Annotated in this window: 46 protein-coding genes (1 of these 46 running past the window's edge); 42 read left to right on the forward strand and 4 right to left on the reverse strand. The window is 54.8% G+C overall.

The features are described 5' to 3' along the window. Window positions 1–914: 914 nt before the first annotated feature. The 8 genes from QMG93_RS25180 (at window position 915) to eat (ending at window position 11,979) form a co-directional block, all read left to right on the forward strand. Window positions 915–2,405: a PLP-dependent aminotransferase family protein gene (locus QMG93_RS25180; protein WP_281941405.1), complete on the forward strand. Its 1,491-nt coding sequence runs from the start codon at window positions 915–917 to the stop codon at window positions 2,403–2,405. Between the two features lie 33 nt (window positions 2,406–2,438). Next, complete coding sequence (locus QMG93_RS25185; RefSeq protein WP_281941407.1) at window positions 2,439–3,377, forward strand: D-alanine--D-alanine ligase; 939 nt, start codon at window positions 2,439–2,441, stop codon at window positions 3,375–3,377. Beyond that, window positions 3,370–4,554, forward strand: a complete 1,185-nt coding sequence (locus tag QMG93_RS25190) for an aminotransferase class I/II-fold pyridoxal phosphate-dependent enzyme (RefSeq protein ID WP_281941409.1) — start codon at window positions 3,370–3,372, stop codon at window positions 4,552–4,554. The genes QMG93_RS25185 and QMG93_RS25190 overlap by 8 nt, the downstream gene beginning before the upstream one ends. A 392-nt stretch (window positions 4,555–4,946) precedes the next feature. Beyond that, the gene (locus tag QMG93_RS25195) at window positions 4,947–7,223 is read left to right on the forward strand and encodes a glycoside hydrolase family 65 protein (RefSeq protein WP_281941411.1); all 2,277 of its coding nucleotides are present in this window, start codon (window positions 4,947–4,949) and stop codon (window positions 7,221–7,223) included. A 42-nt stretch (window positions 7,224–7,265) separates the two neighbouring features. Continuing rightward, entirely contained in the window at window positions 7,266–7,931 is a 666-nt protein-coding gene (gene pgmB, locus QMG93_RS25200) for a beta-phosphoglucomutase (protein WP_281941413.1), read from the forward strand. Between the two features lie 113 nt (window positions 7,932–8,044). Beyond that, window positions 8,045–9,064, forward strand: coding sequence for a LacI family DNA-binding transcriptional regulator (locus QMG93_RS25205; protein WP_281941415.1), 1,020 nt, complete (start codon window positions 8,045–8,047; stop codon window positions 9,062–9,064). 172 nt (window positions 9,065–9,236) lie between these two features. Then, window positions 9,237–10,592 carry a haloacid dehalogenase-like hydrolase gene (locus QMG93_RS25210; protein WP_281941417.1) on the forward strand — a complete coding sequence of 452 codons (1,356 nt, stop codon included), beginning with the start codon at window positions 9,237–9,239 and terminating at the stop codon, window positions 10,590–10,592. A 34-nt stretch (window positions 10,593–10,626) separates the two neighbouring features. Next, on the forward strand, window positions 10,627–11,979 hold the full coding sequence (eat, locus tag QMG93_RS25215; protein ID WP_281941419.1) for an ethanolamine permease: 1,353 nt from the start codon (window positions 10,627–10,629) through the stop codon (window positions 11,977–11,979). A 64-nt stretch (window positions 11,980–12,043) separates the two neighbouring features. Here the strand turns inward: eat and QMG93_RS25220 are convergent, their stop codons facing one another. Further along, window positions 12,044–12,613: a TetR/AcrR family transcriptional regulator gene (locus tag QMG93_RS25220; RefSeq protein ID WP_216794985.1), complete on the reverse strand. Its 570-nt coding sequence runs from the start codon at window positions 12,611–12,613 to the stop codon at window positions 12,044–12,046. Window positions 12,614–12,862: 249 nt separating this feature from the next. Here QMG93_RS25220 and asnB point away from each other — a divergent pair, with 249 nt between their 5' ends. The 10 genes from asnB to QMG93_RS25270 all read left to right on the forward strand — a co-directional run bounded on the left by asnB (window position 12,863) and on the right by QMG93_RS25270 (window position 24,794). After that, window positions 12,863–14,695, forward strand: coding sequence for an asparagine synthase (glutamine-hydrolyzing) (gene asnB, locus QMG93_RS25225; protein ID WP_281941422.1), 1,833 nt, complete (start codon window positions 12,863–12,865; stop codon window positions 14,693–14,695). An 87-nt stretch (window positions 14,696–14,782) separates the two neighbouring features. Beyond that, on the forward strand, window positions 14,783–14,944 hold the full coding sequence (locus tag QMG93_RS25230) for a hypothetical protein (protein ID WP_216794983.1): 162 nt from the start codon (window positions 14,783–14,785) through the stop codon (window positions 14,942–14,944). Window positions 14,945–15,273: 329 nt separating this feature from the next. After that, complete coding sequence (uvrA, locus tag QMG93_RS25235; protein WP_281941424.1) at window positions 15,274–17,811, forward strand: excinuclease ABC subunit UvrA; 2,538 nt, start codon at window positions 15,274–15,276, stop codon at window positions 17,809–17,811. A 415-nt stretch (window positions 17,812–18,226) separates the two neighbouring features. Further along, complete coding sequence (locus QMG93_RS25240) at window positions 18,227–19,702, forward strand: FAD-dependent oxidoreductase (RefSeq protein WP_281941426.1); 1,476 nt, start codon at window positions 18,227–18,229, stop codon at window positions 19,700–19,702. A gap of 124 nt (window positions 19,703–19,826) precedes the next feature. Continuing rightward, window positions 19,827–20,423: a TetR/AcrR family transcriptional regulator gene (locus tag QMG93_RS25245; RefSeq protein WP_281941427.1), complete on the forward strand. Its 597-nt coding sequence runs from the start codon at window positions 19,827–19,829 to the stop codon at window positions 20,421–20,423. Between the two features lie 32 nt (window positions 20,424–20,455). Next, window positions 20,456–21,172 (forward strand): response regulator transcription factor, encoded by a 717-nt coding sequence (locus tag QMG93_RS25250; protein WP_281941429.1) that lies wholly within the window; start codon window positions 20,456–20,458, stop codon window positions 21,170–21,172. Beyond that, on the forward strand, window positions 21,162–22,193 hold the full coding sequence (locus QMG93_RS25255) for a sensor histidine kinase (protein WP_281941431.1): 1,032 nt from the start codon (window positions 21,162–21,164) through the stop codon (window positions 22,191–22,193). Before QMG93_RS25250 ends, QMG93_RS25255 begins: the two co-directional genes overlap by 11 nt. A gap of 87 nt (window positions 22,194–22,280) precedes the next feature. Further along, window positions 22,281–23,201, forward strand: a complete 921-nt coding sequence (locus QMG93_RS25260) for an ABC transporter ATP-binding protein (protein ID WP_216794973.1) — start codon at window positions 22,281–22,283, stop codon at window positions 23,199–23,201. Continuing rightward, on the forward strand, window positions 23,194–23,928 hold the full coding sequence (locus QMG93_RS25265; RefSeq protein WP_281941433.1) for an ABC transporter permease: 735 nt from the start codon (window positions 23,194–23,196) through the stop codon (window positions 23,926–23,928). The genes QMG93_RS25260 and QMG93_RS25265 overlap by 8 nt, the downstream gene beginning before the upstream one ends. 38 nt (window positions 23,929–23,966) lie before the next feature. Next, on the forward strand, window positions 23,967–24,794 hold the full coding sequence (locus QMG93_RS25270; RefSeq protein ID WP_281941435.1) for an undecaprenyl-diphosphate phosphatase: 828 nt from the start codon (window positions 23,967–23,969) through the stop codon (window positions 24,792–24,794). A 261-nt stretch (window positions 24,795–25,055) separates the two neighbouring features. Here QMG93_RS25270 and QMG93_RS25275 read toward each other — a convergent pair whose 3' ends face one another. Beyond that, window positions 25,056–25,298: a hypothetical protein gene (locus QMG93_RS25275; protein ID WP_281941437.1), complete on the reverse strand. Its 243-nt coding sequence runs from the start codon at window positions 25,296–25,298 to the stop codon at window positions 25,056–25,058. Between the two features lie 130 nt (window positions 25,299–25,428). Here QMG93_RS25275 and QMG93_RS25280 point away from each other — a divergent pair, with 130 nt between their 5' ends. The 8 genes from QMG93_RS25280 to QMG93_RS25315 all read left to right on the forward strand — a co-directional run bounded on the left by QMG93_RS25280 (window position 25,429) and on the right by QMG93_RS25315 (window position 33,264). Beyond that, window positions 25,429–26,163 (forward strand): response regulator transcription factor, encoded by a 735-nt coding sequence (locus QMG93_RS25280; protein WP_281941439.1) that lies wholly within the window; start codon window positions 25,429–25,431, stop codon window positions 26,161–26,163. After that, window positions 26,160–27,263, forward strand: coding sequence for a sensor histidine kinase (locus QMG93_RS25285; protein ID WP_281941441.1), 1,104 nt, complete (start codon window positions 26,160–26,162; stop codon window positions 27,261–27,263). The genes QMG93_RS25280 and QMG93_RS25285 overlap by 4 nt, the downstream gene beginning before the upstream one ends. A 110-nt stretch (window positions 27,264–27,373) precedes the next feature. Then, window positions 27,374–28,150 (forward strand): ABC transporter ATP-binding protein, encoded by a 777-nt coding sequence (locus QMG93_RS25290; RefSeq protein WP_281941443.1) that lies wholly within the window; start codon window positions 27,374–27,376, stop codon window positions 28,148–28,150. Then, a complete protein-coding gene (locus QMG93_RS25295) occupies window positions 28,125–29,474 on the forward strand; it encodes an ABC transporter permease (RefSeq protein WP_281941445.1) in 1,350 nt (449 codons plus the stop codon). Before QMG93_RS25290 ends, QMG93_RS25295 begins: the two co-directional genes overlap by 26 nt. A gap of 107 nt (window positions 29,475–29,581) precedes the next feature. Continuing rightward, the gene (locus QMG93_RS25300; protein WP_281941556.1) at window positions 29,582–31,012 is read left to right on the forward strand and encodes a serine hydrolase domain-containing protein; all 1,431 of its coding nucleotides are present in this window, start codon (window positions 29,582–29,584) and stop codon (window positions 31,010–31,012) included. Then, a complete protein-coding gene (locus QMG93_RS25305) occupies window positions 31,009–31,134 on the forward strand; it encodes a hypothetical protein (protein ID WP_281941448.1) in 126 nt (41 codons plus the stop codon). Before QMG93_RS25300 ends, QMG93_RS25305 begins: the two co-directional genes overlap by 4 nt. Before the next feature lie 103 nt (window positions 31,135–31,237). Next, window positions 31,238–31,576 carry a hypothetical protein gene (locus QMG93_RS25310; protein ID WP_281941449.1) on the forward strand — a complete coding sequence of 113 codons (339 nt, stop codon included), beginning with the start codon at window positions 31,238–31,240 and terminating at the stop codon, window positions 31,574–31,576. 611 nt (window positions 31,577–32,187) lie between these two features. Continuing rightward, window positions 32,188–33,264 (forward strand): bifunctional 3-deoxy-7-phosphoheptulonate synthase/chorismate mutase, encoded by a 1,077-nt coding sequence (locus tag QMG93_RS25315; protein ID WP_216794963.1) that lies wholly within the window; start codon window positions 32,188–32,190, stop codon window positions 33,262–33,264. A gap of 43 nt (window positions 33,265–33,307) precedes the next feature. Here the strand turns inward: QMG93_RS25315 and QMG93_RS25320 are convergent, their stop codons facing one another. Beyond that, window positions 33,308–34,225 (reverse strand): LysR family transcriptional regulator, encoded by a 918-nt coding sequence (locus QMG93_RS25320; protein WP_281941451.1) that lies wholly within the window; start codon window positions 34,223–34,225, stop codon window positions 33,308–33,310. Window positions 34,226–34,378: 153 nt separating this feature from the next. On the opposite strand from QMG93_RS25320, the gene QMG93_RS25325 reads away from it, so the two are divergent. From QMG93_RS25325 to QMG93_RS25370, 10 genes are all read left to right on the forward strand, one after another. Beyond that, a complete protein-coding gene (locus QMG93_RS25325) occupies window positions 34,379–35,005 on the forward strand; it encodes an FMN-dependent NADH-azoreductase (RefSeq protein WP_281941452.1) in 627 nt (208 codons plus the stop codon). Between the two features lie 93 nt (window positions 35,006–35,098). After that, the gene (locus tag QMG93_RS25330; RefSeq protein WP_281941454.1) at window positions 35,099–36,013 is read left to right on the forward strand and encodes an NADP-dependent oxidoreductase; all 915 of its coding nucleotides are present in this window, start codon (window positions 35,099–35,101) and stop codon (window positions 36,011–36,013) included. A 114-nt stretch (window positions 36,014–36,127) separates the two neighbouring features. Next, window positions 36,128–41,518 (forward strand): OmpL47-type beta-barrel domain-containing protein, encoded by a 5,391-nt coding sequence (locus tag QMG93_RS25335; RefSeq protein ID WP_281941456.1) that lies wholly within the window; start codon window positions 36,128–36,130, stop codon window positions 41,516–41,518. Between the two features lie 368 nt (window positions 41,519–41,886). Further along, on the forward strand, window positions 41,887–42,999 hold the full coding sequence (rpoD, locus tag QMG93_RS25340) for an RNA polymerase sigma factor RpoD (RefSeq protein ID WP_281941458.1): 1,113 nt from the start codon (window positions 41,887–41,889) through the stop codon (window positions 42,997–42,999). Between the two features lie 218 nt (window positions 43,000–43,217). After that, window positions 43,218–43,727, forward strand: coding sequence for a C40 family peptidase (locus QMG93_RS25345; protein WP_281941460.1), 510 nt, complete (start codon window positions 43,218–43,220; stop codon window positions 43,725–43,727). Window positions 43,728–43,959: 232 nt separating this feature from the next. After that, window positions 43,960–45,015, forward strand: a complete 1,056-nt coding sequence (gene add / locus QMG93_RS25350) for an adenosine deaminase (protein ID WP_281941462.1) — start codon at window positions 43,960–43,962, stop codon at window positions 45,013–45,015. Between the two features lie 200 nt (window positions 45,016–45,215). Next, the gene (locus tag QMG93_RS25355) at window positions 45,216–45,983 is read left to right on the forward strand and encodes a DeoR/GlpR family DNA-binding transcription regulator (RefSeq protein WP_281941465.1); all 768 of its coding nucleotides are present in this window, start codon (window positions 45,216–45,218) and stop codon (window positions 45,981–45,983) included. A 169-nt stretch (window positions 45,984–46,152) separates the two neighbouring features. Then, on the forward strand, window positions 46,153–47,007 hold the full coding sequence (locus QMG93_RS25360; protein WP_281941466.1) for a DMT family transporter: 855 nt from the start codon (window positions 46,153–46,155) through the stop codon (window positions 47,005–47,007). A 38-nt stretch (window positions 47,008–47,045) separates the two neighbouring features. Beyond that, a complete protein-coding gene (locus tag QMG93_RS25365) occupies window positions 47,046–48,167 on the forward strand; it encodes a metallophosphoesterase family protein (RefSeq protein ID WP_281941468.1) in 1,122 nt (373 codons plus the stop codon). Between the two features lie 172 nt (window positions 48,168–48,339). Continuing rightward, window positions 48,340–49,356 (forward strand): acyltransferase family protein, encoded by a 1,017-nt coding sequence (locus tag QMG93_RS25370; protein ID WP_281941470.1) that lies wholly within the window; start codon window positions 48,340–48,342, stop codon window positions 49,354–49,356. A 42-nt stretch (window positions 49,357–49,398) separates the two neighbouring features. On the opposite strand, the gene QMG93_RS25375 is transcribed toward QMG93_RS25370, so the two are convergent. Beyond that, window positions 49,399–50,466, reverse strand: coding sequence for a hypothetical protein (locus QMG93_RS25375; RefSeq protein WP_281941472.1), 1,068 nt, complete (start codon window positions 50,464–50,466; stop codon window positions 49,399–49,401). 390 nt (window positions 50,467–50,856) lie between these two features. Between QMG93_RS25375 and QMG93_RS25380 the strand changes: the two genes are divergently transcribed. The 6 genes from QMG93_RS25380 to QMG93_RS25405 all read left to right on the forward strand — a co-directional run. Then, window positions 50,857–51,747 carry a LysR family transcriptional regulator gene (locus tag QMG93_RS25380; protein ID WP_281941473.1) on the forward strand — a complete coding sequence of 297 codons (891 nt, stop codon included), beginning with the start codon at window positions 50,857–50,859 and terminating at the stop codon, window positions 51,745–51,747. Between the two features lie 153 nt (window positions 51,748–51,900). Beyond that, a complete protein-coding gene (locus tag QMG93_RS25385; protein ID WP_281941475.1) occupies window positions 51,901–52,914 on the forward strand; it encodes an LLM class flavin-dependent oxidoreductase in 1,014 nt (337 codons plus the stop codon). Between the two features lie 26 nt (window positions 52,915–52,940). Continuing rightward, entirely contained in the window at window positions 52,941–54,290 is a 1,350-nt protein-coding gene (locus QMG93_RS25390; RefSeq protein WP_281941477.1) for an LLM class flavin-dependent oxidoreductase, read from the forward strand. 83 nt (window positions 54,291–54,373) lie between these two features. Continuing rightward, window positions 54,374–55,984 (forward strand): ABC transporter substrate-binding protein, encoded by a 1,611-nt coding sequence (locus tag QMG93_RS25395; protein ID WP_281941558.1) that lies wholly within the window; start codon window positions 54,374–54,376, stop codon window positions 55,982–55,984. Between the two features lie 21 nt (window positions 55,985–56,005). Further along, window positions 56,006–56,932, forward strand: a complete 927-nt coding sequence (locus tag QMG93_RS25400; RefSeq protein WP_281941478.1) for an ABC transporter permease — start codon at window positions 56,006–56,008, stop codon at window positions 56,930–56,932. Between the two features lie 33 nt (window positions 56,933–56,965). Continuing rightward, a protein-coding gene (locus QMG93_RS25405; protein ID WP_281941480.1) for an ABC transporter permease crosses the window boundary here: on the forward strand, window positions 56,966–57,671 show its 5' portion. The gene runs 194 nt beyond the window's last position; the window shows 706 of its 900 coding nt (coding positions 1–706); the start codon lies at window positions 56,966–56,968; its stop codon lies off the right edge, out of view.

Here is a 57,671-nt window from a genome sequence, read left to right on the forward strand (position 1 = left end):
AATAAATTTGATAAATCTTTTGTTCTTTACTGTCGCGCTCTAGTACCACTTTAGCATCTATAAATTCATCAACTATAGCCTCAGGAAGAAAAGGTAAATAAGTACGCGAACCCAGAGGCTTCCTGTACCCGTAGATGATTAGTTTATTTTCCAAGTCTCCAACAATTCTATTCGCCATCTTTAAGCTCCCATCTCTATTTGATACTACTGATGTTTTCATTTCCACTTTTTCGCTCGAGGACTGGTAGGCGCTGTTTCAGGTGTACGAGGAAGCTCGCGCGCTGCGGAGCAACGAGTTGATATAGCCAAGTCATCACTCCTAAAATTGTTCATAATAACTTCGCCATTTATTGGAACTACCCTCCCGTTAGCGGAATACAGGAGACGCCCGACCTGCCAGCGGATCGTGTTGTTGAACAACTCCAATTGAATGTCAGCAAGTTCCTCGGGACATAATTCAGCAACGTCGATGGACCACTCTCGAGACATGTTCAACTGAAAACTTATAGAGTGCAAGACACGATACCTCCAGGGATTTAAGTGCGAAGCAGATGAATAAACAATCGGTTATATCACGTTTCCGTGCGGCAATTTGCCCAGAATGACTTCGTCCCACGTAAACCAGTCCGCTTCTCCGTTAGCTCCCTCAATATAACTGTCGACGGAAACTATTTTTGATAAAATCACTTTTCTCCACAGAATTCATTCCTCCTAATATTTGATAAATGAATTCTAGCACGCTGAAGTATCCGTGATTTCTTAACTAATTGCTGACTTGGCAGACCAATACGCTGATATCGGCAGCCTGATAGCAAATATTACGGGAAGAACCACCGAAGGATGAAAAATCCAGTGCGGTGGTTCTTTTTTTCTCTCGTTTTCCATGCCATCATTAGAGATGGGGGCGATGAAGGATGTTCCAGGATTTCAAGCTCGTCGGTGACCGTCCGGTCGCGATACAAGTGAAAGAATACGTCAAACGTTTAATTATAAAAGGATCGCTTCAGGCGGATCAGAAGCTGCTCTCCACACGAGAAATGAGCGGTCTGCTTCAGGTGAGCCGCAATACCGTCATTGCCGCCTATGAAGGCCTGGAGGATGACGGATTTACGTATACGATTCCCGGCAAGGGCAGCTATGTGGCCGCCATGGTGGGCCAGTCGGCTGCAGATCACGGAGGAGCTGACGGCTCCGCCGCCTGGCAGATCGACTGGAAAGCAAGAATGAACGAGTATGCTGTATCGGCTGTAGAGCTGGATAGGATGAAGCAGGGCATTCGCGGCAAAAAAGGAGCCATCTCGTTCACAAGCATCGCTCCGGATGAGCAGCTGTTTGATCTGGGGGATGTAAGGCGAGCCTTTATGGACCGGATGGCAATCGAAGGGCAGGTGCTGCTCAACTACGGTTATGCCAAGGGCTACAAGCCGCTGATCGAATACCTGATGCATTATATGGAGAACAAGGGCGTCGATATAAGCGGCAAGGATATGCTGATTACAGGCGGGTTTACAGAAGGCTTTGACATTGTGCTGTCGGCATTGCGCCCTTCTGCGCGCCGCGGAGCGGCAATTTGTGAAAATCCGACCCATCATACGGCGATCAAAAATTTGAAGCTGCAAGGATTTGAAATTACCGGCATTCCGATGGAGCGTGACGGAATGGATGTGGAGCGGCTAGCGGCGGTGTTGCAGAAGCAGCCAAACCGCTTCGATCTGGCCTATTTGACTCCTTCCTATCACAATCCGACAGGCATCGTCATGTCGCCGGCCAAGCGCAGTGCCGTAATGAAATTAATGATGCGCTATCAGATTCCGGTAATCGAGGATGGATTCAACGAGGAGCTGCGCTACTCGGGAGCGCATGTGGCGCCCTTAATAGCGACCGCAGGACAAGGGAACGGAGTCATCTATATCGGCAGCTTCTCCAAGGTGCTGTTCCCTGGCTTGCGGGTAGGCTGGGTGCTCGGAGACCGGGCGCTGATCGACACGCTGGAAAGCATTAAGCGTGCACGCACCATTCATACCTCAACCATCGATCAATCGATTTTATACCAATATTTGCTCAATGGAAATTTCGATAAGTATGTAAAAAAAGCACGTACGGAGTATAAGCGCAAATATGAGCTGACCAAGGCGTGTTGTGAAGCGCATCTTCCCGAGGCGCAGCTGTCCGGCGACGGGGGCTTGCATTTATTCCTCACGTTCCCGACAAGCGTAAATACACGCCGGCTGCTGGAAGCCTGCACAGAACAGGGCGTTATTTTTACACCGGGAGACAAATTTTTTATTCAAGAAGGCGAAGGGACGAATACATTGCGGCTTGGGTTTTCAAGGGTAACGGATGAAGATATCGAACGGGGTATTCAAATCATCGGCAAACAGGCGCGCAGCTTTCTTGAGGCATAACGATGAAGAAAAGAGCTAAAATGAGGTGTCGTGATGAAAATTGGCGTTATTATGGGCGGTATTTCCTCTGAGCGTGAGGTTTCTCTGCAGACAGGTCAAGAGATGATCCGTCATTTGGATCGCAGCCGCTATGAGGTGGTTCCCATTGTGATCGATCAGCGAGCGGATTTAATCGCACGGGTTCAGCAGGCAGGCATCGAACTTGCGCTGTTGGCGCTGCATGGCCAGTATGGCGAGGACGGAACGGTGCAGGGAGCGCTGGAGACGCTGGGCATTCCGTATACAGGCAGCGGTGTCCTGGCAAGCAGCTTATGCATGAATAAGCAACTGTCCAAGATGCTGCTGAAGGCAGCGGGTGTGCATACGCCTGCAGGCCTTTGCTGGCAGGGGATGGACGATTATGATCCGCAGGCGGTGGAGCGGCTGGGCTACCCGGTTATTGTGAAGCCGAATACGGGGGGATCCAGCATCGGCATCCAGCTAGTAAGGAATGAGAAGGAGCTGCTGCGGGCTGTTCAGGAGGCTTGCAGCTTGGATCAAGCGATCTTGATTGAGCCCTATATTCAAGGGACGGAGCTCACCTGCCCGATAGTGGATGGCGAGGTATTGCCGATAATCGGCATTCGCTCCGCGCATTCGGAGTGGTTCGACTACAAAGCGAAATACGAGGCCGGCGGCGCTGAGGAGAAGGTGATCCAGCTTCCTCCCGTTATCGAGCAGCGTGTGCGCGAAGCGGCGCTGGCTAGCTACCGGCTGCTGCAATGCAAGGTTTATGCAAGGGTCGATATGATTTTGTGTCAGGATACGCCTTACGTGTTGGAAGTGAACACCTTACCGGGAATGACCGCGGGCAGCCTGCTTCCGAAGAGCGCGGCTGCTGCGGGAGTAACCTTTACCCAGTTGCTGGACCGTATTATTGCCAGCTCGCTCCATGAGCGGGAACTGGAATGGGGGATGGGGCAATATGTTTAGTCAAGAGGGTACAGGGCGGTTTTTATCCTCGCGTGTACAGGATATTCGGCCATCGGGCATTCGCGCTTTTTTTGATCTGAGTGCAGCAGGGGGAGATACAATCGCCCTTGGAGTCGGGGAGCCGGATTTCGTTACACCGGAAAAGGTGCGTGAAGCTTGCATTCAGGCATTGCGGGAAGGGCAGACGAAATATACTTCAAATGCTGGCTTGATGGAGCTGCGAGAGGAGCTTTCGGCTTATTTTGCCGGCAGCTTCGCGCTTTCCTACGACCCGGAGCAGGAAATCATCGTGACCGTGGGGAGCAGTGAAGCCGTCGACCTGGCGCTGCGGGCAGTGATCGATCCGGGTGACGAGGTACTGATTCCGGCGCCAAGCTACATTGCCTATGAACCGATTACCCATCTGCATGGCGGTAAAATCGTGGAGGTGGCGGCTGCGGCGGAGGAGCAGTTCAAGCTGACCCCGCAAGCGCTGCAAGCGGCAATTACGCCTCATTCAAAGGTTTTGATGATCAATTATCCGTGTAATCCGACCGGAACAGTTATGACGGAGCAGGATTGGCTGCCGATCGCAGAGCTCATTATCAAACATAATCTGGTCGTCATTTCGGATGAAGTTTATGCCGAGCTAACTTATGGAAGAAAGCATGTCAGCATCGCCTCCTTGCCGGGCATGAAGGAGCGTACGATTGTCGTCAGCGGCTTTTCCAAAGCGTTCGCGATGACAGGCTGGCGGGTAGGCTATGCGTGCGGTCCGGGTGAGCTAATTGCCGGCATGTTGAAAATCCACCAGTACACGGCCATGTGTGCTCCCACGATTGCACAGATCGCCGCGCTTGAATCCTTGCGTCATGGCTTGGCTGCCAAGGATGAGATGATGGCGAGCTACAATGAACGCCGCAAGCTGTTTGTGGCCGGCTTGAATGCAATCGGGCTGGTCTGTCACGAGCCTGAGGGGGCTTTCTATGCCTTCCCTTCCATTGCTTCTACCGGCATGTCATCCGGGCAATTCGCTCTTCGGCTGCTGGAGGAAGCGAAGGTGGCGGTTGTACCGGGACATGTATTCGGAACAGGCGGGGAGGGCTTTATTCGCTGCTCCTATGCAACCTCGGTCGTCGATTTGGAGAAGGCGCTGGAGCGGATGGGAAGGTTTATGCAGGTGATGCAGCCGGTTTGATGAAAATTTAGCATATCGCACTGGAGAGAGCTTCAACTTTTGAAGCTCTATTTGTTCATTCGAACAGGTGCATCCATCCAATGTGTACTATGATGACGGGACGCGGGTAGTTGCCGATCAGTTGGAAAATGTAGGCTCATATTTGAAAAGCTTTTCATTCATTTCTCCTCGAAAAACGGGAAAGCCCCGTTACTCTCGATAGCGGCTAAATAAAATGATCATAGGGCAAAATGCGTCAAAAAACAAAGTGAAACCAGCGAAAAAAACCACTTTACAACTACCCGCAATCTCACTAATAATAGAGTGGAATGGTTCGCTAAGCTAGAAGCTATGCTTTGATTGAATTTGAAAAGCTTTTCAAATATTAATTTTACGTCCGGGAGTGATAAGCGGTGACATGGACTTTAACGAACAATGAATTGACTCCGAAAGCTTTGCTGAATCTGGAAAGCTTGTTTTCGTTAGGCAACGGGTATCTTGGCGTTCGCGGCAACTTTGAAGAAGGCTACCGCCCGGAGATGGTCTCGATCCGGGGCACGTACCAGAACGCGTTTCATGATGTGATCGAAATTCCTTACGGAGAAAAGCTTTACGCCTTCCCGGGAACCCAGCAGAAGCTGCTCAATATCATCGACGCGCAAACGATCAAGATTTATTTGGGCGAAGACGAAGAAGAGTTCTCTTTATTTGCCGGGGAAGCGGTTGCTTACGAGCGGCGGCTTCACCTTGACCGCGGCTATACCGAAAGAACGGTGCACTGGCGTTCCCCGGGTGGCAAAGAAGTGAAGCTCCATTTCCGGCGCGTCGTTTCCATGACCGTCAGAGAATTGTTTGCGATCGATCTGCGGATCGAGCCGGTCAATTTCACCGGGCGGGTCAAAGTGCTGTCGACTGTCAACGGCGATGTGTCCAACTTCGCCGATCCGAACGATCCCCGGGTCGCCTCCGGCCATTCCAAACGTCTGCAAGTGGAAGAAGCCGGGGAAAAGCAAGGCTACGTCTACGCAGTGGACCGCACCCTGGTGTCCGGCTTGAAAACGGCTTGCGTCAGCCGCCATACGGCATCCGGTGCTGCCGAAATCAAGAGCGATAACGGCGAAACCGTGCTGACGTTTGACTTGACCGAACCGGTTCGGGTGACGAAGTGGAACGTGTATACGGATACTTTGCGCCACCGGGATAATCTCGTCGAACAGGCCATCGGCATACATGAACAGCTCGGCGGGATGACGTTTGAAGATCTGCTGGATGCCCAAAAAACGTACCTCGACGACTTTTGGACAAACGCCGATATCCATATCGAAGGCGACGGCAGCCTGCAGGAAGGCATCCGCTTCAATCTCTATCATCTGCTTCAATCGGTCGGCCGGGACGAATACAGTAATATTTCGGCCAAGGGCTTGTCCGGGGAAGGGTACGAAGGTCATTATTTCTGGGATACGGAAATTTACATGTTCCCGGTCTTTCTGATGACGAAGCCGGAGATTGCCCGCCAGTTGCTGATTTACCGCTATTCGACCTTGGATCAGGCCCGGGCCCGGGCGAAAGAAATGGGGCATAAGCAAGGAGCCTTGTTCCCATGGCGCACGATTTCCGGGACGGAATGCTCGTCGTTCTTCCCGTCTGGTACAGCGCAGTATCATATTAGCGGGGATATCGCCTACAGCTACATTCAGTATTATCTCGGCACGCAGGACGATGAATTCATGAAAACGTATGGCGCCGAATTGCTATTCGAAACGGCGCGCCTGTGGCTGGATATGGGCCATTATTTAAACGGCGAGTTCCGGATCGACAACGTGACCGGACCCGACGAATACACGTGCGTTGTTAACAACAACTACTATACCAACGCCATGGCCAAGCATAATCTGAAGTGGGCGGCCAAGGCTTACAGGCTGTTAGCCGAAATTGCGCCAGAGGTTTTAGACCGGTTGTGCGCGCGGCTGAATGTGACGAAGCAGGAGGCGGAGGCATGGCAGCAGGCGGCGGAATGTATGTACCTGCCATACGATCCGGCGCTGAACATTAACCCACAGGACGATACGTTTCTGCAAAAAGCGGTATGGGATTTTGAAAATACGCCGGAAGAGAACTACCCGCTGCTGCTGCATTATCATCCGTTGACGCTCTATCGTTATCAGGTGTGCAAGCAAGCGGATACGGTGCTCGCCCACTTCCTGTTGGAGGACGAGCAGGAGCTGGAGACGATCCGTAATTCTTATACCTATTACGAGAAGATCACGACCCATGATTCGTCGCTGTCTTCCTGCATTTTCAGTATTATGGCCTCCAAGCTGGGATACGATGCCAAAGCTTACGATTATTTCATCGAAACGGCCCGTCTCGATCTCGACAATACGCACGGCAATACCAAAGACGGCCTGCATATGGCGAACATGGGCGGCACCTGGATGTCCATCGTTTACGGCTTTGCCGGCTTGCGCTTGAAAGAGAGCGGGCTGTCGCTGGCGCCTGCAATTCCGGGGCAGTGGGACCGGTATTCTTTCCGGCTTCAATACCGCGGACGCAAGCTCGCCGTGGATATCGATCGTCAGAGCATCCGGCTTACGTTGGAAGAAGGCGAAGCGCTGACGCTCAAGCTGTACGGGAACGATGTAACGCTGCAGCACAATCGGCTGTTGGAGCAAGCCTTGAAAGCAAACTAACCGAGCGGCCAAGCTTGGCTTATGAAAAGGGGAAGGCAGAACATGAACACACCGGTACAAGCGGTCATTTTCGATCTGGACGGCGTCATTACGGACACGGCCGAATACCATTACGAAGCGTGGAAGGCGCTGGCCGAGGAGCTGTCCATCCCGTTCACGCGCGAATTCAACGAGGAGCTGAAAGGGATTTCTCGGATGGAATCGCTGGAAAAAATTCTCGTGCTTGGCGGCAAAGCGCACGATTATACCGAGGAACAAAAAATCGCTCTGGCGGACAAAAAGAACGAGCATTATTTGACCTTGATTCAAAATATTACTCCTGCGGACATATTGCCAGGCATCAACGAATTTATTGCCGAGATTGAGGCCCAAGGGCTCAAGATCGGACTGGCGTCCGCCAGCAAAAACGCGTTTGCGGTTCTTGAATCGCTCGGCCTCAAGGACAAGTTTCACGCGATTGTGGATGCCAAGACGGTGCAGCGTGGCAAGCCGGACCCCGAAATCTTTTTGAAAGCCGCTCATTTGCTGGAAGTGGAGCCCGGCGCTTGCATTGGCGTCGAAGACGCGGCGGCGGGAGTAGAGGCGATTAAAGGAGCGGGCATGTTCGCGGTAGCGATCGGCGCGAAGGAGCTGTTCGCCCATGCCGATCTGGTGTACGAGAACACGGCCGAGCTTTCCTTGGAAGCCATCTTGCCGCTGGTTCGCTAAACGGACAGTCACCTTTCGGGCGATTTGACGACGAATGACAAATCATTTACAATGAAACAGGTATGAAAACCTTTTCATGCTCATTCCCTTGAATCGGGAGAGTACTGCATATTATGGCTACGATAAAAGATGTTGCAAAATTGGCGGGCGTGTCCATCAGCACCATTTCGCGAGTGTTGAATGCGCCGGACAAAGTCACGAAGGATAAAAGGGAACGGGTTCTCCGCGCGATCGAACAATTGAAATACCACCCTAATGCTTTGGCAAGAGGTCTGATCCATAAGAAGACGAAAACATTGGGGATTTTAATTCCTGATATTTCCAATTATTACTACGCCGAAATGTTCCGTGGCATGGAGGATGCGGCACAGGAATTCGGGCATAACATTATCATCTGCAACACCGATAAGGACAAGCAGCGGATGATCTCGGCGCTCCGGAGCATGAAGGAGAAGCAGATCGACGGCTTCGTGTTCACCAGCGAGCCGGTTTATCCCGATTATTACGACATCTTCAATCAGCTCGGCTTGCCGGTCGTGCTGGCTTCCACGCAAAGCCTGGAGTACGCCATTCCTTCGGTCAAAATCGACGACGAGCAGGCCGGCTTCGATGCAGCGCAATATTTGATCGATTGCGGGCACCGGCGGATCGCCATGATTAGCGGGCCGCACCTCGACCCGATCGCCGGAATGTCCCGTCTTCAAGGCTTCATGCGGGCGATGAGAACAAACGAGCTTGACTTCGATTCCGCCCGGTGCGTGGAATTCGGGAACTACCGCTATGACGACGGCTATGCGGCGATGGAGAGACTGTGGACCAAAAATCCGGAGCTGACCGCCGTGTTCGCGGCAAGTGACGAGATGGCGCTGGGGGCGATTTATTTCCTTTATCGAAGCGGAGTTCGGGTGCCCGATGAGGTGTCCATCCTCGGGATGGACAATACGAGAATCGCCTGCATGTCGCTGCCGCGGTTGACGACCGTCGCCCAGCCGATTTACGAGATCGGCTACAAGGCCGTGCGAACGCTTCAGGAAGTGCAGGACGGAGCAGGTCCGGCCACACTTAGAACGTATCTTTCGCATCAAATCGTCGCCCGCGATACGGTAAAAAATGTAAAATGCGAAATTTTCTAAAAAATTAATGTTGCATATTCGGACGGTTGTGTTTTAATATCTTTTTATACAAGTGGATAAACGGGGCAACGGTGCCATGGCTGCAGAAGTGTGTAATTTCGCTTCTGCTCCAAGGCATTTTTTTGTTTCCGGAACGATTGTGATCAGAACCAGAAAGGGCGGGAGATAAAGTATGAGGCTGGCCGAACCAAAGAGAACGGCAAGACCATCGGGAAGCGTCAAAACAACCAAAGCGGTCGTTTCGATATTAGCCGCCGCATTCGTAAGCTTGTCGGCAGGCTGCAGCCCATCGACCACAACGCAGCAGGAAGTCAAGACCCAAGTGGAACAACCTGCGCCATCCCCATCGCAACAACTGGCTCTTCTGCATTGGGCCCCGGCCAATCACAAAGCGATTCAAGCCTTAATCGACGACTTCGGCGTCCGCAGCAAAAGCTATAACAAGGATAAACGGCCTTACGCCGTCTTCGATTGGGACAACACCTCCGCATTCAACGATGTCGAGGAAACTTTGTTGACGTACCAGCTTACGAACTTGCAGTTTAAAATGACGCCGGAACAATTTGTAAGCGCAATCAAAAAGAATATCCCGAAGGATAATTTCAAGAAAGAATTCAATAATAAGGCTGGGAAGCCTGTCCAGATCGACCTCATCAGCGAAGATCTGGGGGCGGATTACAAGTATCTTTATGAAAACTACAAGGGGTTCAAGGGAACCAAATCTTTGGAGGAAATCAAAGCAACCCCGCAATATCAAGATTTTGTCGCCAAGGCCAGATATCTTTACGAAGCGATTGGGGGAACCTTCAGCCCGGATGTCAGCTATCCCTGGGTGACGTATTTGTTCACCGGGATGACGGAGAAGGAAGTGCGTCAATTGGCGGGAGCCTCCATCGATTACAATCTGCAGGACGCCATCGGCGAAAAAACGCTGGCCAGTCCGGGTGAGCTGCCGGGTCAAGCGGGCGTAGTCGATGTGAAGATCAAAACCGGCTTGCGGGCGTTCGCGGAACAGCAAAATCTGTATAAAACGTTCATGGACAACGGAATCGACGTCTATGTATGCTCCGCTTCCTTCATCGATGTGGTCAAAGAATTTGCGTCGAACCCGAAATACGGCTATTCCCTCCCGGAGGATCACGTCCTGGCAATGGAGCTGGAACGGGATGCTGCTGGGGTCATTCAGCCGGAATATCGCAAAGGGTACGACCAGACGCAGGGCAAAGGAAAGACGAAGACGATCGAGCGTTTTCTGGTATCCAAATACGGGCACGGGCCGATCTTCGTGGCCGGAGATAGCGACGGAGATACGGCGATGCTGTCGGATTTTAAAGACATGAAGCTGGGATTGATCGTCAACCGCTTGAAGGGAGGGGAACTCGGAGAATTGTCGAAAACGGCGGCTAACGGCATAGGCACAGGAAACGCCAAATATTTGTTGCAGGGAAGGGACGATAATACAGGAACCTTCCGAAATACCGAAAAAAGCGTTAGTTTAGGATCGTCCGAAGAGAAATTGCTGAAATAGCCCTCATAGCCCACATGAAGGAGAGAACTGACGTATGGAAAATCATGAATTGAAGAAGACGTTAAAGCCGATTCATCTTTGGGCAATTGCGGTCGGGATGGTCATCTCCGGTCAATATTTCGGGTGGAACTACGGGTTTGAGCAGGGCGGAATTATGGGCCTTGCGATCGCTTCGCTGCTCGTCATCGTATTTTTTACCTGTTTTATATTCAGCTACTCCGAGCTGTCCACGTCCATTCCTAATGCCGGCGGGCCTTCGGCTTACGCGGCAAGGGCGATGGGGCCATTCGGTGGATTTATTGCCGGGATCGCGTGTCTGTTGGAGTTTGTGTTCGCGCCGCCGGCCATTGCGGTTTCTACGGGGGCGTACGTGCATTTCCTGATTCCAGCAGTTGAGCCGGTCTACGTGACCATCGGCGTGTTCGTATTTTTTATTCTGATCAACTTGGTGGGCATGAAAGGCGCCGCGCTGATTGAGCTTGGCGCAACGATCGCTGCGTTGATCGGGCTTGCGATTTTTTACGCAGCGGGGCTGCCGCATGTGAAGATGGAGAATTTGGTGAACGCAAATTCGTTTATCGGGGGAAGCGGCGGCGTCATGGCGGCCATCCCGTTTGCGATCTGGTTCTTCCTCGCGATCGAAGGCGGCGCGATGGCGGCTGAAGAAGTCAAGAATCCGAAGCGGGACATTCCGCGCGGCTTTATCTCCGGCATTTTAACGCTGACTGTAGCAACGCTGTTGACGCTGTTCGTGACAGCCGGTCTTGGAGGAGGGATCGGAAAACCGGCAGATTACCCGCTTCCTCAGGCGCTTGGAAGCGTTTACGGCGAAGGTAGCTGGCTTGCTATGAGCGTGGCGATTATCGGCTTGTTCGGCCTGATTGCCAGCCTGCACGGCATTATTATCGGCTATTCCCGGCAGACGTACGCGCTGGCCCGCGCCGGCTACTTCCCGCAGTTTCTGGCTAAGCTCAATTCCAAAAGCGTACCGGTATGGGGGCTCATCGTACCGGGTGCGATCGGCGTGATTTGCGCCGGTTCCGCCGATTTTGCCAACGCCTTGATCCTGCTTGCGGTATTCGGCGCCGTCGTCATGTACTGTCTCAGCATGATTTCCTTGTTCATTCTGCGCGTGAAGGAACCGAATATGGAGCGGCCTTTTAAAGTGGCTTTTCCCGTCATTCCGGCCATCGCGTTGATTCTGGGATTGGTGTTCCTCTATTGCGTGATCCGCTACAGCCTCATGACGACCTCGCTTCCGCTGTTCGGCATGAATGTTCCGCTCTGGGGCGTCGTTGTCGTCATTTTCGCGGTAGCCGTGCTTTATTACCTGGTTCGCGTAAAGCCAGCCGACGCTCCCGCGGGGGAAAGCACCGTACTGGATTAGAACTCGTGCAGCCGACGTTTTCGGCCGGGCGGCAGCGTCAACACAATGAGGCCGCCGCTTCGGTTCAATCATCGGAGCGTTTGCGCAGCATATGCCGAAGCAACTGCTTCAAGTCCTGGTCGCTTTGTTCCGTCTTCGGATAATCGAGCTCGTAGGAAAAAATCATTTTGACCAACATAAACGCGGTAAGCGGCAGCGGCACCTGGGCATAGTGCCCTTGCTGCTGCCCTTCCCGAATCAAGCTGCCGATCAATTGAACGGCGGCTTCTTCGGATTGGACGAAGCATTTTTCAATCTCCGCGAGCCGGAATTCTTTGTATTCCTCAAACAAGGTGGAAACGAAAGGGTCCTGATGCACCTCTGCGCTTAAATAGCCAAGAATGCTTCGTAGACGCACCAAAACATCGCTTTCTTGTTGAAGCTCGGCGAAAGCCTTCGACCGCATCTGGTTGACATGCCTTATGTAGCAATCCATCAGAATTTGGGTCTTATCCTCGTAATAGTAATAGATCGTTCCTTTGCCGATCCCCGCCTTCTCCGCAATCTTGCTCAACGTTGTACGCCGGACCCCCAAACCCAAGAACAGCTCGGTTGCCGCTTCGATGATTTTTTGTTTTTTATCCGGTTGTTTCATTGACCCGCCCATGCCCCCATAATATATAATCTGCTATCTATTATTCATTAACCTAGTTAAATAGTCAATATTTGCCAAAATCGTTGGAATGTCCTATTATTGAATTATGACCAATGGATAAATTTGGTCGATTTTTTCACTCAAATTTCGACCGTTTTATGCATTTGGTCGAATTTAAGGCGGTGTGATGTCAACTATAGAGCCGAAAGGCGCAGCAAACTAAACGATGAGGAAGGAAGGTAGAACATTATGTGCGGAATTGCAGGATGGGTGGATTGGTCCCAGGACCTTTCCAACGAACGGGCGGTATTAACGGAGATGACGAGGTCCATTGCGCATCGCGGGCCGGATGCCGAAGGTTTCTGGTATTCGAAGCGGGCTGCTATCGGGCACCGTCGACTGATCGTCATCGATCCCGAAGGCGGGAAGCAGCCGATGCTTTATCGGGACGGCGAGCAGACCATTGCCTTGACTTACAACGGCGAGCTCTACAATTACCGGGAGCTGAGAAGGGAACTGGAAGGAAAAGGCCACCGGTTTGAAACGAATTCCGATACGGAGGTGCTTCTGCATTCGTATGTCGAGTGGAAGGAGGATTGCGTTAGGTATTTTAACGGCATTTATGCGTTTGGCATCTGGGATGAGCAGCGCGGTCAGTTGATGCTCGGCCGGGACCACCTTGGGGTAAAGCCGCTGTTTTTTGCCAGAAGAGGAAGCGCCATCATTTTCGGGTCGGAAATCAAGGTGCTGCTGGCCCATCCGTTGGTGGAACCCGTCGTCGACCGCGAAGGGCTGGCGGACCTTTTCGGCATGGGGGCGATGCGAACTCCCGGGCAAGGGGTGTTCAAGGACGTCGAGGAGGTCAAAGGAGGCCATTACGTGACGTTTTCGGCGGAAGGCAGCCGAAATATCCGCTACTGGAAGCTGGTAAGCCGCAAGCATACGGACGATACCGAGACCACGGTTCGGACGATCCGCTCACTTCTCGAAGATACGGTGAAGCGGCAGCTCATCGCGGATAAGCCGGTCGTCTGCATGCTGTCCGGCGGGCTCGATTCCAGCGGATTGACGGCGCTGGCGGGCCAAAATTTCCGTGAACAAGGGAAGAAGCTCCACACGTATTCCATCGATTTTGCAAACAACGACCGCGACTTCGAAGAGGATTTTATGCGGCGCGACAAAGACGAGCCTTGGGTCAGGCGGGTATCCGAGCATGTCGGCACGGAGCATCATTCCGTCGTCTTTGGGCCGGAGAAGCTGATCGAGCATCTGCTTGAGCCGATGCGGGCCCGTGACCTTCCGAGCGTCGGCGAGATCGAAACGTCGCTTTATTTGCTGTTTACGGAAATGAAGAAGGATGCGACGGTAGCGCTGTCCGGCGAGTCCGCCGACGAGGTGTTTTCCGGGTATCCGTGGTTTTATCAAGAGCAGTTTTTGAATGCCGAGATCTTTCCGTGGCTGATCAATTTCGGCTATACCTCCGGCATCCTGAAAACGGAGATTCGGGATATGCTTCAGCTCGAAGCGTATCGCAAGCGGCGTTTTCAAGAGGCTGTCGGCGAGATTCCGTTCCTCGAAGGGGAAGCGGAGCTTGAGCGGAAGCAGCGGCAGATGTCGTACCTGTTCATCATGCGGTTCCTGCCTTATATGTTGGACCGGAAAGACCGGGCCAGCATGATGACGGGCTTCGAAGTGCGCGTGCCGTTCTGCGATTACCGGCTCGTGGAATATTTGTGGAACGTGCCGTTCGAGCTGAAAAGCATCGATCATATCGAAAAAGGGATTTTGCGCCGTGCCTTCGAAGGCGTTCTTCCGGATGATGTCCGAAACCGCCGCAAGAGCGCTTACCCAAGCACGAAGGACAAAGCTTACCTCGACCTGATCAGCCGATGGATGCTTGACATTCTGGACGACCCGAACGCTCCGATTCATGCGCTGATCGATGTCGCGAAGGTGAGGCTTATTGCGGAAGGCAAGAGCACCGCAGAGAGCGGAACCGATGCCCGCGCGATTCTTGATTACCTGGTGCAGGTGAATTGCTGGCTCAAGGAATATGGTGTCAAGCTGGAGCTTGGGGCGTGAAGTGAGGGAGTCTGTGCATAGTATTCCGTCCGCACTGGATATTCTATACATGTCGAAAACAAAACGACCGACAAGCGAGGGAATCCGATGGCAGAATACAATGCCCCCAAGGAAGAAAAGCAGACGCAAGAAAGCAGCACGGAGTCATTTAGCGAAATGAACGAATTCGAGCACAACCGGAATCCGGTTGCCTCCGCGCAGAAGCAAATGGCATCGCAGGAAACGGCCGGCGTCCTAGAGCAGGAATAGCCCGGCTTCGGCGGCGGAACGGAGTGGCAGGCGTGCAGTCCGCGTTTCGGCGCAGGCTGCGCGTCAAGCTCCGGTCCTGCAATCCGGGCGTCCGGCCCGCTTTATTGAGATACTCGCCCCAAATTCTTTAAGCCTCGTCCATGTCCCTTCGCGTTGCCTCATTCCACGATCCCCCCCTTTCGATCGCAGTATCCTCCGTTTCATGATTTTCCCGTTGAGCCTTCAGGTACAGCCTTGGTCTAATATGACAATAGATGTCATGTGCGGCACGTATACTTGATCTAGGAAGATACGGTACCCAAGACAGATGGAAACGAGGAGGATACACGATGGAAGGAGCTATTGTCATCCAAGGCGCCTATGAAAACAATCTGAAGCATGTCTCGCTGAGCATTCCGAAGAATAAGCTCGTCGTCTTGACCGGATTGTCCGGTTCCGGAAAATCGACGCTGGCGATGGACATTTTGCAGAAGGAATGCCAGAGGCAGTATATGGAATCGATGGGCATGGTCACGGATGCGATCGACAAGCCGAAGGTGGAATCGATCACCGGGCTTTCCCCGTCGATTGGGGTCGGCCAGCAGATCGCCAACCGGAACCCAAGGTCTACGCTGGGAACGGTAACGGAGATTTATACGTATTTGCGGGTTTTGTACGCCCGGCTCGGGGAGCGGCCATGTCCGTCGTGCGGCGCCACGATAAGGCCCTCGTTCGAACCGGTCGGGGAAGGAGCGGTCCCCGGGGCGAAGCTTCTGGAGGAGAGCTATAGCTCGGAAACGGACCGCTGTCCCCAATGCCGGGGCGCGGTTCCTAAGCTGAAGATGGCCCACTTCTCCTTCAACAAGCCGGAAGGCGCCTGTGAAGCGTGCGCCGGGCTCGGAATCGTGACAAGCCTGGAGACAGGCTTGGTTTTCGATGAAGAACGGAGCTTTCGCGGGGGCTGCGTCACCTTTTGGGACGGCATGTTCATCGACTATTATTCGGACGTGCTGCAGGCTGCGGCGAAGCATTACGGGTTTGCGTTTGATCCGGACGCGCCTATGAAGGATTATAGTCCGGTTCAGCGGGATTTGCTGCTTCACGGCGTGGAAAGCGAGACGTTTGCGGGACGTTTTCCCGGCATCAAGGCGCCCAAATCGGTCGGCAAAGGCCGGTTCGAGGGCGTGCTGACTTATTTGGACCGGCGGCACCGGGAGCAGACCGGAGATACCGCTCAGTCGAGGAAGCTGGCGGGGTATTTCACCCGCCGCCTATGTCCTACTTGCGAAGGCACGCGCCTGCGAAGCGAGAGCCGCATGGTTACGATCAGCGGGCAATCGATCGCCGAAATTTCGTCATGGCCGCTTCACCGCTTAATGGGGTGGCTGGAAGAGGTGCGGCCCGCCATATCCGAAGCGGGACAGCACGTGTTGGACCCGATCCTCCACGATATCGCGGAGCGCATGAGGCGGGTTACCAAGGTCGGCTTGGGGTATTTGTCACTTGATCGGCAGGCCAATACGCTGTCTGGCGGGGAAGCGCAGCGTCTCCGGCTGGCCTCGCTGTTAGGCTCGGGTCTGACCGGCGTCTTGTACGTTCTGGACGAGCCGACGGCAGGGCTGCATCCGAAGGATACCGCTTCGCTCATCGGCGTGCTGCAGCAGCTGCGCGATCTGGGAAATACCGTGCTTGTGATCGAGCATGACGTCGAAGTGATGGAAGCAGCCGATTATATGATCGATATGGGGCCGGGCGCAGGCCGGCAAGGAGGGACGATCGTCGGTACCGGAACGTTGGAGGAGCTGAAGTCGAATCCTGGCTCGGTCACCGGACAATTTCTGAGCAGCGATCATGGACGGCCGCTATCCTCCGGGCGAAGGTCCGGCAACGGTGCTTTCTTGACCGTCCGGGACGCGGTTGCGCGAAACTTGAAAAACATTACGGTCGAGCTTCCTTTAGGCACGTTTATTGCCATTACCGGCGTTTCCGGCTCTGGAAAGTCGACGTTATTGTTCGACCTGATCGATCCGGCCGGCCGACAGCACTTTCAGGGGCGCACGGAAGGCGGCTTGGATTGCGGAAGCATCGACGGGCTCGGGCATATCGACAGATTGATTACGGTCGATCAAGCGCCCATCGGACGTATCCAGCGCTCCAACATCGCCACCTATACCGACGTATTTACACTGATCCGCAATCTGTTCTCCGAGCTGCCGGAAGCCAAGCGGAGAAAGCTGTCGTCGAAGCATTTTTCGTTCAATGTGCCCGGAGGAAGATGCGAGAAATGCCAGGGGCTGGGCGTGCTGCTGCTGGATATGCATTTTTTGCCGGACGTGGAGGCCGTGTGTCCGGATTGCGGCGGAAGGCGGTTTAAGGACGATATCTTGAGCGTCACGTACGAGGGCAAGAACATCTCCGAGCTTCTGGATATGACGGTCCGGGAAAGCCTGCATTTCTTCGGCGGGCATCGCGAGCTGGCGGACAAGCTGGCGCTGCTGTGCGAGGTGGGGCTTGGCTATTTGCAGCTGGGCCAGCCGGCGACTACGCTTTCTGGAGGAGAAGCTCAGCGTCTCAAGCTGGCCAAGGAATTAAGCAAAAAAACAAAAGGGCATACCCTGTACCTGCTCGACGAGCCGACGACAGGACTACATCCTTCCGATGTGCGTCAGCTTCTCCACCTGCTGAACAAACTGGTAGACGCAGGGAATACGGTCATCGTCATCGAGCACCATCTGGACCTGATCCGCGAGGCGGATTGGATCGTCGATCTGGGACCGGACGGGGGAGAAGCGGGCGGCTATCTTATCGCGCAGGGCAGGCCGGAGCATGTCGCGCAAGCGAACGGATCTTATACCGCAGCCTTTTTGGGGCGGGTGCTGACCGGATAAGAGTAGTGCACGGAATGTAACGAGGACGCCTGTCCACGGTTGGATTGCGCTGAGATTAAAGTAACGGATTGATACGACGAATAATACAATTTGGGTGAAAAATGAACCTGCTAGCCTCGTGCCGGCAGGTTTTTTGTTTTGAAGAAGGAAGCGCACTTTTGTCCGCTGCTATGCAGCCGAACGCAAAAGATTGTCGTTGACAAAAAATGAAAAGCAGTGTAATTTGAAATTGACTGATCGAGTCAATCTAAAAAAGTCAGGAACAACGTCTTAGCAATTTGCGTCCGGCTTTGAGGTGACCGGACATGGCAGAGTTTTTTGCTTCAAGCCCAAGGTTCATAAGCAGCTTGCAGGAATAGCTGCGCCAAATTATTGACTGATTTAGTCAATCTATTTTAAAAAAGGAGCGATATTTATGAACAACATGCGAAAAAAAGGAACAGCTCTCATTATTGGTGGAGGCATAGCCGGATTACTGTCTGCACGGGTGCTATCGGATTATTACGAAGAGGTCGTGATCGTGGAGAAGGACGATTTTCCCGCCAGTCCGGAAGACCGTGCAGGCACGCCCCAATCGTTTCATCCGCATCGCTTCACCCAGCGGGGCAAAGAGATTATGACCCGCTTTTTTCCGGACTTCGAACAGGATTTGGCGGAGCAGGGAGCCCGGTCAGTGCTGAACAAGACCGTGCACAACATGAATCAACACGGAAGCGTGGTCGTCCAGTATCCGCGCAACGATTACAAGTTCAGCCGGGCCTTGCTGGAGTGGGTCGTTCGCAAGCGCGTCCGGGAAATTCCAGGCGTCCGTTTTCTTCCGAAACATGACGTGCTGCGCTTATTGACGACGCCGGATCATGCCGCCGTCACAGGGGTTGCGGCTCGGGAACGGGGAGCGGACGGACAAGAAAAGCTTCTGATGGCCGATCTGGTCGTGGATACCAGCGGGCGGTCCTCCAAGCTGACCGCATGGCTTGAGAATCTGGGATATGACGTGCCGAAGCCGGACCTGCTGAAGGTCAATCTGGGCTACAGCACCCGGCGGTACCGGATTCCTCCCGGCCAAGCGCATCTGACCGAAACGTGGGATACTGTGATTATCGGGGGACAGCCGGCAAACGGCACGTTCTCGGGCGTATTTTCGATCATCGAGAATCAGATCGCAGAGGTACTGCTTTATCGCCCGGGCGGGCATTATCCACCAACAGATGCGGAACAATTCGAGCAGGCGGTCGCCCAGCTTCCGAGCCCGCTTATTGCCGAGCTGCTGCAAGGGCTCGAGCCGATCACCAACCCGCGCGGATTTCGTGTGCCGGCCCTGCACCGCCATCATTTTGAACAAATGGACCGGTGGCCGTCCGGACTGCTGGTGTTGGGAGATGCCTTCTGCATCTACGATCCGATCTTCGGTCAAGGCATGACCGTCGCGGCGATCGAAGCGGAGGTACTGGAATCTTGCCTGCGTGAGCAATGGGAGGCCCCACGGCCGCATTTCGAACAGCGGGCGCTCCGAAACATTCAGGCTGCGATCGAGCCCGCCTGGTGGTTGAACTGCGCGAATGATCTGCAGTGGGAGGGCGTCGAGTATGAGGGCGCGGAGCCGCTAAAAGGCATTTCGTTCGGCCGGAAATATCTCGATCTGCATCTGGAGCGTGCGACGGCCGGGCCTGATTTTAAGCTGTTCGGACTATATTGGGCCGTGAATACGCTGTCGATCTCGCCGCGGGAAATGCTGAATCCTGATCTGGTCACGAGCGTACTCGCGGCGACGGAGGAAGGCCGGCAGTGGCTTGGCGAGCTGACGCAGCAGTACGGTCAGCCGCTGGAACACGTATGGGACGACATCGTGCCCTCCTTCTCCGAGACGCCTTATCCGTCCATGAGCCGTTAAGGGCCGTTGCACTCTGGCGACCCGGTACAATAGCCATCGGATCATGAGAAATGGTATACTCATAGGCGACGTCTATCTATCTATGAATGGCCGCAAGATTTTCAGGCAAAGGAATGAATAATCATTGGCGCCTTTAAACGATGAACAATTGCACCAAATTCGCGACGAGCGCAAGGAACAGATTATGGAGGCCGCGCTTAAGGTGTTTTCCCGGCGGGGTATCGTCGGAACGAAAATGAGCATGATTGCGGCCGAGGCCGGCATCAGCCACGGCTTGCTGTACCACTATTTCAAATCGAAAGACGAGCTTTTCACGACGCTTGTCCAAATGGCGATGCTGGGAGCGCAGGACGCGATGAAGAGCATCTATGACCTGCAAGGCTCGCCGCTCGACAAAATAAAATATTTAACGAAAGAGATTCTCGACGAAGGCGGCAGGCCTTACTTCATGCTGATTTATCAAGCGCGCACGTCCGAAGGCGTCCCGGAGAAGGTGAAAGAGCTGATTGCCCAATATTCCTTGAAAAGCTTTGTCGACGAGCTGCTTCCTGTCTTCAAGGAAGGCCAACAAACGGGCGAAATTGCGGCGGGCGATCCTGCGGAGCTTATTTCCGCTTATTTATCGGTTCTTTCCAGTCTCATGATGCTGAATGCCCAAGACGAAGAAACTTACCGGCTTCCAAGCAGCGACATCTTAATGCGGATGGTAACCGGCCCTTAATCGGGAATGCCAGAAAAAAAGCAGGTGGAACGATGCAGCACGATATTCGAATTCTTATTGCCGATGACGATCGGGAAATTCGCGATCTGGTGAAAACGTATTTGGAAAGAGAAACGTACCGGATCGATGCAGCGGCAGACGGGGAAGAAGCTCTCCGTCTGTTCGAAGCGCACCGCTATAACCTAATCTTACTTGATTTGATGATGCCCAAGATCGACGGCATCGAGGTATGCCGGAGACTTCGCATGAAGACGAATGTCCCGATTCTCATGCTCACGGCTAAAGATCAGGAGATCGATAAAGTATTGGGGCTGAGCATCGGGGCGGACGACTATATTACGAAGCCTTTCAGTATCCATGAACTGGTCGCCCGGATTAAAGCCCATTTGCGGCGGTTCCTGGTTTTGGGCAGCGAAAGTGGCCCGCAGCAGGAGACAGTTCTGAGCTTTAAGAACCTTACGATTCATTTGCAAAAGTATACGGTCACGAGAGCCGGGGAAGAAATCACGCTGACGGGCAAAGAGTTCGAGCTGCTGAAGTTTATGGCTTCGCATCCCGAGCAGGTGTTTACGAAGACGCAGCTGTTCCGGCAAGTATGGGACAGCGATTATTTGGAAGACGACAATACCGTGATGGTCCATATCCGCAAGCTCCGGATGAAGATCGAGGAGGACCCGTCCGATCCGAAATGGATTCAGACCGTATGGGGCATCGGATACAAGTTTGCAGGTGACAAAGATGAGGCATGACAAAGGCGCTCTTCTCCTTGTTGTGCAGTTCATCGTCTTGTCTGCGCTTTTCATCCTGGATTGGATTTACCAGCCCCAAGGCATCGTCCACGGGGCTTTATTTGCTGCGCTGCTTGCCTTGACGGTCATCCATCTGTACGTCCGGTACCGATTCACGGCGAGGCTGAAGGCCATGGCGGCTGCGCTGAGGCGCGCCACGCAAGGGAATACGAATACCCGCCTGCTTGCGAACGATGACCGTCATTTGGACGAGGTGATCTTTTCGATCAACGAATTGATCGAGCAGCTGGCCAAGGTTCATGTCCGCACGATCCGCTCCGAGGCGGCGAGAAAAAGTCTGCTGTCCAACATCTCCCACGATATCCGGACTCCTCTCACGTCGATCATCGGCTATGCGGATGCGTTGAAGGATGACATCGCGGCTTCGAGCGAAGAGAAGGAGCGGTATCTGGACATTTTGTCCGGGAAGGCCGTCGCTTTGAAGGAGCTGATCGACGAAATTTTCGAGCTGGCCAAGCTGGATGCGGACGAAATGCCGTTGAAGCCGGAAACACTGGATTTTGCAGAAATAGTCCGGGAAGCGGTGATCGGATTTTTGCCCGAACTGAAAAAGTATGGCATTGAGCTAAAAGCCAACATTCCGGAAGAAGACTGTTCCATCGTGGCCGATCGGGTAAGCGTGCTGCGGATCGTCAGCAATCTGATCAAAAATGCGGTCGAGCATGGAAAAGACGGTAAAGTGCTGGGCATCGAGCTGGCAGAAGCAGAAGGCAAGTACCGTCTGCTGGTGTGGGACCGGGGGAGCGGGATTTCGCCGGAGGATTTGCCCCGCGTGTTCGAACGAATGTACCGCACGGACCGGGCAAGGAATCCTTCCGCTCAAGGAAGCGGGTTAGGTCTGGCCATCGCGAAGGCGCTCGCCGAGAAGCATTCGGGGACCTTATGGGCCGAAAGCGAGCCCGGCGTGAAAACGACCTTTGGCTTCACCATCCCGAAGCGGGGCGCTGCGAGCCGGGATTAAGAAACAATTAAGAACTTATTAAGAGGCATTTAAAATCGCCTGCTTATCATGAAATTACGATCTGATGAAAGCAGGAGGGGTTACGGTTTGAGTGCGGTTATTAAAACGACGCAGTTAACGAAGATGTATGGGACGCAGAAAGCGGTGGACAACCTTGACATGAATGTGCGTCAAGGTCAGATTTACGGTTTTCTCGGCCAGAACGGCGCGGGCAAAACGACGACGATCCGCATGCTGCTCGGTTTAATCAAGCCGACGCACGGAGAGATTGAAATCTTTGGCGAAAGTCTGCACAAGCATCAGAAGGAGATTTTAAGAAGAATCGGGTCGATTGTCGAGTTCTCCGGATTTTATGAGAATTTAACGGCCCGCGAGAATCTGTTAATCAACGCCAAGCTGATGGGCGTGCATAAGAAAAACGCCATGGACGAAGCTTTGGAAATCGTCGGTCTGCATCAGGAAACGAAAAAGCTGGTCGGCAGCTATTCCTTAGGGATGAAGCAGCGGCTTGGCATCGCCAGAGCCATTCTCCATCATCCTGAGCTGTTAATTTTAGACGAGCCTACCAATGGCCTGGACCCGGTAGGGATTAAGGAAATCCGCAGACTGATCAAGTCTCTCGCCGAGGAACGAAAAATAACGATTCTCGTTTCCAGCCATATTTTGTCCGAAGTCGAGCAGCTGGCCGATCAGATCGGGGTCGTCCATCAAGGGAAGCTGCTGGAGGAGATTTCCTTCGAAGAGCTTCGCAAGCGGAACCGCAAATATCTTGAGTTTCAGGTGTCCGACGACAATAAGGCGGCGATGCTGCTGGAGAAGCACTTCGGCATCACGGATTACGAGGTTCACGACGAACGGGTGATCCGGATATACAGCCATATCGGCGAGCAGGGCAAGCTCAACCGGATGCTGGTGGAGCATGGGATAGAAGTCACAAAAATGACAATGAGTGTAGACAGATTGGAAGATTACTTTATACAATTGATAGGGGGCGGGACGATTGGTTAACTTGCTCTATACCGAACTGATCAAACTGAAGCGGGCCAAGATGTTTATGGTCAGCATGCTTGGAGCCGTTTCGGCCCCTATCATGATGTTTCTCGCCTTGATGAATATGAAAAGCAAGAAGCCCGAGACTCCGATTGAGTTCGAAGTCGCTTTTATGAACACGAATATGTACGTGATTTTGCTCGTGGGAACCCTTCTGTACGGGGTCATTACGGCGTATCTGTTTCATCGGGAATATGCAGAGGATACCTTGAAAAACCTGCTGACCATCCCGGTATCCCGAGTCAGTCTGATCGTAAGCAAGCTGATTTTGCTATTTTTATGGATTATGGTCCTGACGCTCACCATTTGGTCGTTGACGCTGATCCTGGGGCTGATCGGGCAGTTTGAAGGCTTGACTATGGCTTTATTGCTCCAATCCTTGAAGCAATTTGTAGTCGGGGGCGCTCTATTGTTTCTCCTGTGCACGCCGACGATGCTGATCACCTTTTTGTTCAAAAATTACGTTCCCACCATCATCTTTACGGCGATGATCACGATGGCTAACGTGGTGCTTTCCGAATCGGAATACAAGGCTTTATTTCCATGGTCTGCCTCGTACGTGATCGCGAACGAAGGCTTCGTTCCCCAGTATCCGCCGGCTTTTTCTTACGCCGTTATACTGGCAGCTTCGCTCATCGGACTTGCGGCAACGATTATCTACTTCAAGAAGGTAGATATTCATTGATATAGATACACAGACGAGAAAATAGGAGTGTGGAGCTGTTGAATTTGTGGGAATTGTTTGTTGGATTCATTCTTGGACTCGTGGAGGGCCTTACCGAGTTCGCGCCGGTTTCATCGACCGGCCACATGATTATCGTTGACGATTTCTTGTTCCATTCCAAAGAGATGTTTCCCCCGAGCGTAGCGAATACGTTCAAGGTCGTGGTCCAGTTGGGTTCGATTCTGGCCGTCGTCGTCCTGATGTGGGACCGGTTCATGAATTTGCTCGGACTTAAAAAATTGCCGGGACAGACGCCTTCCGGCCCGCGCTTGAATCTGCTGCAGGTTTTCGTCGGCCTAGTTCCCGCCGGCGTTCTCGGGGTATTGTTCAATAAAAAAATCGATGAATATTTGTTCTCTACCCGGACGGTCATCATCGGTCTGGTGCTCGGAGCCGTTCTCATGCTCGCGGCCGATTGGTTCCGGCCCCGCCGTCCGAAGACTGAGACCGCCGATCAGATTACATACGTGCAGGCGTTTTTTGTGGGATTGTTTCAATGCTTGGCGCTGTGGCCGGGCTTTTCCCGTTCCGGATCGACCATCTCCGGCGGGGTTTTGCTTGGGATGAGCCATCGCGCCGCTGCGGATTTCACCTTCATTATGGCGGTGCCGATTATGGCCGGGGCCAGCTTCCTGTCGCTTTTGAAGAGCTGGGACTCGATTACGGCGGAAACCATTCCGTTTTTCGTCGTCGGATTTATTAGCGCCTTCATCTTCGCGCTTCTGTCGATCCGTTTCTTCCTGAAGCTGATCAACCGCATTAAGCTCGCACCGTTTGCGATTTACCGTTTGGTGCTCGCGGCTGTTATTTACTTTGTATTTTTGTAAGCAAAGAGGTAATTTTAGAGGTGTACGAGGGGGTGGGGTATCCACTTCCGACCACTCTTGTCTTCGGGAAATTTGATTGGAACCGTTTATTAGCGGATATTTCCCAAAGACAAAGGCGGCCGCTATCGCTTCTCCAGTGGATACCCCACCCACGTATGTATCTCTATTCTTGTCCAAAACCAAATTTCTCAACACCTAGCCTCCCCCCGTCATATATGGGGTCAGGCTTTTTTTGTGTAAAAAAAGCAAACCATAAATGTACTATGAACAGCAGACTACGGCTTTTTCCAACTGGGATTCCAGGACAAAGACGTTCCCCGATGTATCAAGCTGATAAGATACATGGTTTTGTTCTAAGCGGCTCGTAAGAGCCGTCGTAAGTTCTGGATTCAGGTTGGTCACATGCGCGAAAACTACGTAAGTATCGGGGCGATCGGGCATGGAAAGCCAAGATACCAAAATGCCAAAACCTATAGCTAAGCTAATGGCCATTGCTTTTTTCACATCTATCGCGTCCTTTTTATTGTATATTATACAAATATATTACATCTAACTCGTGCCAAATTAAAAATTGCTTGGCGGCGGCGATCCTGCTATCTTGGTAATGTCTGTTGAAAACTTGGGAGGAATCGCTATGTATCGCATTTACATCATAGAAGACGACGACAAAATCGGGGCCGTCCTGAAAAAAAATATGGAGAAATACGGCTTCGAAGCGGCGTGTGCGACGCAATTCCGCGAGCTGATGCCGGAGCTGGAAGCCTACGCGCCGCATCTGGTGCTGCTGGATATTAACCTGCCGTATTTTGACGGCTATTACTGGTGCAGACAAATTCGCACGCGTTCCAGTGTGCCGATCATCTTCATCTCCGCGCGGGCCGGGGAGATGGATCAGGTGATGGCCATTGAGAACGGCGGCGATGACTATATTACGAAACCGATCCCGTTGGATCTTCTCATGGCGAAGATCAAGGGGGTGCTCCGGAGAGTCTACGGGGAATATGCTGCTGCCGGACATGACGGCACGGCTGCGGGAGCTCCGGAAGCGGAGCTGAACGCGCATGGCTTGCGGCTGCACCTCGGACGGAGCGAGCTCGTATGGCAGATGCGGAAAGCGATGCTGACGAAGAACGAGCGGTTGCTGGCGGAGTGCTTCATGCGGCAGCCGGGGCGGATCGTCTCCCGGGAGCAGCTTCTGGAGGCGCTGTGGGACGATGTGCAGTTTGTCGATGACAATACGTTAACGGTCAATGTGACCAGGCTTCGGAAGAAGCTGGAGGAGCTGGGACTGCCGAAGACCATCGAAACGGTGCGCGGCCAAGGCTATATGCTTCACTTACGCGACGAGCGGGAGGGGGTGGACGCATGAGAGGGGCGTCGGCCGCTATATTTTTGCGCGATCGGCTCGTTTATGCGCTTGTATGCCTGCTTCTGATCGGACTCGGCGCCGGGCTGATGCTGCTGGAGAGGGCACGCAATCCGGAGGGGATTGGGACGGGCACAATCTCTTATTTTGTCATCCTCGGATTATTTGTTGTCGGCGTGTGGCTGGCCGTTGATTATATTCGCCAAAGTGCGTATTACAAGCAGTTGAAGCATGCGGTGGAGAGGTCCGGCGAGCTGCAGGCCGCCGCGGTCATCCAGTCCGCGGTTACGAGCGAGCAGCGGCTTGTCATGCGTTTGCTGCAGGAGCAGCACAGCGCTTATTTGAACGAGCTTGGGCAATACCGCCACCAACAGGAGCAGCACAATCATTTTGTGATGCAATGGGTGCATCATATGAAAACCCCCGTATCCGTTATCGACTTGTTGGTGCAGGATGCTCTGACCCAGTTGCCTGTTACGGAAGAGGAACAGAAGCAGCTGGCGCTCAGCCTGCAGGAGGAAGCCGAACGCATGACGAGGGGGCTCGATCTGATGCTGAATACGGCGCGTCTCGATAAGTTTCGAATGGATCTCCATTTCCGGGAAACGGCGCTTCACGAGCTGGTGCGCGCCGTCATGAATGCGCATAAGCGGCTCTGTATCCGGCACTCTATCTTTCCGCAGATCGCAGGTGAAGCGTGGGTGGAAACGGACGGAAAATGGATGACGGTCGTCCTGAATCAGTTTGTCAGCAACGCGATCAAATACAGCAAGGGCAAGCCGGGAACCAAGAAGCTTATTTTCCGATTGGAACCGGATGCGGACGGAGGCAGCAAGCTGAGCGTGACAGACGAGGGGATCGGAATTGCGCCCCACGATCTGCCGCGAATCTTCGATCCGTTCTTCACCGGAGAGAACGGACGGGGGGCCGGAGAGGCGACTGGCATGGGACTCTATTTGGCAAAGCAGGTATGCAGCGGACTCGGACACCGGTTGTCCGTGGAGTCGAAGCTGGGCGAGGGAACGACGTTTACCGTTTTATTCCACCCACGGAGCATCCATGCGTTAGGTGACAAGGAAGAACGGGACATGCACTCCAGGTGACAAGTTTGTAAGGTACATTGTCATGCAAATCGATGGGACCGGCGTCTCCTTCGAGCTATACTAGCGCTATGGACATGGAAGACAGCAATGAAGGAGGGACCGAACAAACGATGAGTGTACTAAAAGCGCAGGGGCTCGGCAAAACATACAGCTCCCCCGGAAATATCGTATACAAAGCGTTGGAGGATATTGATTTGACGATCGAGGCGGGCGAGTTTGTCGGCGTCATGGGGCCGTCGGGAAGCGGGAAGACGACGCTGCTGAATCTGCTGGCCACGATTGACCGCCCGACGTCGGGGCGCATCGAGATCAACGGGGCTGACCCGGCAGCGCTAAGTGACAAGAAGCTGGCGTTATTCCGGCGGCGCGAACTTGGTTTCGTGTTTCAGGATTTCAACCTGCTCGATACGTTGTCGATCAAGGAAAATGTGATTTTGCCCCTTGTTCTGGAAGGGATGGCTCCGAACCTGATCGAGCAGCGGCTGGAGCCGCTTGTCGATAAACTGCAAATCGCCGGGCTGCTCGGCAAACGTCCGTATGAGGTGTCTGGCGGGCAGAAGCAGCGCGCGGCGATCGCGCGGGCGCTCATTCACAAGCCGTCTCTGCTGCTGGCCGACGAGCTGACCGGCAATCTCGATTCGAAGGCGGCCAAGGATGTCATGGATGCGCTTCAGGAGATGAACGAGCACTTCCAGGCGACCGTGCTGATGGTCACGCACGATCCTTTCTCGGCCAGCTATTGCCGGCGCATCGTGTTTATTAAAGACGGCAAGCTGTTCTCGGAATTGCGGCGCGGTACGAGCCGGCAAGTGTTTTTCCAACAAATCTTGGACGCGCTCAGCGTGCTGGGAGGGAATTTCGATGACGTTTCGCTCGCTCGCGCTTAGCAACATCCGCGGCAATTGGCGGTCGTACGGCGCATTTTTTATGAGCAGTGTATTTTCCGTCATGATTTTCTACATCTACGCCGCGTTTCTCGCTCATCCCGAGGTGGCAAGCGGCCGGCTTGTGGCTGCCGCAAAAGTCCGACAGGGCATGGTGTTCTGCGAATATGTCATTGTCATCTTCTCGTTTCTGTTCGTGCTTTATTCCAACTCCGCGTTTCTGAAGACGCGCCAGCAGGAGTTCGGCCTGTTCTCGCTGTTCGGGATGACCCGCGCACAGCTCCGCAAGCTTGTTTTGTACGAAAACGCGGCGATTGCGGCGCTGTCCATCGGAGCGGGGATCGGGCTTGGCATCCTGTTCAGCAAGCTGTTCTTTATGGGGCTTGGCGTGCTGCTCGGGATGAGCGATACGATCCCGTTTGCCGTTCCGCAGCAGGCGGTGTGGGTTACCGCGGGGGGCTTCTTCCTGCTGTTCACGCTGATTTCGCTGTGGACGACGCTGCGAATAAGCCGCACGGAAATCGCCGAGCGGCTTAAAGCTTCGCGTAAGCCGAAAGGGCAACTCGTCTATTCGCGCTGGCTTGCGCTGCTTGCGGTGGTCTGTCTGGGGACGGGCTACAGCCTGGCGCTGACGTTGAACGAGGCTTATTTCGATCTGAAGGTGCTGCTGATTCTGCTTACAGTGGTCCTCGGCACGTATCTTTTGTTTACACAGTTCAGCTTTCTGTTTCTGCGGCTGATCCGGAAGCGCACCGGCATCTACTACAACAGAACGAATATGCTCGTCTATGCCCAGCTTGGCTACAAAATGAAAGACAACGCTCGTGTGTTTTTCGTCGTATCGATTTTGAGCGCGGTTATTTTAACGGCTTCCAGCGCGGTGTATATGCTTGCGGTTGCGGGGCAATACCAGGATCTGAAGACGCAATACGATAATTTTCGAGAAGTGATCGCCCTGACGATGTTTATCGGTCTCTTCATCAGCCTGCTGTTCTTTATCGCGTCCGGTAGCATGATGTATTTCAAGCTGTTTACGGAGCTGCAGGAGGACCGTACGCAATTCAAGGCTTTGACCCGAATCGGCATCACCTTGGACGAAATTCGCGCAATCGTCGTTCCGCAGGTCAGCGTCATGTTCTTCGCGCCCTGTCTGATTGGCATTGCCCACGCGCTCGTTGCGATGAAAGCACTGGATAACCTGCTTCATTTATCCAATTGGCTTTATTCGTTCGTCGTCATCGGCGTATATATGGCCATGCAGACGCTTTACTTTGTCGTCGCGTGCAGAGGGTATATGAAAAGCGTGCTTCGCGGCGTAGCTTCGTAAGCGGAAAGAAGACAAAAGGACTGAACGAAGGAGATTAGACAATGAAATTTTTTTACGCAAAATTTTTCCATATATTTCTTTTAATGATAATAATTTCTTTGTGGGTCGTGTCCCCACTGTCGGCTAAGGCCGAAGCGAAAACGTTTCAGATCGATCCTGCGAAAATCGATGCCTACGTCGAAGCGGCCATGGATAGGCTTCACATTCCGGGCGCGGCTTTGGGGATCGTCAAGGGCGACCGGACCGTCTACCTGAAGGGCTATGGCATCTCGGGCCCGGATCAAGCGCCCGTCACGCCGCAGACGCCTTTTGTCCTCGGCTCCACCAGCAAGTCGTTTACCGCCCTGGCGGTCATGCAGCTGGCGGAGGCCGGGAAAATTGAGCTCGATGCGCCGGTGCAGCGGTATTTGCCATACTTTCGAACCGCCGATCAGACAGCTTCTTCCAAAATAACCGTTCGCCACTTATTGCATCAAACCAGCGGATTTTCCATCTATGCCGGCCGTAAAGGAATGGTAGAAGGGGACAAGCCGATCGAGCAGCATATCCGGGACCTGAAGGATACGCCGCTCACCAAGCCTGCAGGCACCGGGTATGAATATTCGAACCTAAACTACAATATTCTTGGCGGGATCGTCCAAGCGGTCTCCGGGAAACCGTATACCCAATATGTGAGCGACCATATTTTCAAGCCGCTGGCGATGAATCATAGCTACGCCGCCCCGGAGCAAGCCCGGAACGACGGTCTGGCAACCGGATATCAGCCCGTTTTCGGGTATATGGTCCCGACCAAGCAATTGAATCACGAGGCGACCGTCGCGTCAGGCTACTTGATTTCCAGCGCCGAAGATATGTCCAATTACTTAATCGCTCAGCTGAACGGGGGCCGATTCCAAGCCCGGACCGTCCTGTCCGAGCAAGGCGTCCGGCAAATGCACGAGCCTGGGGCATCGATCGCAGACGGCTTATTTTACGGCATGGGATGGAGCGTCAACAACAGCGTCATTTTTCATAACGGCATTACGGAGAATACGTATTCGTTTATGGCGATGGATGGGGATTACGGCATCGTCCTGCTGATCAATGCCTACGATTTTCTTTCATCCTACGACGGCATCGTTTCGGGACTTAACGGAATTGTTCACGGTCAGGAACGCTCGGCAGCCGAACTGCCCGATTATACGAAATCTTACGCGATCCTGGATCTGATTATGGCAGTCATTCTTGCTCTGATCCTCAGATCCGTTTACAGCTTATGGACCTGGAAAACAAAATTTAAAGCGACGCCGCTGCGTATAACCGCTCATGCCGTGTCTATTCTGCTCCTGAATGTGCTGCTTCCTTTGGCGGTATTGATTTATTTCCCTAAGCTGGACCCGGCTCCATGGCAGGTCGTCACGCTGTTTTTTCCTGGTGCGGGACACGCGCTCTTGCTCATCCCTATCGTGTTGTTGGGTCTGGGGGCGATCAAAACCGTTCTGCTCCTCCGCAGCGGCTTGGGGAGAAAAAGACCTGCCGCGAGGAGGGTGGCCGGATGATGAAGATGTTGGAGAATCTGGCCGCCGCCGCGATGACTACGGCCATTGTCAGCTTGCTGCTCCACGCTCCGTTTGTGAACGGCCGACCGTTAATTGACATGATCCGGGTTTTGTTTTCATAGACAGGCCTGTTTCCGGACGGGTTGTTCCTTCCTTCGTGATTCGGTTCATAGCCTTCGTAGACAAAAGGGAGTAAGGTAAACGTATCCGAAGGGGGGCAGGCCAGTGGGAAATAACGGTAACGACTACGGAATTCGCATCGATTCGTATCGGGCGGGGGACGATTATGTGTTTTTGGTCACCGGGGGAGCAGCGCATGTGGGCGCGGTCGCCTGCGCTTACCGGCACGAAGGGGGGATCCGGTCGGAGAAAATATCTGTGCCTGGGCACCGGGAAGGGGAGCTGGTCCAGGAGTTGGCCGAAAGCGCAGCATCGAAGCTCGGCCATCGTGCCGTCGTGATTATGGGAATCCATATCGATCACGCGACGAAGCAGGATATTGCACAAATTATTACTCTCGTACATGAGAAGATGAGGGCCACTCTCGAAAGCGAGGAGCGATGAGCACACTGATCCGGGTTCTTAATAAAAATTTAAAAGAACGGACCGGGCCGTTTTTGAAAGCCTATTTTTGTTTAGTGTCGTTTAATAATACAACGAATATTTAGTTATAAAGTCGGCATTTTCCTATAATTTTAGAGGGATTTTCAGGAAAACCCGTGGAATTAGCGAAAACTACGCGATGTACAACCCCAAAGCACTTTTTCGCTATAAAGCAAAAATGCTTTAAATCATGTTCTTGTATTTCATGCTTGTTTCGTTATAAAATGCATCTTAATTAAATCAACTGAATGTTCTGACAAGCAATGAAGGAGAGAGTAAGCGAAGAACGCTTCTTGCCAGGGACGGCGTGCCGGCGACTGAGAGCACCCGACGAAGCACTGCGCTGAAGTTCACTCCTGAGCTGGTGCCTGATGAGCGGCCTGAATCAACAAGGCTTCTTGTAGGGTTACCCGTGGGTCCTGCGTTAAAGGATGGAAAGTGAGAAGAGCACTCCGGTTCGTTTGGCGAAGGGAGCGCACTTCTAATAAGGGTGGTACCACGGCTCCTCGTCCCTTGCGACGGGGGGCCTTTTTTATGTTCCAACAAAAAACAATTCAAGGAGCGGATGAGAAATGAACCAACCAAGTTTAGAGCCTTTACGCCAAAAATTGGACGAAACGAACCGCCAGCTTCTGGAGCTGTTGTCGGAACGCGCCCAGATCGCCCAGGAAATCGGGAACATCAAGGAGAAGCAGGGGATTCCGAAATTCGACCCTGTACGGGAGAAGGAAATGCTGACGGAGCTAGTAGCCAGCAACAAAGGACCTTTTACCGACGATACGATCCGGCACTTGTTCAAGCAAATTTTCCAGGCTTCGCTGAATCTTCAGGTAACCGATCATAAGAAGCAGCTTCTGGTCAGCCGGAAGAAGCAAAAGGAAGATACCGTCGTTACGTTGGGTGACGATGTGAAGGTCGGCGGAGGAAGTCCCGTTCTGATTGCAGGACCTTGCTCCGTAGAAAGCTACGATCAGACGCGGACGGTAGCCGCGGCGCTGAAGCAGGCGGGCATTACCGTGCTGCGCGGAGGGGCATTTAAACCGAGAACTTCCCCTTACGATTTTCAGGGGCTGGGCATTGAGGGGCTTAAAATATTGAAGGAAGTCGGCGACGAATTCGGTCTGAAAACGATCAGCGAAATCGTTGATCCCGCTCATGTGGAATTGGCATGCGAGTATATCGATGTCATTCAGATCGGCGCTCGCAATATGCAAAACTTCGAGCTGCTGAAAGCGGCGGGCGAGGTGCGCAAGCCGATTCTGCTCAAGCGCGGGCTGGCGGCGACGATCGACGAGTTCCTTCATGCGGCCGAGTATATATTGGCCCGCGGCAACACGCAGGTCATGCTCATCGAACGCGGCATTCGCACGTACGAAAAGGCGACCCGCAATACGCTCGATATTTCCGCCGTGCCGATCCTGAAGCAGGAAAGCCATCTGCCGGTGCTGGTCGACGTCACGCACTCGACAGGACGCAAAGATATTCTCGCCCCATGCGCGAAAGCGGCTCTAGCCGCCGGTGCCGACGGGGTTATGGTCGAGGTGCATCCGGACCCGGCCACGGCATTGTCTGATGCCGCCCAGCAGCTCAATATCGAGGAGTTCGGGAATTTTTACGCTCAGGTGCGGGAGTCCGGCCTTCTCGGGTAGATTAGCATAATACAGAACCGTCTGGAAATTTCCGGACGGTTTTTTATTTAACGGCGGCTTCCAGTTTGGGTAGTGGACCCTGCTTTTGCTGCCCCGCGAAGTAATTTACGACGAAATCGCGAAAATTACAGGCCGCCTTCGATAAATATCGCTTCTCGTGCCATGCGAGCTGGAACGTGCGTTGGCATACAGGCTGTTCGATATGCAGCAGCGTAAGCGGCGTTGAGGTTGCGTTAATATTGCATCCCCCCGCAAAAGCGACGCCCAGCCCAGTGCGCACCAAGCTTGCTATGGCGGCAGGTTCGTCAACCCGGCAGACGAATTTTGGCGATATTCCCGCTTCACGGCAGAACGCATCGTTCATCTTTTGGAAAATAAATCCTTCCTTATACCCGATAAACGGCTCGTCGGCCACCTCGCTTAACGCCACGCTGCCACGATCCGCCAGACGGTGCCCCGGTGGCACGGCCAGATACACTTCTTCGTGCAGGACGGCCACGGCATCGATGTCCGACCCTTCGATGGGCATCGCCGTGAAACAAAAATCGACCTCTCCGGCTTCGAGAAGCTGCGCCATTTCATCCATGGAAGCTTGGGTCATGCGAAAGTTCACATTCGGGTAAACCGATAAAAACGCGCTTAAAGGGTCCGTCAGGCGATTCAGCGTGGACATGGCCAAGCTGATGCTTCCCTGTTCGCTGCCGGCCATGTCGGCCACTTCCCGGCGGCCTTCCTCCAACGCGTTCAGTGCCGTTTCCACTTTGTCCAGAAACGCTTTGCCGAATGAGTTGAGCCGGATTTGCCGGCCCTCGCGGTCGAACAACGGCACGCCCACATCGGCCTCCAGCCGGGAAATCGTTTTGCTAAGCGCCGGCTGTGCGATGTGGAGCTCTTGCGCCGCTCTCGTCATATGCTCCAGCTTGGCGACCGTCCGAAAATAATGGAGCTGCAGCAATTCCATCCTCGTTCACTCCTTTTTCATTCCCATTCATTCATATACTCAAGGTTATATAATCTATGAGATAAGATGTATTTTTGTTTATTTATGTTCCAGTATAAAATAAATGCTGCAAGCGGGCAAATTCCTGCGAATTCCAAATCAGGAGGCGTGACCATGAGTTCAACATTGTTTATTAAAGCGAACAATCGTCCCATCGATCAAGCGGTAAGCGTGCAATTGTATTACGCTTTTTTGGACAGCTATAAGGAAACCCATCCCGGAGAATCGATGACGGAACTGGATTTGTACCGGGAAAATCTGCCGTACCTGGATACCCATCTGATCAGCGGAAGCTACAAATCCGGACGCGGCCTGCCGCTAACACCCGAGGAACAGGCGATCACCTCGCTCGCGGACAAATACTTGGACCAATTTTTGGCCGCCGATAAAGTGGTTTTCGCTTTTCCGCTCTGGAATTTGACTGTTCCGGCGGTACTGCACACGTATTTCGATTATTTGAACCGGGCGGGCAAAACGTTCAAGTTTACGGCGGAAGGCGCCATCGGTCTGGTGCCCGATAAAAAAGCCGTTTTGCTGAGTGCGAGAGGCGGCATCTATTCGGAAGGCGAGGCGGCTTCCTATGAAATGTCGGTCAATTGGGTTCTGGCGAATCTACGGTTATTCGGCATGACGGACATTACCACCGTGATCGTCGAAGGCCATGGCCAATATCCGGACCGGAAGGAAGCTATTGTTGGAGATGGAATTCAGCGCGCTGTCCAAGCGGCGAAAGTTTTTTGAGTCTAAGCGGAAATAGAATTGCGGATAGGCGCAGAGAGAAGCTGCGCGGGAGCGGACTGTTCCTGCGGCGGCGATAAAAAGGAGGAGTTTGGTATGAAAGCAGCGGCGTTTTCTTCTCCGGGCACACCGGATGTGCTGCAAACGATGGAATTTGATGATCCCCAAGCGGGAGCGGGGCAGGTGAGGGTGCGTGTCAAGGCGGCAGGCGTGCAGCCGTTCGACTTGGCGCTGCGGAGCGGCTGGAGCCCTCCGCCCGGTATAACGGTACAGTTCCCGCAAATTCCGGGCAACGAGTTCGCCGGGGTTATCGATCAAGTCGGGGAAGGGGTCACCGGGTTTGCCGTCGGCAGCGAGGTGATCGGCTACAAAATGCTAACCTGCTATGCCGAGTATGTGACGGTCGATGCCAGTCAAATCGTCGTCAAACCGCAGAGCATGCCTTGGGAGGTGGCAGGCGGTCTGTCTGGGGCAGGACAAGCGGCGTATACCGGGCTGAAGGAGATTGGGGCAGGCCGTGGCGACACGGTATTGATCCATGCCGCCGCAGGCGCCGTCGGTACGATTGCCGTACAGCTGGCCCGGGCTTGGGGAGCGACGGTCATCGGTACCGCCAGCGAGCGCAACCACGACTACCTGCGTTCGCTCGGCGCCATACCCGTCGCCTATGGAGAAGGTCTGGCCGACAGAGTGCGGGCTCTCGCTCCGCATGGGATCGACGCGGTGCTTGACGGGGCCGGAGGCGACGCCCTGCGCGTCTCAGTGGAATTGGTCCGGAACCGGGAGCGCATCGGCACCCTCGTCGGCTTCGACTTGGCCGAGGAATTGGGCATCCGCCCGATCCGAAGCCAGCGGTCGGCCGCCCGGCTGGCGGAGCTTGCCGATCTGTACGAGCAGGGGAAGCTGCGCCTCCACATTCGCAGCACATTCCCCCTGCGCCAAGCCGCCGATGCCCACCGCGAAGTCGAAACCGGACACGGGCGCGGTAAAGTTGTTCTAACGTTCGATTAGAGGCAGGGAAAAAGAGGGCGGTTCGGAATTCGCAAGTTTTTCCGTTTTTAACCGGTTTTAAACTCTTCGCGTTATGCTGTTAGGGTTAGCTGAACATTAACAGGCGGAGAGGAGTTGTCGAAGACGTTGTTGTCGAAATCATTGAACGGAAGGATACGGGGCCGGCCGGCGGTCATTCTGGCGGCGGCTGGGCTGTTGGTGCTGGCCGGATTGCGCAGCGAACGGCCGGCGATGGCGGCAGAAGGGTATCCGCCCCATCTGCTGCCCAAATACATTGTCACCCAGCTAGACTATACATTGGGGCTTAATCCCGATGGAACGGTGTCCGGTGACGGTCAAGTCCAATCCTTCAAGGTGTGGGGCTGGACGGACGTAGCGTCGCTCGATGCGGGACTGAAGCATGCCGTCGCAGTCACGACGGACGGACGAGTGTATGCGGCGGGGCAAAATGGTGACATCGCTTGCTACTCCAGTGACGACTTGACCCAAAGAGCGACGCAATGGACGCAGATGAAGTCTGTGGCTGCAGGAGATTGCTTTACGGTGGGGCTGAAAAACGACGGAACTGTCGTTGGCCTCGGCAGGATGAACGGCTACGGGCAAATCAGCGATTTGTCGGAATGGTCCGGCATCAAGCAGATTGCCGCCGGCGATATGTTCACGGTCGGTTTGACCAATAGCGGCAAGGTTGTTATGAAGGGCAACACGGCTTATGGGCAGGGGAATGTCGGCGGGTGGACCAATATCGTGCAGATCGCTGCCGGCGATACTTTCATCATGGGGCTTCGAGCCGACGGAACGGTCGTATCGACGGGAGGCCCCGACGTATCCGGATGGAAAGATATCGTATGGATTTCTGGAGGCTCTTCGGTTGCGGCAGGTGTTACGAAGGACGGCAAGGTTGTCACGGCAGGTTATGTGTTCCCCGAAATTCAAGCGGAAATGAATAAGTGGACGGACATCATTCAGGTCTCGATCCGGCGTCAATCTCACGCCGTCGCCGTTCGTAAAAACGGACAGGCGGTGGCTGCCGCCCAAGCGCAAGGCTTCAATTACAAACCGAAATTGAAATGGGCTTTGAAGCAATATGCGCCACAGATGCCTGGCTCAGTCGCTACTCCGTCGTCCCCTCGGAAAAAAGGGCCTGTCTCGCTGCAGTGGACATCCCCGGAGTGGGGGCTCGGCAGCGACCGCTACTATCAGGTGGAGTTTTACGATGGGAGCGCATGGATGCTAATTGGAGATCGGGTCACCGGTACGGAACTCACCTATGATATACCCGCAAGCGTCAATACATCCGACGCCAAGTTTCGGGTGCGGGCAGGAACCGAATATGGCTTGTCGGAGTATGTGACGACGAATCCGATTGTGATCGACAATCAACCGCCGCAAGCGCCGGTGATCACGGTCGGCTCGGAAGCGTGGAGCGAGCAGCCTGTCCAGGTTACGATTGCGGAAAGTCCCGCTGTAAGCGGAGTGGACCGCACGGAATACCGGTTGAACGGCAGCTTGTGGCAGACCTACACGGCGCCGTTCACGATTGAAGCGGACGGAGAGACGAAGGTCGAAGCGAGAACTTGGAACAAGCTGGGGGAAGTCAGCGAAGCAAGCACCAAGACGGTCCGGGTCGATCAGCTTGGACCAGAGCCCCCGGTCGTGACAGCGGACGCTTCCGGCTGGACCCGCGCGGAGCAGGTAACGGTTACCGTGACGGACGGCGCGGATGCGGGAATCGGCGTATTGCGGTCCGAGGTTCGGCTCGTTGCCTCCGATGGCACCGTTATATCGGATTGGGCCCCTTACGTTTCACCCCTGACAATCCGGGAAGAAGGACGCTGGACCGTCCGCGCGCGGACCGTCGATAAGCTGAATCATGTAAGCGAGGAGAGCGCTTCAACCGTATGGATCGACAGGACCAAGCCGAACGCTCCGCTCGTGACCCCGCAAACGTCTGATTGGATTGACGCGCCCAGCGTATCCGTGGCCGTCTATGGCGAGGATGGATTATCAGGCTTGCAGCGTCTGGAGTATAAGCTCAGCGGCGGAGCGACCGCAGACTGGACGGAATATACCGGTGAGCTTCGGATCGAAGCGGAAGGCGAAACCGAGGTCCGGGTGCGCGCCATTGACAAAGCGGGCAACGTAAGCGACGAATCGGCCGCCATCGTCCGAATCGACCGGTCGGCCCCGGAAGCGCCGATGGTTACGGCCAGCGAGTCCGGGTGGACCCGCTGGGACGTCAAGCTTGATTTCGCAGGCACGGACCGCCTAAGCGGACTGCTGAAATATCAAGTTAAGCTGGGGCCGGACAGCCCTTGGCAGGATGTGACCCCCGGCGATTCCGTTACCGTTACTGCCGAAGGCGAAACGACGGTCACGGGGCGTGCGGTGGATCGACTCGGCCACATCGGCGCGGAGGCTGCCGTTCGGGTCCGGATCGATCGTAGTGCGCCTACGGTTCCGTTCGTTACGACCGATGCATCCGGCTGGACGACCGGGAATGTGACGGTGGCTGTTTACGGAAGCAGGGATGCCGTTTCCGGGGCGGTTAAGTATCAGTACAAGCTGGGCCCGGACGGCCCATGGACCGATATTCCGGGAACCGGCTTCAGCGTGAGCGCTGAAGGCGAGACACCCGTCTACGTGAGGGCATCGGACGAAGCGGGTAACGTGAGCGAAGAGGCTTATACTGTCGTTCGTATCGATCGGACGGCTCCGGCCGCCCCGGTCTTGGCGCCAAGCGCGACAAGCTGGACAAACGGTAAGGTTACCTTTACCGTGAGCGGCGGTGCGGATTCGGGCAGCGGGGTTGCTCGCTTGCAGTATCGAATCGGTCCCGGTGGGAGCTGGACCGATTACACGGGCGCCGCGGTGACCGTCGAGGCGGAAGGCGAAACGGCTGTTTTCGCCCGGGCCATGGACCAAGTCGGCTTAATCAGCGAAGAGGCTGGCGCGATCATCCGTATCGATCGGACGCCGCCGAGCGTGCCGATCTTGTCGTTGAGCGAAAACGGCTGGACGAACCGTCCCGTGACGTTGGAGGTTTACGGCAGCATGGATACGGGAAGCGGTCTTGCGAAGTATATGGTGAAGCAAGGCGCAAACGGACCTTGGACGGAATACCCGGGCACCCCGGTGGAAGTAAGCTCGGAGGGGGAGACGCAGGTGTTTGCGCTGGCCGTCGACGCGGCGGGCAACCGGAGCGCCGAAGCGCGCGCGGTAGTCCGGATCGACCGGGGGAAGCCGATCATTACGCTAAGAGGAGATAATCCGATGCTGCTGGAAGTCGGCGCCCCCTACGCGGAGCCGGGCGCTGAGGCTCTGGATGTGCAGGACGGCGATCTGACCCGGCAAATGACGGTTTCGGGCAGCGTCTATTCCGCCAAGCTCGGCACCTACGAGCTCCGGTACCGCGTATCGGACCGGACGGGGAATGCCGCTGAAGCGACGAGGATCGTGCATGTTGTCGATACGACGAAGCCTGTTATTACGATCAGGGGAACGAACCCGGCCATCGTCGCTTTGGGAGACTCCTACACGGATGCGGGCGCGACGGCGATGGACAATTACGACGGCGAATTAACGAATCGGATGAGCGTGACAGGCAGCGTATATACGAAGCAAATGGGAATCTACACGATCCGTTACAGCGTCGGCGACAGCTCCGGCAATGTGGCGGAAGCCGTCCGCACCGTTCATGTCGTGGACAAGGAAAGCCCTTATATCGTGCTGCTGGGCGAAAATCCGCTGGATTGGCAGGCCGGTACGGCCTACGTCGATCCGGGCGCCAAGGCGTTCGATCCGCAGGATGGAGACCTTACGGGCCGGATCGCGGTAACGGGCCATGTCGACGTAGCGCGGCTCGGAAGCTACGTGCTCCAGTATAATGTGACGGATCGGGGCGGAAATCCGGCGCTTCCCGTAACCCGTACGGTGCGGGTGAAGGATACGATCCGGCCGGTCATTACGTTGCGGGGAGAGCCGGAGATGTCCATTAGCTACGGCGCCTCCTTTGTCGATCCGGGCGCTATAGCCATGGATAACTATGACGGAGACATCAGCGGCCGCATTCGGGTAGTCGGGACTATCGATTCCCGCAAGCCCGGAGTTTACGAGCTGGGCTATCAGGTCGAGGATTCGTCCGGCAACCGCGCGCATGGAGTCGTACGCAAGGTCCGGGTACGTCCGGAAGAGGAAGAGAGCGGAGGCTCCGCTCCAAGTTCGCCGACGCCCGCCGCTCCGGCGCCAAGCGTCACGGGACCCGGGCCTGCGGGCCAGCCGGAAGCCGCCAGACCCGGCTTGTTCGAAGTTAACAGCCCGGCGGCTGAGCCGGATCTGTGGCTAACCGTCCGCGGAGAGACATTCGCCGGGGCGCTCGCCCAAGCTCGCGGGACGGACGTGGTGCTGCCAATCGACGCTTCGTACGAAGCGGGGAAACGTTCGATCCGCGTCGATCTGCCGGCGGAATCGGTCGTGGCGGCCGCACAGGCGGCAGGGAAAAGGATCGTACTGCAAGGTGCGGAAGCCGGTTATATTTTACCTCCGGACGCCGTCGATCTGCCGTCGCTCGCCAAGCGTCTCGGGAGCGGCATCAAAGAATTGACGATCTCGGTGACGATGAGGTCGGTCGCAGACCCTGACAGGCTGCAGAGCTTCAAGCGGCAAGCGACGGAAGCCGGCTATCGGCTTGTAGCCCCGGTCATGGATTTCGACGTAAGGGCCCGTGCCAATGGAGCTGCCGCGCCGCTGGACATTTTCTCCACTTACGTTCCGAAGACGATAAAACTTCAGGGAGCGGTAAACCCGGATGAAACAACGGTGGTCCGTCTTCTGCCGGACGGTTCGATCAGCTTCGTTCCGGCGGTATTCTCCGGCGGTCAGGCGACCATATTCAGCCGGACGAACGGCACTTACATGGCGCTCGCCCGGGTGAAAGGGAAGTTCGCGGATATAGCCGGACATTGGGCGGAGAAGGAAATCGACCGCTTGACGGCCAAGCTGATCGTTCAGGGGATGCCGAACGGTTCCTTCAACCCGGATGCGGAAATTACCCGGGCGCAGTTTGCGGCTTTGTTGGCGCGCACGCTCGGGTTGCAGCCGGTACCGCCGCAAGGGCGGTTCAAAGACGTTGCCGGAGCCGATTGGCATGCCGGAACGGTCGAGGTCGCGCTGGAGGCCGGGTTGGTCAGCGGCTTCGACGACGGTACGTTTCGGCCGGATGCGCCGGTAACACGGGAGCAAATGGCCGTGATGATTGCCCGGGCGATGACCCTTTCGGGACTTAAGGCGGATGGATCTGCCGACAAGCCGGAGGAGACGCTGCAGGGCTTCCGGGACCGTGAATATATCTCTCCGTGGGCCCGGGACGGGGTGGTGAGAAACGTGAAGGCGGGGGTTATTACCGGCTTCACCGATACGAGCTATGTGCCGGATCGAAAGGCGAGCAGGGCGGAAGCTGCGGTGATGATCAGCCGCTGGCTTACCCTTGCCCAATGGATCAATTAACGGTAAACAGCAAGCGTAGGATGGAATGGAAGCGACGGAGCCCTGCAGATCTGCGGGCTCCGTTTTCTCGTTGGGAAAATGACTGGACCCGAGACTCGGGCGGGCCGTTTTCGCCTTGCCCAGTAAGCCGGAATAAGGCTTCTCGCATCTCCGGTCGGATACGGGAAAAGCAAAAAAACCGGCATCCACGAGAGCGAACGTCGGTTTCTATAGAAGGAGTTGAATTCTGATGAATTTTGTGTTAGAATGACGGTTAGCAGTTGAAAAAAATGTGATATTCATCACTAATATCCAATATTATACTATCACATCTTCACGGCTTTGTCAAGAATTAATAAAGAGTGGGTTCGGAGAAGAGGGGGCAGCATATGGCGAACGATCAGCACAAGGAAGCGGAGACAGAGCTTACCTTAGATCGGGTGAAACAGCAACTCATCGCGCAAGGCAAAGAGCAAGCTTCGCTCACTTACAAAGAAATTACGGAGAAACTCGCTCCGTTCGATCCCGATCCGGAACAAATCAGCGAGTTCGTCGAGCAGCTTATTGAGCTGGGCATCGAGGTAGGCGGGGAACCGGAAGAGGACCCCGCATTCAGGCCGGATCACGAGGAACACGAGCTGCTTCACGACGACCTGTCGCTCCCGCCGGGGATCAAGATCAATGACCCCGTGCGTATGTACTTAAAGGAAATCGGACGGGTGCCGCTGCTTTCGGGGAATGATGAAATCGAGCTGGCGGAACGGATTCAACGCGGGGACGAAGAAGCGAAGCGCAGACTGGCCGAAGCCAATCTCCGTCTGGTAGTCAGTATCGCCAGACGCTATGTCGGCCGTGGTATGCTGTTTCTTGATTTGATACAGGAAGGCAATATGGGTTTAATCAAAGCGGTGGAAAAGTTCGATCATACCAAAGGCTTCAAATTCAGTACCTATGCCACATGGTGGATTCGTCAGGCGATTACGCGCGCGATTGCCGATCAGGCGAGAACGATCCGGATACCGGTACATATGGTGGAAACGATCAACAAGCTCGTACGCGTATCCAGACAGCTGCTGCAGGAGCTTGGCCGGGAAGCGACCCCGGAGGAAATTGCGAAGGAAATGGATTTGACGCCCGATAAAGTACGGGAAATTATGAAGATCGCGCAGGAGCCCGTGTCGCTCGAAACGCCGATTGGCGAGGAGAACGATTCGAACTTGGGCGACTTTATCGAGGACCAAGAGGCGCTTGCGCCGGCGGACGCGGCGGCTTACGAGCTGCTGAAGGAGCAGCTTGAGGATGTGCTCGACACGCTTACGGAGCGGGAGGAGAATGTGCTGCGTCTTCGTTTCGGTCTTGATGACGGCCGCACGCGAACGCTGGAGGAAGTGGGCAAGGTATTCGGTGTGACCCGGGAGCGCATCCGGCAGATCGAAGCCAAGGCACTGCGCAAGCTCAGACATCCGAGCCGCAGCAAGCGGCTGAAAGATTTTATGGATTGATCTTTATTCGTGTGGCGAATGCAGGAAGTCGTGCTTTTGGAGCACGGCTTTTTTTTGTCAATAAGCTAAGGTTAAAAATTTCTCATTAATTTCTAATAATAGCTTCTTATAGCAAGTGGGGCGCGGGAAAATTAATCACATGGAAAATTATGTACTTTTTAATTGTGTTATGGTGTTCTTGGGGTCCTTACCCAATTCGCCAAACCAAGGAGGAAGTCATGATTAACACGAAGAAAAGCCGGATCGCCAAAGCCTTACTGGGAGTAACGATGAGCCTATCGATTGCCGTCACAGGAAATATGCTTGCAGTGCCGCAATCGGCTCAAGCGGCTACCGTATCTAAAGCATCGGTTGCGGATAAAATCATTGCCACGGGGAAGCGTTATTTAGGAGTCCGTTATCAGTTCGCGGCGCCTGCGGGAAGAACGGATGTATTTGATTGCTCTTCATTTACTCAATATGTATTCAAGCAGAACGGAATCAAGCTTCCACGTTCCTCCAGACAACAAGCTACGGTTGGCACCAAGGTTGCCAAGAACGATCTGCAACCGGGCGATCTGGTATTCTCGGACACGAATCGGGACGGAAAAATCAACCATGTGAGCATTTATATCGGGAACGGCAAGCTGCTTCATACGTATCGGGTCGGCGTCGGCGTTACCATTTCCAACTTTAAAGGCAGCACATGGGATAAGACCTTCGTTACTGCCCGTCGCGTTATCCGATAATACAGGGACGGCTTGCCGGTAGCATGCAAGCGGCTGCCGAATAAGCTTGTACAGGAAAATCCTTGAGCCGATCAAGGATTTTCTTGTTTTTTGGGAGTGATACATAAATGTTAGATATGACATATCAGAAAAGTAACATGCAATATATGTGAGTTATATTGACATTTATATGACGCCGACATATAGTATAACTCAATAACTAACTGGGGAGATAAATAAGATAAAGGAAAGGGTGAAGAAGGTGGAGACGAACGTCTGCATGGAATGGCTGCGCCAGCTTCCGAAGGTCGACCTACACCTGCATCTGGACGGCAGCGTCAAGCCGGAGACGGTTCTTGAGCTAGCCGCGGCGGAGGGAATCCGGCTGCCAGCCGATACGCCGGAAGGCCTGCTTCCTTACATGCAGGTTGATGAGCCTTGCGGCAGCTTGCAGGCGTACCTCGCGAAATTCGAGTTTGTCGGGCGGTTCCTGCATCGGCCCGAAGCACTGGAACGGGTGGCGTTCGAGGTCGTGGAGCAGGCGGCGGCGCACGGGTGTCGCTATATCGAGGTGCGGTTCGGCCCGCAGCTGCATCGTAATCGCGGCATGACGCCGGATGAAGTCATTGCCCGCGTCATCGCCGGGTTGAACCAGGGGGAAGCGCAGTTCGGCGTGAAGGCCAGGGGGATCGCCTGCTGTCTTCGGCATCACGGGCAACTCGATAATATGGAAGTCATCGAAGCCGCATCGCGTTTCCAGGGCAGAGGGATCGTGGGAGTGGATTTGGCCGGCGACGAAGGGGCTTACCCTGCCCGACTTCATCGCGAGCTGTTTGCTTTGGCTCGCCGCAAGGCGCTGCCGGTAACGATTCACGCGGGGGAAGCGGCCGGAGCCGATAGCGTGTACGAAGCGATTGCTCATCTGGGCGCGGCGCGCATCGGGCACGGCGTTCGCATGAAGGAAGACCCTGCCGTTCTGGAGCTTGTCAAGGAACGGCAGATTCCGCTTGAAATGTGTCCGGTCAGCAACATTCAGACGAGGGCCGTCTCCGGATGGGCTGCTTACCCGGTGCGCGAATACTTCGATTACGGAATCCCGGTGACGATCAACACCGACAACCTCACGGTTTCCGGCACGAATCTCACGAAGGAATATCATATCCTGATGGAAAGGTTCGGGTTTACCCCGGCGGAGATCGGCAAGCTTCTGTTGAACGGGCTGGAAGCGAGCTTTATGGATGAGGCGGACAAACGCGAGCTGCGCCGGCACTTTCATCAGGCGTTGGCCGAGCTGAATATTTCCCGATAGGCTGTAGCCCATATGGCGGCGGACTCCCGAGCGGAGACCGCTGCTTTTTTGTGGGTAAGGACAATCCCGTTTGGGTGTTTCATTTCAGCTCCCACGGTGACTTCGATGTGCAATTGTTTGTGTTTGCTTTTATTTATGGTAGACTACTTGCATAGAGAAGTACGGCGGTGCCCGTCATTTCACGGAGAGGGGGGAGCGGGTTGTTCGCTGAGCAAAGGCATCAAGCGATTATTCAAAAAATTAACCGCGAGAAATCGATCAAGGCGTCGGATCTGATGGAACTGTTCGGCGTGTCGTTCGAAACGGTCCGTCGCGACCTGGAGCATTTGGAGAAGGCGGGCTACTTGAAGCGTGTCCACGGCGGCGCGATCCTGAAGGAGTGGGATTATCGCGAAGAGATTCCGATGACGGTCCGGGAAAAGGTCCATTTGGACGGGAAAAACGAGCTGTCCGAAATTGCCGCGCGGTATGTAACGGAGGGACAGTCCATCGCCCTTGACGTAAGCACGACTAATACGCAATTCGTCAAAGCCCTGAAGAAAAAGATCGAACGGTTGACAGTCATTACGAATTCGCTGCCGATCGCAAACGAACTAGTCCATTTGCCGGGATATACGATCATTTTGATCGGGGGCGTGATCCGCAACGAAGAGCAGGGCATGATCGGGGATTTGGCCGAGGAGTTCGCTTCCCGGTTCCATGCCGATTTGTTTTTTATGAGCATGAGCGGCGTCACGTTGACCGAAGGGGTCACGGACTATGGTCTCGGTGAAGTGCAGATGAAGAAAATCATGCTGAGGAACGCCAAACAGACGATTGCCCTGGCCGACAGCAGCAAGTTCGAGGCGGTTTCGCTGATCAAAGTGTGCGGCTGTGCAGAGATCGAACGGTTCGTGACCGATTCGAACATCGATCCGGCTATCGTAGACAAATATAAAAAGCACGGCGTCGAGATCGTCTATCAATAGCTGGAGCCGTCCTGCCGGCTACAAAAGTATGTCTGGAGTCCCGGAGCTTGTCCGGGACTTTTTGTTTTGAATGTGGCAGGTCTTAGTTTGTGGAGAAAATAATAAATCGTTGTATATATGTGTATATGTGTGTTATTATGTTGGAAAAGTTGAATATCTCGGGAGGTGCTTGAAAATTGTACTTTCATTGTTCCTTGTAATCGGATCGGGCATGACGCACGCGGTGTGGAATTTGTTCGCCAAGCAGAGTGAGGACAAAAGCGCGTTTCTATGGGCGATTTTCATGCCTACGACGATCGCACTCATTCCGTACCTTGTTCTTGAGCTTGTCCAGACGGGGATTCCGGCCGAAGCCTACATGTTCATCATCGCATCCTTGCTGGCGCAAAGCGCTTACGCTCTGCTGCTGTCCCGCACCTATAAGCTTGGAGATTTATCGCAGGTATACCCGGTGATGCGGGGAACGTCCACGCTGCTCATTCCCGCGACGGGAGTTCTCTTCTTGGGGGAATCGCTTCCGCTCTGGGGATGGCTCGGGATCGGGTGCATGCTTCTGGGCTTTGCGGTCATGAGCGGGCGGAAGCGGGATACGGAACGCGCACCCACGGTCTGGAAGCCTATCTTGTTCGCACTGTCGGTCGGACTCTGCATTACCTGCTATACGCTGATCGACAAGCAAAATTTGCAGTATTTGTCGCCGTTGTCGCTGCTCGCCGTCTCCAATATCGGATTCGTGCTCGGTCTGACCCCGGCCGCCCTGTCCTCCGGAAGATGGAAGCGGGCGGTTCGCGGGCAGGGGAAGATCGTGCTGCTCGGATCGCTTTTGTCTCCCGGCTCGTATTTGCTGTTTTTACTCGCGATGAGGCACGCTCAAGTGTCCTATATTGCGCCGCTGCGGGAAATCGGCATCGTCTTCGGCACGCTGCTGGGCCTGATCGTGCTCAAAGAACGGCAGGGGGCAAGAAGGCTCGCCGCATCGGTCATCGTCGTCGCAGGGATCGTCATGATCGCCGGTTCCGGGTAACGGATAACCACATTTCGCTTTGAAGGGAAGCGCTGGACATGAAAACGAAAACCGTCTATGAAACGAAGGTCGAGCCGCCACTGCCCGATTATATGAACGCCGAAATGGACCGTGTCGTTAAGCGATGGGACGAGCTGCCGCAGGAAGAAGCGCTCCGGCTGCTCTTCGTCACCGACCTTCATCACTGGAAGGGCGGGAACCAGCTTCGCACCGCCCGGGCTATCCAAGAGCTGACGCGCCGGCTGCCGCTTGACGCGGTCGTCTGCGGCGGCGACCACAGCTTGAACGGGCCGCTAGGCGATTTTATGGAATCGCAGCGAGAAATCATGCGCGAGCTGGCGGCAGCGGCATGCCCGGTGCTGCCGCTCAAGGGCAATCACGACGACAATTCGATTCACGACTTCTACCATCATCCGGAGAGTGCGGGTCACGTGGTCTTTCCGAAGGATAGCTTCGACTTATACGTGCGGGAACGGCAGGACGCCGTTACGCTGGACCCGGAGCATCCGCTGGGCTTGTATTATTCCTACGAGATCCCGGAGAAGCGGGTGAGGATCGTTCTGCTGAACATCATCGACATCCCTTACCGCGTGACGGAACAGGGGAATTTGCAGTATAACGGCCAGTGGAAATACGCCTTCTCGGACAGGCAGCTCAACTGGGTGGCGCATAAAGCGTTTGACTTCAGCGGCAAGTCCGATGCGCGGGACTGGCGCGTCGTTCTGTTCTCGCACGCGTCCGTTTTGCAGGAGGGCGTATTCGGGGGCGATCACGGCATCGAGAACGACGAAGCGATGTGGGGTATTGTGAAAGCGTTCCGGAACGGAACGGCTTACCGTTCGTCACGCGAAGGGGAGTTCGGCTACGATGTGGAAGCCGATTACTCGCAGCAGGGTCCCGGGGGGCTGATTGCCAGCTTTTTCGGCCATGTGCATTTCGATCAAATGCTGCTCCAAGACGGCATTCGCGTCATCTCCACCTTGAATGCGCATACGAATCAGGATTTCGAAGAGGCTCCGGCGCGGACGGAGGGGACGATTACCGAGACGGCGTTCGATCTGATCACGATTCCGTTACGAGGCAGCGAAGGCAAGATGTACTTGACCCGATTCGGCGCGGGAGAGGATCGGGTGGCGGATTATCGGCTGCACGGGCGGTAAAATGAATAAGCCATTCGAATTAGCTTTCTGCGTCTGACCGGGGATAGACTGCCGGGGACTGTTCATATTCCATTCGGAAGACCTACAGTTTTCGACAATAGAACCTATTTTATCCTTCTTCCAAATTTAGTATCGTTTTAGCTGGGTTACGAAACTGGAAGGAGGAACGGTCGTGCAGGAACGCAGAAAATGGATTGACGTAGCCAGGGGGTTAAGCATCATCTTGGTCGTATTGGGGCATTCGGGGAATGAAGTGATCGACGATTATCTCGGTTGGTTCCGTATGCCGTTGTTTTTTCTGGTCAGCGGGCTTCTGTTCAAAAGCGTGATGCCGGACAAGTACATATCATGGACGCTGAAACGTATTCGATCGTTCATGATTCCTTATTTCGCTTACGGGATTTGCATTGCAGTGCTGGTCGCAGCCAAGCTGAGAGATCCGTTATCCGTTCCCCGCGATATTTGGAATCTCATTTACGGGGGAACGGTGTTAGGCGGGTGGTACGGCGTCTTCTGGTTCATCACCTGTTTGCTGCTTGTGCATCTTTTGATGGGTTTTCTTTCCCGATATCCGGTCAAGGTACAAGCGGCAGCGGTGCTTGTGTCCTATACGGCCGCTCATTTCGTCAGCATGACGCCTTTGGCCGAAATGGACATCCCGTGGAATGCGGATGTGGCGCTTATGGCGATAGCGTTCTTTTTTCTGGGCTATACCTTTAAAGCCCAGTTGGCTGCCGGATTGGAGCGGGGGATCTGGTTTATTCCGGCGTTGCTGATTGTGGCAGCTACCATTGTTCTTAATAAAGAACAAATCTTGATTTTCCGAATGGATATGAAGATGAAGGTTTATACCCAGCCGGTGCTGGATCTTATTATTCCACTGGCGTGCGTCCTCGTCGTGCTTCAATTGTGCTACTGGATTTCACGCTGGCCGATGTCTTCCGTTCTGGCATTTTTGGGAACTGTGACCATCACGATCATGTACCTGCACATTCCGGTCAATATCGTGCTACAGTACGGCTTAGGCTTGGAGTACGGCTCGCTTGTCTTCACGCTGGCCGGTGTGCTGCTTCCGTTAGGGGCCGCTTGGCTCATGTCCAAATCGTCCTTGCTGACCATGCTTTTCCTGGGCCAGCAGGGCTTTGGGAGGAAGGAGAAGACTCAAGGCAAGCTGAAGGCGGCAGGTTGAACGAGCAAGGCCAGCCTCTAGGCTGGCCTTTAATCGTTCAAATTACTGGTACGTATCGCCGCCCTCGCCGTTCCAGGTCATCTCTGTGAAAGCGGACGGTGCGACCGTGGTGATCGTGGCGGAGCCTGATGTTTTAAGCCCTCCCACGACGCCGGTCATCGTATAATCCGAATACAGCTTCGTCGAGCCGAAGTTCGTATGAATCATCGCGCCGCCGAGATTCGAAGCGGTCACGGCTTTGAGCTCAAGATTGCTGCCGTACGATACGCCGTCGGAGGCGGTTATTTTGTTGGCGCGGAAAGCTTGGCCGGTCCCGGCGTTGTTTTTCACCGTCGTGCCGATCACCTGCACGTTGTTCGCGCGGATGAACAAGCCGTTGTTTCCTACGGTAGACTCCGGCACGGTATTTTTGAAATCGACCGTGCTTCCGATCACCTTGATGTGGTGCGTGCCTTCCTTGAAGTCGAATCCGTCGTTCTTGGTCAGAATGGCCTTGCAGTTCAGGAACGTAATGTACCCGCTCCGGTCCGCATCCGGCTTCGTCTGCCAGTTCTGATCGGCATCCCCTACGTAGTACCCTTCCCCAAACTTCCCGCTTTGGCCGGTAGATTCTGCCGTGCAATCTTCGAGCAGCCAGTACTGGCTGTTTTTGCGGATTTTGAACGCTTCGCCCAGCGTATTCTTCACCGTCACTTTCGTCAGATAGCCGTGAGAGGCTTCGATCAGAATGCCTTTGTTCGATTTGGAATTCGAGTTAATCGTGATATTTTCCAGTTTGTAATAGTTGTTTTTGATATGAAAAGCCGCATTGCCCGCGGATTCGGTAAAGGTGAAGCTTGCGCCGCTGCCCGTTCCCCGGATCGTAATATACTTACCCGCGCTTCCGTTGACCGACGTCGTAATCGTGCCGTCCGATACGGCATACGTGCCCGATACTTCAAGGATATCTCCCGGCTGGGTACCGGCCAAGTAGCTGCGCAGAGCGGCCACGTCGCCGGGAGGCACGGTTTTGGTCGCAGCCCATGCGATGTGGGCGGGCACTCCGAAAGCGAGAATGGCAAAGCATACGAAAAATGCTAATGCGAGTGCTGCGTATGTTTTGGCGAACATCAGAACACGTCCTTTCGAATGTGCCTCATAGGCTGTAAGGCTTGTCAATGCCCGGCACCGATCGGCCGATTGTACTGCGGACTTTCTAACCGTCACCCCTTTCGCGAACCGTGCTGTCAAAGACGACATGTTGGAAGCGTTTTCGCTAAACGCCGCCGATTTTCTGCTCGAATCCGCCGTTCGGACCGCTTGGAAAAAACAGGTCGTCTTTCCTATAGCTTAACGGATTTGCGTGCCCGCTGAAATGCTGGAAACTCAACTACAATTGACGGATATTGCTTTATTCATCATTTTCGTTCGAATATAAAATATACTATTCCTAATGGAATACTTGTGATATATTGATTTTTAACCAAGTTCGCCAAGAGCTGGAAGGAGGAGGGAGCGCTCGTGAATATTGAGAATCTTGAGGCGTTCGTCTATGTCATTCATTTCAACAGCTTCAACAAAGCGGCCGACGCGTTATTCTTGTCCCAACCGTCCATTACCGCCAGAATCCAGTCGCTGGAGCGCGAATTGGACGTGAAGCTTTTCGATCGGGAGGGCCGACATTTCTCGCTGACGGACAAGGGCAAGCAGTTTTTGCCCTACGCCCAGCAAGTGCTGCAGACCTACAAGAAAGGCAAGCAGCAGCTGCAGCAAATGAACGCCGCGCCTCACGAGCTTCGGATCGGCTGCACCGTATCCGTAGCCAATTATATGATCCCGGAGCTGGTGCCCCTCTTTAAGCGAAAATACCCGGATCTCCAGTTAAAATTAGTGACGGCTTCCAGCGAGTCGATCCTGGAAAGGCTGCTGAACAAGGAAGTGGACGTCGGGCTTGTGCGCAACATTACGCACCCGCATGTGGACTCCGTCCGGTTCTACGAGGACCCGATCCGCCTCTTCGTATACCAGGGGCATCCATTTGTGAGCCAGAACCGCATCGCGCTGGAGGATATCGGGAGTGAGCCGATCGTGTTTTTCGAATGCGGAGCCCTCGATTGGATGAAAATTCACCGGCTGTTCGACACGCTTGACCACCCGCCGAATATCGAACTGCAGCTCGACAACCTGGAAACAGCCAAGAAGCTGGTGCTGAAAGAAATGGGAATCAGCTTCCTGCCGGAGCTGTGCGTGCGCAAAGAAGTGAAGGAAGGGCTGCTGTGGCCGGTCGACATTCCTTCCCTTGCCGGCATCACCCTGCGCACCAATCTCGTTTCGCTCAAAGGGGAAGGGGCGGCTCTCGGCAAAATGGTGCTGGAGCTCAGCCGGGAGATCGATTGGAAACGAAATGTTTAAATCGAATTGTTCGATTTAAGAATAGAAATCCTCTATTACGTACCCCGTTGACGGACTACAGGGGCGGTGATAGACTTTTTTTAATCAAATAAAACCGACAAAACCTATTGGATTATATTTAATTCAATAGCCGGATTACAGGAGGGATGGACGATGGGGCTGAAGCTAAGCATCTTGGATCAAAGTCCGTTTGACGAAGGAAAAACGGCAGTCGACGCGTTCCGGCATACGGTGGCTTTGGCTCGCAAAGCGGAGGAGCTTGGCTACCACCGGTTCTGGGTATCCGAGCATCACGATTCGGCGGCCGTCGCAGGCTCTTCCCCGGAGGTGCTGATCGCGTACTTGCTGGCGCAGACGGAGCGGATTCGCATCGGCTCCGGCGGGGTCATGCTGCAGCACTACAGTCCATACAAGATAGCGGAAAATTTCAACGTGCTCGCCTCGCTTGCCCCGGGACGGGTGGACCTCGGCATCGGCCGGGCGCCGGGAGGACTTCCCCGCTCGACGAAGGCGCTCCAGCAGGAGACAGCCGGGCAAAGCAGACCGCTGGCGGATAAGCTGATCGAGCTGGAGCAGTTTTTGACTGATACGGTTCCCGGCGACCATCCGCTGCAGGGGCTTAAAGCGATACCGATTCCGGCCGAACCTGCGGATTTGTATCTGCTCGGAACGTCGCCGGCCAGTGCGGAGCTTGCGGCAAGCCGGGGCATCCCCTACGTCTTCGCGCAGTTTATTAACGGGGACGAGGCGGTCGTCCGGCAATCGCTGGACACGTACCGGAACCGGTTTGTTCCCCGGAAGTCCGCCCGGCCGGAGGCCATTCTCGCGCTGTCGGTCATTGTGGCGGATACGGACGAGGAAGCGAAACGGCTTGCCGCCGACGCCAAGCTCGTGAAAATTCACCTGGAGAGCGGAAGGACGATCACCGTCAAAACCGTAGAGCATGCGGAAGAATTCGGGCGGCAAAGCGAGGAAAAATACACGATTGAGGTCAAGGATGCCGACGTCGTACACGGCTCCAAGGAAACCGTGCGCGCCAAGCTGCTGGACCTCCAGCGGAAGTACGGCGTGGACGAACTGATTTTGATTCTCGCCTTGAAGGAATTCGAACAGCGGCTTCAGGCGCTGTCGGAGCTTAAGGAAGCATTCGCCGAAATGGTCGTATAAACGTGGAAAACGAGGGAGGAATCGGAATGGCAAACGGAAGAAAGCTGAAATTGGGCACAATCATCCACGGCGTCGGAGGGAATATGGCGGCTTGGAGACACCCGGATATTCAGGCGGACGCCAGCGTCAGCTTCGAGTTCTATACGAAGCAAGCCCGCAAAGCCGAGGAAGGCAAGTTCGATCTCGTGTTTATCGCCGACGGCTTGTTCATCAACGAAAAGTCGATCCCGCACTTTCTGAACCGGTTCGAGCCGATCACGATTTTATCCGCGCTCGGCGCTGTCACCTCGAAGATCGGTCTCGTCGGCACCTTGTCAACTTCCTACAGCGAACCGTTCACGGTCGCCAGACAGTTCGCTTCTCTCGATCATATCAGCGGGGGCCGGGCCGGTTGGAATGTGGTCACCTCTCCGCTGGAAGGCTCCGCCCTCAATTACGGCAAAAAAGAGCATCCGTCGCACGATTTGCGCTACAAGATCGCCGAGGAATTTTTGGAGGTGGCCCGCGGGCTGTGGGACTCCTGGGAGGACGACGCGTTCGTGCGGGATAAAGCTTCGGGCGTGTTCTTCGATCCGGACAAAATGCACCGGCTCGATCACAAGGGACAATTTTTCTCTGTACAGGGCCCGCTTAACATTGCCCGCTCCAAGCAGGGGCATCCGATCGTATTCCAGGCCGGGTCGTCGGACAGCGGCCGCACCTTGGCGGCCAAGACGGCCGACGCGGTATTCACCGGGCATGAGTCGATTGAGGACGCCAAGCGGTTTTACCAGGACGTGAAGACGCGGGCAGCCGCATTCGGCCGGAGCGCCGACGATATTCTCATCTTCCCGGGCATCGGGCCGATCGTCGGGCGGACGCAGGAGGAGGCCGAGCGCAAATACGAGGAGATCGCGAACCTCATGACGATCGAGAACGCCCTGAACTACCTGGGCCGCTTCTTCGACCATTTCGACTTCTCGCAGTTCCCGCTCGACGAACCTTTCCCCGATTTGGGCGAAATCGGCAGCAACAGCTTCCGCAGCACGACGGACAAAATCAAGCAGAAAGCCAAGGAGCAGCAATTGACGCTGCGGCAAGTGGCGCTCCAGACGGCGACGCCGAAAGGCCAGTTTATCGGGACGCCGGAGAAGGTGGCCGACCTCGTTCAGCAGTGGTTCGAGGAGAAGGCGGCAGACGGATTTATTATTCATTCGAGCGTGCCGGGAGGACTTGACGATTTCGTCGAGCTGGTCGTACCAATCCTGCAGGAGCGGGGGATATACCGGGAGGAGTACGAGTCCGACACGCTGCGCGGGAATTTGGGCCTCGCCAAGCCGGAAAACCGCCATACGCTCGCCAGACGAACACCGCAGGATTTTGTGAAAAGCTGCTGATCGGACTCGATCATGGCTTGTGATTTTACGCTCACGGATTGGAGAGGGTCCCAGTGAAACGGTTACGGTTACTACGGCCATGGATGCTTGCCGCAGCTTTGCTTCTGCTTACGGCAGGCTGCGGAGGCGAAACGGGCGTCAAGCCTTCGTCAGGAGGGCAGGCGGGAGAGACGCAGTCAGGCGGCGAGTTGACCTACGGCCTCGCCACGTCGCCGTCGGGGCTGGACCCGAACGTCGTGCCGGGGGCCGTCGATTACCGGGTGATGCGGGCGCTGTACGACAGCTTGGTCGTGCAAATGCCCGATCAATCGATCAAGCCATGGCTGGCGACGGAATGGACGGTCTCCCCGGACGGCAAAAGCTACACCTTCAAGCTGCGCAAGGACGTTAAGTTCCACGACGGCACGCCGTTCAATGCTGCGGCCGTCAAGTACAATTTGGACCGCATCGTCGATCCGGCGACCAAATCCCGGTTTGCGGTGACGCTGATCGGACCTTACGAATCGTCGGAAGTGATCGACGACTTTACGGTCAAAGTGAACTTAAAATCGCCCTACAGTGCCTTTCTGAGCAGCTTGAGCCAAGCGTTTCTCGGCATCGTGTCGCCTGCCGCAGCGGAGAAGCACAAGGACCAGTTGGGCAAGCATCCGGTCGGCACCGGTCCGTTTACATTTGCCGGCTGGACGGAGAATGCCGCGATTCGGCTGGAGAAAAACCCCGACTACAAGTGGGGGCCTCCGATTGCTGAAAATGCCGGTCCGGCACGCATCGACAAGCTGACCTTCAAAATCATTCCGGAGGAAGCGACCCGCATCGGCAGCGTGCAGAGCGGACAGGTGTCTGCCGTCGAGACGGTCCCGCCGCAAAATCTCGTCTCGCTCAAGGGCGATCCGAACGTCAATCTGCTGCAGGCCGAGTCGACGGGCATTCCGTATACGCTCATGCTGAATCAGCAGCATCCCCCGTGGAACGAGCTGAAGGCGCGCAAGGCCGTGCAACTGGCCATCGACTTCGAGGCGATCGTCAAGACACTTTATCTTGGGACGTATCCGAGGGCATGGTCCCCGTTGTCGCCGTCTATGCTAGGGTATAACGCTTCGCTTGAACAGGCCGTGAAGCCGGACGTCGCCAAAGCGAACGCGCTGCTCGACGAGCTCGGGTGGGTACGCGGAGCGGACGGCATCCGGGCCAAGGACGGCAAGCCGCTCGCGCTTCATTACATCGACGGCTCGCCTAACCGGGAGAAGCGCAACGATATCGCCGCCATGATTCAGCAGCAGCTGAAGCAAGTCGGCATTGCCGTCAACATTGAGCTGCTTCCGGACACGACCAATGCGGTTATGATCAAGGGGACGAACGATCTGGTCGGTGTCAGCAATGTGTCGGGGGACCCGGACATTTTGCGCAGCTTCTTCCATACGAATGCCATTCCGACGCCGGAAAAATGGGGCCACAACCATACCCGGCATTCCGACCCGCAGTTGGATCAATGGCTGGAGGAAGGGCTGAGGGAGCAGGACCCGGCGAAGCGCGCGGAAATTTACAAAAAGGTGCAGAGCTATGTCGTGGACAACGCCTACGGGTTCCCGATTTACGTATTCCCGTACACGGTGGCTGCCGCCAAATCGGTTCGCGGACTGAAATTCGACTCCCTCGGCTATCCGCTCTTCTATGACGTGACGGTGAAAAAATAATGACGGAAGGAGCCGGTTGCTATGGCTGGGGTGATCGTTCAGCGTCTTTTATCGTCCGTTCTGGTCATCGTCGGAGCGTTGATCCTCGTCTTTTTCATCCTGTACTTGCTGCCGGGCGATCCGGTCTTGATCATGCTCGCCGGAGCGCCGGCCAGTCCGGAGACGGTGCAGAACCTGCGCCACCAGCTCGGGCTTGACCAGCCGGTATGGGTCCAGCTTGGCACTTACCTGTGGGATATGCTTCGCGGAGATTTCGGCCGCTCATTGGTCAGCGACGACCCGGTACTGCCGAAAATTTGGGAGCAGTTTCCTGCTACCGCTCTTTTAACCCTGGTCAGTTCTTGCGTCGCCGTTGCGCTTGGCGTTGTGCTCGGCGTGCTCTCGGCGATCCATAAGGGACGCGCGGTTGATCTGTTCGCCCGGATCGTCAGCCTGTTCGGCATCTCAATGCCGACGTTCTGGTCGGGCATTCTGCTCATTCTGATATTCTCGGTGCAGCTTCAGTGGCTGCCTGCTATGGGCTCCGAGGGCGTCCGAACGCTGATTCTTCCCGCTCTGACGCTTGGGCTCGTCGGCGCCGGGTTTATCGTACGCATGGTGCGCAACAGCATGCTGGAGGTGCTGGGCGAGCCGTTTATCGTTACGCTGCGCTCTAAGGGACTGCCGGAACAAATCGTCATGTACCGTCACGCGCTGCGCAACGCGCTCATTCCGGCCATCACGATGGTCGGAATTCAGATCGGCGAATTGATGGCGGGGGCCGTCGTGATCGAAACCGTCTTTTCCCGGCAGGGCATCGGGCGCCTGCTGGCGGATGCCATTACGGCCAAAGATTTGCCCGTCGTTCAGGGCGTCGTCTTTTTTACCGCGATTGCGTATGTGGTCGTGAACCTGCTCGTAGATATTTCGTACTCGATCGTCGATCCGAGGGTAAGACGCTCACTTTAAACCGAGTAATCCGGAAGGAAAAGAGGGTTAATTATGAAAAGCGTCGTTTCGGTCGCTAGGCCGGTATTGTCCCACAGAAGACCGTTCGTGTCCGCTCCGAGCCGTCCGAAGCTGTCATCATCGCTATCCGGACCGTTCTTCTACGGGGCGATATTGATGGTGCTCTTCATTGCGGCGTGCGCCGTCTTCCCGCAGTGGATCGCTCCTTATTCGCCGACGGACATGCGGGCGGACCGGATTTTGCAGCCGCCGGGAGCGGCCCATCCGTTCGGCACCGATTATTTCGGGCGGGACGTCTTCAGCGTCGTCGTCTACGGAGCCCGAAGCTCGCTGCTGATCGGCGTCGCTTCCGTTCTGCTCGGCGGCTTGGCCGGCAGTCTGCTCGGCGCGCTGTCGGGCTATATCGGCGGTGCGGTCGATACCGTACTCATGCGGTTCATCGATATTTTAATGGCGATCCCGAGTCTGCTGCTTGCGCTTGCTATTGCCGCCGCCCTCGGCCCGAGTCTGTTCAACGTGGTGCTGGCCGTGAGCGTATCGGCCATTCCGAGATATGCCCGCGTGCTGCGGGGCCAAGTGCTCAGCATCAAGGCGCGCCCCTATGTGGCGGCTTCCCGCTCGGTCGGCGCATCCCATGCGCATATCCTTTTGCGGCATGTGCTGCCGGGCGCATGGTCTCCGCTGCTTGTGATGGCGACGATCGGCGTCGGTTCTTCGATCTTGATCGGCGCGTCGCTCA

This window comes from Paenibacillus tyrphae (assembly GCF_027925525.1).
Lineage (GTDB): Bacteria > Bacillota > Bacilli > Paenibacillales > NBRC-103111 > Paenibacillus_G > Paenibacillus_G tyrfis_B.

Bases quoted from the DNA above. Each gene is read 5' to 3' on its own strand.
- QMG93_RS25180 (WP_281941405.1), top strand. From the start codon at position 915: ATGTTCCAGGATTTCAAGCTCGTCGGTGACCGTCCGGTCGCGATACAA.
- QMG93_RS25185 (WP_281941407.1), top strand. From the start codon at position 2,439: ATGAAAATTGGCGTTATTATGGGCGGTATTTCCTCTGAGCGTGAGGTT.
- QMG93_RS25190 (WP_281941409.1), top strand. From the start codon at position 3,370: ATGTTTAGTCAAGAGGGTACAGGGCGGTTTTTATCCTCGCGTGTACAG.
- pgmB (WP_281941413.1), top strand. From the start codon at position 7,266: ATGAACACACCGGTACAAGCGGTCATTTTCGATCTGGACGGCGTCATT.
- QMG93_RS25205 (WP_281941415.1), top strand. From the start codon at position 8,045: ATGGCTACGATAAAAGATGTTGCAAAATTGGCGGGCGTGTCCATCAGC.
- QMG93_RS25210 (WP_281941417.1), top strand. From the start codon at position 9,237: ATGAGGCTGGCCGAACCAAAGAGAACGGCAAGACCATCGGGAAGCGTC.
- eat (WP_281941419.1), top strand. From the start codon at position 10,627: ATGGAAAATCATGAATTGAAGAAGACGTTAAAGCCGATTCATCTTTGG.
- QMG93_RS25220 (WP_216794985.1), bottom strand. From the start codon at position 12,613: ATGAAACAACCGGATAAAAAACAAAAAATCATCGAAGCGGCAACCGAG.
- asnB (WP_281941422.1), top strand. From the start codon at position 12,863: ATGTGCGGAATTGCAGGATGGGTGGATTGGTCCCAGGACCTTTCCAAC.
- QMG93_RS25230 (WP_216794983.1), top strand. From the start codon at position 14,783: ATGGCAGAATACAATGCCCCCAAGGAAGAAAAGCAGACGCAAGAAAGC.
- uvrA (WP_281941424.1), top strand. From the start codon at position 15,274: ATGGAAGGAGCTATTGTCATCCAAGGCGCCTATGAAAACAATCTGAAG.
- QMG93_RS25240 (WP_281941426.1), top strand. From the start codon at position 18,227: ATGAACAACATGCGAAAAAAAGGAACAGCTCTCATTATTGGTGGAGGC.
- QMG93_RS25250 (WP_281941429.1), top strand. From the start codon at position 20,456: ATGCAGCACGATATTCGAATTCTTATTGCCGATGACGATCGGGAAATT.
- QMG93_RS25255 (WP_281941431.1), top strand. From the start codon at position 21,162: ATGAGGCATGACAAAGGCGCTCTTCTCCTTGTTGTGCAGTTCATCGTC.
- QMG93_RS25280 (WP_281941439.1), top strand. From the start codon at position 25,429: ATGTATCGCATTTACATCATAGAAGACGACGACAAAATCGGGGCCGTC.
- QMG93_RS25285 (WP_281941441.1), top strand. From the start codon at position 26,160: ATGAGAGGGGCGTCGGCCGCTATATTTTTGCGCGATCGGCTCGTTTAT.
- QMG93_RS25290 (WP_281941443.1), top strand. From the start codon at position 27,374: ATGAGTGTACTAAAAGCGCAGGGGCTCGGCAAAACATACAGCTCCCCC.
- QMG93_RS25295 (WP_281941445.1), top strand. From the start codon at position 28,125: ATGACGTTTCGCTCGCTCGCGCTTAGCAACATCCGCGGCAATTGGCGG.
- QMG93_RS25305 (WP_281941448.1), top strand. From the start codon at position 31,009: ATGATGAAGATGTTGGAGAATCTGGCCGCCGCCGCGATGACTACGGCC.
- QMG93_RS25315 (WP_216794963.1), top strand. From the start codon at position 32,188: ATGAACCAACCAAGTTTAGAGCCTTTACGCCAAAAATTGGACGAAACG.
- QMG93_RS25320 (WP_281941451.1), bottom strand. From the start codon at position 34,225: ATGGAATTGCTGCAGCTCCATTATTTTCGGACGGTCGCCAAGCTGGAG.
- QMG93_RS25325 (WP_281941452.1), top strand. From the start codon at position 34,379: ATGAGTTCAACATTGTTTATTAAAGCGAACAATCGTCCCATCGATCAA.
- QMG93_RS25330 (WP_281941454.1), top strand. From the start codon at position 35,099: ATGAAAGCAGCGGCGTTTTCTTCTCCGGGCACACCGGATGTGCTGCAA.
- rpoD (WP_281941458.1), top strand. From the start codon at position 41,887: ATGGCGAACGATCAGCACAAGGAAGCGGAGACAGAGCTTACCTTAGAT.
- QMG93_RS25345 (WP_281941460.1), top strand. From the start codon at position 43,218: ATGATTAACACGAAGAAAAGCCGGATCGCCAAAGCCTTACTGGGAGTA.
- QMG93_RS25365 (WP_281941468.1), top strand. From the start codon at position 47,046: ATGAAAACGAAAACCGTCTATGAAACGAAGGTCGAGCCGCCACTGCCC.
- QMG93_RS25375 (WP_281941472.1), bottom strand. From the start codon at position 50,466: ATGTTCGCCAAAACATACGCAGCACTCGCATTAGCATTTTTCGTATGC.
- QMG93_RS25385 (WP_281941475.1), top strand. From the start codon at position 51,901: ATGGGGCTGAAGCTAAGCATCTTGGATCAAAGTCCGTTTGACGAAGGA.
- QMG93_RS25390 (WP_281941477.1), top strand. From the start codon at position 52,941: ATGGCAAACGGAAGAAAGCTGAAATTGGGCACAATCATCCACGGCGTC.
- QMG93_RS25395 (WP_281941558.1), top strand. From the start codon at position 54,374: ATGCTTGCCGCAGCTTTGCTTCTGCTTACGGCAGGCTGCGGAGGCGAA.
- QMG93_RS25400 (WP_281941478.1), top strand. From the start codon at position 56,006: ATGGCTGGGGTGATCGTTCAGCGTCTTTTATCGTCCGTTCTGGTCATC.